The sequence below is a fragment of the Kosakonia oryzae genome (genome assembly GCF_001658025.2).
In the GTDB taxonomy this organism is placed as follows: Bacteria; Pseudomonadota; Gammaproteobacteria; order Enterobacterales; family Enterobacteriaceae; genus Kosakonia; species Kosakonia oryzae.
The window spans coordinates 1,484,368-1,541,140 of sequence record NZ_CP014007.2 but is presented as its reverse complement, the minus strand read 5'-3'; the positions used below and the strand labels follow the sequence as shown (position 1 = coordinate 1,541,140).

The following is a 56,773-nucleotide window of genomic DNA, read 5'->3' as shown; positions in this document are numbered from 1 at the left end:
CAGCGTCTGATCCGCGAATCGTATCGTCTGATCTCCCGCAGCGACCGCGCCGAACGCGAACTGACGCGAATGAACGAGCAGCTCCAGCAGCTTGCCGCGCGGCTGGAGTATGAAGCGACGCACGATCCGCTGACCGATGTGTTTAACCGCAGCGCGATCATCAGCCAGATCAACAGCGGGCTGCTGAAAGGCGATGTGGCGCTGATCCTACTGGATATTGATCATTTCAAACGGATTAACGACGAATATGGTCATCCGACCGGCGATCGGGTGATTTGTGCGCTGGTGTCACGCGTACGCCGGGCGGTGCCGGAGAGCGCAGCCATCGGCCGCGTCGGCGGTGAGGAGTTTACCATTGTGTTGCCAAACGCCCGGGTGGAAGAGGCGATGATTACCGCCAGCTATATCCACGCCTCGCTGAATGCTTCGCCGCTGGACGTGCTGCCGCAGCAACTGGTGACCGCCAGTTTCGGCGTCAGTCTCGGCGTGAAAGAGAGCAGCTTCGAAACACTGTACAGCGAAGCCGACGGCGCACTGTATAACGCGAAAAAACGTGGGCGAAACCAGGTCGCGCTGCATGAGGCTTTTTTTCATCTGCCGCCAGAACAGGGCTGCACCGTGAGGCCAGGCGGGATATTTAATTGAGATCGGGCTGCATGCCGGACAAGCATAGCGCTATCCGGCAAAATGCTTATTACTGTCACTACGAAATTGTTCCATTCATTAAAACACCGGAATTATTCATTCCGTGTCTCATCAAAAATGCATCAGCCCGAAAAACAGGTGTTATCCGCCATAATCAATATAATGAATATAAATAGGATTTCTGTTTACCATACCTACCTTTTTATCAGACAAAGTAGACTGCCTCATTTGAATAACAATGAGCTGCTCTTCTTTTGAGATGCATTTTTTATTTCCAAAAACACCATTCAGACAGTACTGAAAATCACTAACCCAGTAATTGTTATCCCCAACATCATATGCCCGCTCCGTTTTATTTCGTAAAAAAAGAATACTATCACACTCAGGAGTAATAAGGCGTGACTTTTCGAGTATTTGACTGCTGTGCTTAATCCACATTCTTCTCTGTGCATAACGAGACAAAGGTGCATCATCAACTAAAACAACAGTAGATATACAGTTCCAGTCTTCACTAAAATCAATATGCTGATAAATTTTGTTAACATGACCCTGTCGAAGAAAATACGCATAGAACATATAAAATGCGCCAATAAAAAACACAGCAACGATGATTTTCAAATATTTCATGTGATCATCCATTTATCCACACGCTGAAGTTTGCTTCATTAATAAAGGGCTTAAAATTATATTCATTATAACGTTGCAGCATAAACCACGAACAAAACCATGATATATTCTCAAAAAGAATACAATTCATATCTGAAATATCCAGTCCAAAATGGTCTTGTATCTGGAATGTCAATCGAACCTGGAATTTTTTACGCGAAATCCCGCCAGATTCCTTTTCATCGATAATGAAATTGTCAATGTATATCCTGGTGGAGAATGTATCATGAATAGAAATCCCAAGCCCATTGAACCAATCTATATCAGTAAACTTGGGCAACCTAATTCCTTTTACATCGTTATTTATTGCTTTTAAAGCTGATTTTGAAAGAGAACAAAAGTTATTTGAATGCAGCCTTTTTATAATAAAACCTCGAATTTTAGTGACACATTCTTTAGTATTAGAATGTTCCAATAAAGCTTTGTTCAGTAATTCATGTCGTAAAATACCCCCTTCGTTCTTTCTGAATTTTTCAAGCATGATTCTGATTAACGGGGCATATTCTCCCCACGCAGTCCAGAAAGCCATACTCTCCATACTGGCAAAGTGTTCTTCCACCGTTTTATTGAAGTTAAACAGGTTGAATTTAAATTTCTCCCCTAGCCCCAGTCTTCCCTGAGCGAGTATTTGCTCTTTGGTTAAATCACCATGCCGCATGTCGTCGGCGGTGAAATTATTCATTTTTTTGTTTTTGATTCCGTTTGCACTGTAATAAATCAGTCTGCGTTCTGCTTTTTGTAACTGAATCATCAGTTCGCGAGGATCGAAATGCCAGATGAGACCGGTTAACTCCATCTGATTTTCCAGCGGAAGTTTGTCGAAGAAACACAGCGCCTGAGCATGTTCCTTTAAGCTCGCATAATCCTCATCACTCATCGGCTCAGGCAATTCGTCATTCGGCGCTTTCAGCCATGAAAAACGCACATCAAATGAAGCGAAATTCCATTCGAGTGGAAACTTACAGATAAACCGGGTTAAATCGCTATCCTGCTTCGCCAGCGCTTTTTTCACCATCGAGGAATTGCACTGACTGTCTGGGGTGGAATCATCATCAACAAGCGTCCAGCCCACCCAGTCAGGGAAATCGGCATCCGTCCAGGTGTTTATCGTTGGGGATGACACATCAACCCACCCTTCGCCGCCGGGGTATGCCACCCGTATCCATTCGCTGTAAGTTTTATATCCGCCGATCGCTGGCGAAGGTTCGCAAATATAATCAACGGCAACTGCAACTTCACCCACGCTTGCGTAAATACCATCGGCTTTACGCAAAGTGCGGGTCTTACTCCCTTCATGGGCGATATAGAGCGCTTCCGGGATGAGGCAGCAAGGAGATGCCGACAACGCATAAGGCGTACCTCCCGCATAAATCGCGGTCCCTTCAGGAAGAAAAAAATAGCGATGACCATAAGCCGTTCTCTCTTCTCCGGGGGCGCTGACATCCAGATTGCCCTGCTCACGGCCACACAGCCTCTTCAACATTTCGGAAGGACAGCACATCTGGAAATGGTACGCATTGGCCCCACTGACCATACCAGATGTGCCAATCACCTGACCTCGCCTTACGCGCATGCCCACTTTCCCCTGAATTTCAGGTCGAACCTGTTTCATATGCATGGTTAGCGAGTAAAACACACACAATACCGGGTCGTCGCCAATCAGCATTTCATGGCGAATAAGGACACATCCATTGTCTGTTTTGCCATCGTAGTTAAGGGGTTTTCGGTCCCGCTTCTCCACCGGTGCAGGATCGTTCGCATAGACAATCACACCGTCGGCAACCGCACGCAGCGGATTGGCTAACGCGCCGGTATCGGTATGGGGAATATGAATGCCGCCATGCCACGAATTGACACCGTTTACCGGGTAAGCGCGGTGCGAAATAACCGGCATGGTGCGCATGACCCATGCGGCATAATCTTCATTGTCCTGGCGGGGAAACAGAATAGGCGGTGAAATTTGCATCAAAGCATTCCTTACTGATGAGTCAGCGCCAGGGAAGCGCTTCGCTGGCGGCTTATCTGCCTGCGCCCGAGCTGTTCCATGTCAGGCGGCTTAATCTGTTGTATGTAAAAAATACACACAATAAATGCGGGCTATCGTGCGCTAACTGAATAGCTCAGGCAATTGGTTTGTGATTAATAATAAAAAATCAGAATATTTTTGCCGGGCCTCGCCCTTTGTGTTTTCCGTGGAATCCTGACGTTGCCCCGAATGGTGAATGCCGCGGTACAAATGCTGCCGTTGTCACCTGTTTACTGATAAAAACCCAGGCGGGTAAAAAGAAAACGCCCGGTGGCGCTAACGCTTACCGGGCCTGCAAAACTCGCGGATGAAATACTTTCTGCATTTGAATAATCAGTGCCTTCACCGGCTCGACTGCAAAAACTTCCTCACCCTGTCCGAATCCGGATTAGTAAAAAACTTCTCCGGCGGTGCTTTCTCGATCAGCAGCCCCTTCTCCAGAAACACAACTTCATCCGACACCTGGCGGGCGAAATCCATTTCATGGGTCACCACCACCATCGTATAACCTTCTGCCGCGAGATCTTTCATCACCCCCAGCACCTCATTCACCAGCTCCGGATCCAGCGCCGAAGTCGGTTCATCGAAAAGGATCACTTCCGGCGACATCGCCAGCGAACGGGCGATCGCCACGCGCTGTTTTTGCCCGCCGGAAAGGGTAATCGGGTAGACATCGGCCTTGTGGCTCATGCCCACTTTTTCCAGTTGGCGGCGGGCAATCTCGTTTGCCGCGTCGCGCTTCATCCCTTTCACATGCACCAGCGCTTCGGTGACGTTTTGCAGCACCGTCAAATGCGGCCACAGGTTAAAACTCTGGAACACCATCCCGACCCGCTCGCGGATATGAGAGAGATCTTTGTGCGACATCGCTTTGCCCGTCTTCTCATCCACCCCGATGCGCTGGCCGCTGATACGCACTTCACCGCGATCCGGCTGCTCCAGCCAGTTCATGCAGCGCAGCAATGTCGATTTACCGGAGCCGGACGAACCCAGAATGCTCACCACCGTGCCCTTCTCCACCGTCAGGTTGATATCCCGCAGCACTTCAACGTTATCAAACTGTTTGGACAGGTTTTTGATGCTAACCGCGCTTGCTTCAGGCATGGCTCATTCCTCTTTTAGCTCCATAATGACTTAACCGCTTAATCAACAACTCCAGCAAAATGCTGATCCCCCAGTAGAGCGCAATGGCGACAATAAAGGCGTTAAACGGAATAAAGTAAGTTGACTGCACGCTATTCGCGGCGGCGGTAATTTCCTGCACGGTAATAATGCACAGAAACGCAGTATCTTTCAGGCAAATAATAAGCTGATTGCCCATTAACGGTAGCGACGACGAAAAGATATTCGGCAGAATAATACGGCGAAAGGTTTTATAGCGAGAAAAACCCTGCGACTGCGCGGCCTCAATATACCCGGCGGAAAATATCCGCCGCTGGCTGCGCAATATTTCGAAGAAATAAGCGCCATGATAAATCACCAGCGCCAGCAGACCGGCGGTCCAGGCCTCCATACTGATACCAACTTGCGGCAATCCGTAATACAGCAAATAAGCCAGGATTAAAAATGGCACCGCACGCATCAGGCTGACAAACCCGATAATCAGACGATTAATAACGCGATGCTGATATTCCATGACATAGCACAGCGTAATACCAATAAACAACCCGACAACGGCGGCGATAATAAACAGTTCCAGCGTTGCCAGCAGCCCGTTAAAAAAACTCTCACGTGCCGCCCAAATAATTCCCCACTGATTCATATCTCCTCCGCCTCTTATCGCGCCAGGCGCTTCGCTTTACGTTCGGCCGCGCCCTGCAACTTCAGCAGCAGACCGATAATAATGACGTACAACAACCCGGCGGCCAGAATCGGCGACAGCGGTTCATAAGTCACCGAGGAAATGCGGTTGGTTACGCGGGTTAAATCCACCACGCCAATGATCGCAATGGCCGGGCTGCCTTTAATCAGGAACGACATCTCATTGACCAGCGCAGGCAGACTTTCAATCCACATCTGCGGCAGCATGATTTGCCGAAAATAGGTCCAGCGCCGCATACCGACGGATTCCGCCGCTTCCCGCTGCTCACGCGGGAAATTACGAAATGCGTTGCGCCAGATTTCGGCGTTAAATGCCGAGGTATTTAACGTCAGCGCCAGAATAGCGGCGGGCGTTTTATCGAGATTAATGCCGAGCGTCGGCAGCGATAAAAACAGAAACAGTACCAGCGTCACCAGCGGCGTCGCGCGAGCCAGGCTGATGTAAACCACCAGCAACTGATCAATAACCGGGATCTTCAGCATGCGGATAAAGGCGATCACCAGGCCAATCACCACGCCGAAAGCAATCGCCACGCAAGAGATCCAGAGGGTCGTCCATGCGCCTTCAATCAATAACTGCCACGAGATTAAGTCCATGTTCCCTCCTGTTAAAACGTGCGGCGGTGCCCCGCCGCGTTACACTTACAGACCGGCTAACTTGTGGAACTGATCGGCGCTGGTGATCGGCTCTTTCGGCAATTCGTAGGTCTCACCGAACCATTTTTTCTGCAACTCAGCCAGCTTGCCGGTTTCGGTCATATGGTTCATAAACCCGGTCATGAACTTCAGCAGTTCCGGCGAGTTTTTCGGGATTGGCCAGGCCATATAGCCAGGGCCAGAAACCGCCAGCCCTTTGGCGAACACTTTCGGCTTCGCTTTCACCAGGTCGTTCACCGAAATCACCACGTTGATCACGTAATCGACGCGTTTGTTCGCCAGGTCAGCATAGGCTTCCGGGTAGGATTGATACTCAACCACCGGGCCAAGTTTGCCGCCCACTTTTTCCAGCATCGCTTTCAGTTCCGGCAAACGTGCCAGTAGTGCGCTGCCCGCCTGAACGCCCACTTTTTTACCGCTGAGATCGGCAATGGTATTTAACGTTTTGTCATCGGCGCGTTTCACGAAATAGTGCTGCGCGGAGGCCCACGGCGGGGTGAAATTAAATACGTTGAGGCGTTCGTCGGTAATTACCGCGCCAGTGAGAGCCATATCATATTGCCCGGTGGAGACCGCTGCGAGTAATCCGGTCCACGGCAAAATACTTTGGTTGATATTGAATTTTGCGTATTTACGCAGCTCTTCAAGCATGTCCTTGTTAAAACCATCCGTCTGGCCGTTATTCATAAAGTTAAACGGCGCATAATCATCTTCGGTCGCGACTTTCATCGTGCCGGATTTTTCAATTTCAGGTAAATCCGCTGCCACTGCGTGTAATGAAAATGCCAAAGAGATCATGGCTGCAAGACAATATTTGCCGAATACTTTTTTCATCTCTCCACCCTTATTTAATTTGCCAGACCGGTACATTCCAGGGGTGCCGGAAGCTTTGCAAGATATATGCCGAATCAGAAACTCGCCCGACGTTTTGTGACTGCGTTTTTACAATAGGGAGGCAAAGTCGCTTCTGAATAGAGCCAGTTTCTGCAAGTGTATGTGTCAGTTTCCCGGAATCTGGTATGAAACTTGCTCAACTTCTGTAGAAGATATATCGAGAGGAGTGCAGCATGATTCGCCATCTACTGAACGTAAATTTTGACGCCCGGCGTGGACTTCAGGAACAAGTTCGCGAATCGCTGGTTAATGCCATTCTGAGTGGTATTTTCCCGGCTGATACCCCTCTCCCTTCCTGCCGCCAGCTCGCCAGCCAGCTTGGCGTCTCGCGCAATACCACGGCGCTGGTGTTTGAAAGTCTGGTCAACGAGGGTTATCTGGTCAGCCGCCCGCGCAGTGGTTACTACCTGCATCCGGATTATTACTCCGCTGGCCTGGCGAGTGGGCAGAGTGTCGCGGCTGCACCCGAATGCGAGGGCGATGCACCACGATGGGGCAACCGCCTGAAAATTACCCCCAGCCAGCAGGAATCGATTCTCAAACCCGCTGGCTGGATGCACTACCGCTACCCGTTTATCTACGGCCAGCCCGATACCCAGCAGTTTCCCCTCGCCACCTGGCGCGCGGCGGCGAACTGGCTGCACGGCGGCGTGCGCGATCCGGCCTGGGTGATTGACCATATCGACCAGGATGTGCCAATGCTGGTTGAGCAGATCCGCACACGCGTGCTGCCCAAACGCGGCATTGTCGCCGCGCCGGATGAAATTTTGATTACCCTTGGCTCGCAAAACGCGCTCTACCTGCTGACGCGCCTGCTGATGTCTGAGGAAACCCGCGTGGCGGTGGAGAATCCCAGTTTTCGCGAAGCCATCAACACCTTTTTATTAAGCGATACGCAGATTGTGCCGCACCCGGTAGACAGCGAAGGGCTGGTGCTCGATGACACGCCCTGCGACTACTACTACGTGACGCCAGGCCACCAGGTACCGACCGGGGTGACGATGAGCAAAGCGCGGCGCACGCAGTTGCTGGACTACGCCACCCGCCATGATGCAGTGGTGATTGAAGATGATTACGACTCGGAAAGTAACTTTATGCAGAACCCGCTGCCCGCGCTGAAAGCCAGCGATCGCAGCGGACGGGTGATCTACGTCAGCAGCCTGTCGAAAGCGCTGTCGCCGGGGCTGCGCCTTGGATTTATGGTCGCTGCGCCGGAGATTATCGATGAGGCGCGCGCGCTGCGCCGTCTGGTGTATCGCCATCCGCCAACCAACATTCAGTATCAGATGGCGCATTTCCTCGCTCAGGGGCACTACGAAACCCATTTGCGCCGCTACCACGAGGATTCCGCTCGCCGCTGGGACAGCCTGTACAATGCACTGCGCACCTTTTTACCGGAGTGTCAGATGATGGACGGCAGCGAGCATGCCAACGCGTTCTGGCTGCGCACGCCGGAGCATATCAGCACACAGCAACTGACCTGGCGGGCCGCGCATGCGGGTGTACTGATTGAACCTGGCGCGCGCCATTTTCTTAATGCCGCGCCGCCGGATAACTTCTTCCGCATGGGCTTTCACGCCATTAACCCGCAGGCCATTGCCCCCGGTGTGGAAGTTCTGCGCGGGCAGCTTGAGCAGTTCTGCTAAACCGCCCCGATAAGGGCGGTTTTCTCACTGTGCTTTCGCGTACTCCATCATCACCTGCAACAGCACATTCGCCCCGGCGGTGACATGTTCCGGCGAGGCATACTCAATTTCGTTATGGCTGATGCCGTCTTTGCAGGGAATAAAGATCATTCCGGTCGGCGCAAGGTAGCTCATATAAACAGCATCGTGACCGGCACCAGAGACAATCGGGCGTGACGGATAACCAAGCTGCTGCGCCGCACGGCCAATCGCCTGCTGGCACTGCGCGTCAAACGGCGCGGCCGGATAGTGGCTGACCTGCTCCAGCGTAACGCCCAGCCCCGTTTCCTGAGCCACTTTGGCGGTAAAAGCGCGCAGTTGCGCATCCATCTCATCGACAGCGGCATCGCTGATGTTGCGCATATCCACGGAGAATTTCACTTCGCCCGGCACCACATTGCGACTGTTCGGGTGTACCTGCACCATTCCCACCGTGCCGCGCCCCTGCTCGCTGCGCCCGGCAATCGCCACCACTTCCTGCATAATGCGCGTCGCCACCTGCAACGCATCCTGGCGCAGGTGCATCGGCGTTGGCCCGGCGTGGGATTCCATCCCCGTGACGGTGCAGTCATACCAGCGGATGCCCAGTACGCCCTGCACCACGCCAATCACTTTGTCCTCTTCTTCCAGAATCGGCCCCTGCTCAATATGCGCTTCAAAGTAGGCTGCCAGCGGATGATCGCCCGGTGTTTGCTCGCCAATGTAGCCAATCTTCTCCAGCTCTTGCTGCACGGTTTTGCCTTCGGCATCGGTGGCGGCGTAGATTTTCTCCAGCGGGAAAACGCCAGCAAAGACGCCGGAACCCATCATCACCGGCACAAAACGCGAGCCCTCTTCATTGGTCCAGAACACCACTTCCAGCGGATGCTCGGTTTCAATCTGCAAATCATTGAGCGTGCGCACCACTTCCAGCGCCGCCAGCACGCCAAAGTTACCGTCGAATTTGCCGCCGGTCGGTTGCGTGTCGATATGGCTGCCCGCCACAATCGGCGGCAGGTTCGGGTTGCGCCCTTCGCGGCGCATGAACACGTTGCCGATTTTATCGATGGTGATACTCAGCCCGGCGGCTTTGCCCCAGCCAATCACCAAATCGCGCCCCTGCCGATCGAGATCGGTTAACGTCAGGCGACAGCAACCCCCTTTTGGTGTCGCGCCGATTTTCGCCAGTTCCATCAGGGAATCCCATAACCGCTCGCCGTTAACCCGGCAGTCGCTCAGCGCCAGCGCCTGGCTGTGCAAAACTTCGCTTGTCATCTTATTTCTCCTGCATAAAGGTGGTGGCCATCGACACCAGCAGCGTATCGCTGCCGCACGGGCCGATGAGTGAAATTCCCAGCGGCGCGCCGTCAATCGTGGTCACCGGAATATTGACCTGCGGGCGACGGGTCAGCACCGCGATCAGCAACAGGTCGTGCGAGATGCGCCGCGTGGCTTCGATCTCTTCTGGCGCGGCCGTTAATAACGGTGCCGCATCCGGCACGGTCGGCAGCAGCAGAATGCGATCGCCCAGTTGCGTCTGCCACCAGGCGGTAAAAGCTTCGCGAAGCTGACACGCCGCAGCGAATTCCGCCTCCGTGACCGCTTTGCCGTAGGCGAAGCGCTCCGCCACGTCCGGCCCCAGTTGCATGCCCAGCCTTTCAATGTTGTGGCCCTGCGACTGCCAGGCTTCATAGCCCTGAATCTGACGAAACGCGGTATAAACGGCTTCGCGCTCCGGCAGCGGCGCATCCAGCAAGGCGATCTCGCCAAAGTGTTGCGCGAGCTTTTCCCGTACCGGCAGCAGCGCCTGCTGGCTATGTGGCGGGAGCGCGGCAAATAGCGCCTCATGGCAGGCCAGTTCGATTTGCGCGGGCGTGAAGGTGTCATCACCGAGCAGGTAACGGGCCGCCGCACTAAAGGCCTGCGGCGTGCGGGCGAAGAACCCGCAGGTGTCCATGGTGGCGCACAGCGGCTGGCAGCCTGCCAGCGAAATACGCCCGTGGGTTGGGCGCAGACCAAACAGGCCGCAATAGCTGGCTGGCGTGCGTACCGAACCGCCGGTGTCGGTACCGAGCGCGATATCACACAGACCATTGGATACCGCCGAGGCCGAACCGGACGACGAACCGCCAGGAATACGCAGCGGTGCTGCGCCATTGCGTGGCGTACCGTAATGGATGTTATGGCCGCTCATCGAATAGGCCAGTTCACTGGTGTGGGTTTTGCCAACAAACCGCGCCCCGGCGTCCAGCAGCATTTGCACGGCAGGCGCAGTGGTGGTTTTGATGCCCGAGGCGGCAAGTACGTGCGGGTTGCCGCCGCCGGTGGGATAGCCTGCGACATCAAACAGATCTTTTGCGGCAAACGTCAGGCCGCTCAGCGGGCCGCTTTCCGCCTGTGGCACAGCGACGAAGGGATAAGGCATAAAAGCCCGTGGGTCCTGCATGTTACCTCCCCGGTTTCAGGCGAATGCCTGCTGTGGTGTGATGTCGGTTGCCAGTTCGCGCCAGCGGTGGCAACTGACCACATGGCGTTCAGCGACTTGGTCCGTAACGGGTTGTTGCTGGTGACAGGCAGCCTGCGCGTGAGGGCAACGGGCGGCGAATGCGCAGCCCGGCGGCAGAGCGGCCAGATCCGGCGGCGAGCCGGGAATGCAGTGCAACACATCGCCCTTTTTCAGCCCCTCTTTCGGGCGGCTGCCGAGCAGTACGCGGGTGTAGGGATGGCGCGGCTGCGCGAGGATGTCGGCAATCGGCGCTTCTTCCACGATGCGCCCGGCGTACATCACTGCCACCCGATCGGCGATCTCCACCGCCGCGCCAATATCGTGGGTGACGAAGATAATCGACAGATCGCGCAGTTTTTGCTGCTCGCGCAGCAGGATCAGGATCTGGATCTGCACGGTGGCATCCAGCGCGGTGGTCGGCTCATCGGCCAGCAGCAGTTCCGGGTTGCAGGAGAGCGCCAGCGCAATCATCGCCCTTTGGCGCATGCCGCCAGACATCTCGTGCGGATAGGCATCAAGGCGGCGCTCCGGGCTGGGAATACGCACCTGGCGCAACGCCTCCAGCGCCCGCGCTTTCGCATCATTGCGCGACAGCCCTTCGTGACGCTGCAAGCCCTCCACAATTTGTTGGCCGATGGTGTAAACCGGGTCAAACGCCAGCAGCGGTTCCTGAAAAATCATCGCGCAGATTTTCCCGCGGTAGTGGCGCAACTGGCGGCTGTTCATCGCCAGCACCGCTGCACCGCCGACATTCATCGTGCCGCTAAGCTGGCTGCTCTGCGGCGGATGCAGACGCATCAAGGCTCGCAGGGTGACGCTTTTACCGGAGCCGGATTCGCCAATCAGCGCCATCACTTCGCCTTTGCGGACATCAAACGAAACACCGTTGACCGCATTGACGGTCTGCCCGTCACGGCGAAACTCGACGCGAAGATCGCGAATATGGACGAACGCTTCATGCGACATCGCTCACCTCCTGTAGCGGGATATCCCGGTGCCAGGGCGAATCCGGCTGCGCCATCAGGCAGGCACTTTGATGCGCCTCGCCGACCTGCGCCAGTTGCGGTTTCACCTGCGAACAGACCGCTTTTGCGTGCGGGCAGCGGGTGTGAAAACGGCAGCCCGCAGGCGGTGAAATGGGGCTGGGCGGATCGCCGAAGAGGGGCGAAACCTCGGTGCGGTTATGCGGGTCCATCGACGGCATCGAGCTAAGTAACGCGCGGGTATAAGGGTGCGCGGAAGCGGTAAACAGCGCTTCCGCTGGGCCGATTTCCACCACTTCGCCGAGGTACATCACCAGAATGCGATCCGACAGCCAGCGCACCACGTGCAGATCATGGCTGATAAACACATAGGTGAGATCGAGGGTGCGTTTTAACTCCTGCAACAGTTGCAGCACCTGCGCCTCTACGGATTTATCCAGTGCGGAAACTGCCTCGTCGAGGATCACCAGCCGGGGTTTCATTGCCAGCGCGCGGGCAATATTGACGCGCTGGCGCTGACCGCCGGATAAAGCGTGCGGATAGCGATGCGCAAACCGCGCAGGCTCCAGCCCGACGTGCGCCAGCAGATAGCGGGCATACTCATTGGCCTCTTTGCGGCTGATGCCGTGTACCTGCTGACCAAAGGCGATGCTCTCTTCCATGGTCATGCGCGGGTTCAGCGAGGCGTAACTGTCCTGAAACACCATCTGCACCTGGCGGCGATAGGCTTTCAGCGGTAAGCGCGATGAACCAACAGCCTCGCCATCAAACACCAGTTCGCCGCTATCCTGCGTCAGCAGTTGCATCAGTAACCGCGCGGTGGTTGATTTCCCGCAGCCGGATTCCCCCACCACGCCGAGGGTTTCCCCTTTGTGCACTTCGAAGCTGACGTTATCCACCGCCTGCACCACGTCATGGCCTTTACGCACGCCGAGATGAAAATGCTTCAGCAGATTGTTCACCCGCAGCAGCGGCTGCGCCGGGCCGCCAATATCGACATTGATAAAAGGTTGCATGCTGTTACTCCTTGATCGCCATGGCGGCGCGCAGACGATCCGCCAGAACGTTAAACGAGATGGAGGTGATAAAAATCATCATCCCCGGCAGCGCCGCCACCCACGGCTGGGTATAAATGGCGGTGCGCAGCGTGTTGAGCATCAATCCCCATTCCGGTTCCGGCGGACGCACGCCAAGGCCGAGAAACGACAAGCCGGAGGCGAGGATCATGCAGACGGAAATCAGGCCGGTAGAGAAGACGAAAATCGGCCCCAGCACATTGCCCAGCACCTGCACGCGAATGATGGTGAACGCGCTGGCACCGGTGGCGCGGGCAGCATCGATATAATCCATATGCCGCACCTGCGCGGTAACGCTTTCGGCGATACGCGCCACTTGCGGCACAAATACCAGCGTCAGCGAAAGCAGCGCATTGCCAATGCCTGCCCCCATCGCGCCGGAGAGCGCAATCGCCAGCAACACCGACGGAAAGGCGTAGAAAATATCTATGGTGCGCATGATCAGGGTGTTGGTTTTCCCGCCGGCATAACCGGCGATAATCCCGATGGCACCGCCGATAAAAAAGGCGAACACCACCGGCACAATCCCCATAAACAACGACAGGCGCGTCCCGAGGATCAGTCGTGAGAGCATGTCGCGCCCCAGCTCATCGGAACCGAGCGGGAATCCGTCGGTGCCGATCGGTTTCAGGCGCAGAAACATGGAGGTCTGGTAAGGATCTTTGAGGATCAGCCACGGCCCGAACAGTGCCATCAGCAGCAACAGCAGAATAATGCTTCCGACTACCACACCCATGGGATCGCGCAATAACCGCGCACCCACACCGCGCCAGTAGCCCTGCGTCGCCGCAACCGGCGCGGCGGCAACGTTGATTTTTGGCGTTACGCTATCCACCATCGTTAGCTCCTCTTAATGCGCGGATCGAGAGAGGTTTGCAGCACATCCACCAGCAGATTGAGCAGCACGAAGAACAGCGCCAGCACCCAGATCGTCCCCTGCAAGAGCGGCAGGTCGCGCTGGAAGATGGCGGTATTGAGCAGCAGCCCGGTGCCGGGCCATGAAAAGACCGTTTCGACCAGAATCGAGCCGCCCATCAGGTAGCCAACCTGCAAGCCCATGACCGCCAGCGCGGTCGGCGCGGCGTTTTTCACCACATGCAGAAAGATGCGTGATTCATTGAGGCCGCGGGCGCGCAGCCCGACGATGAACTCCTGGCTCAGGATATCCGCCACCTGCGAACGCACGGTGCGGGCGATAATGCCAGTGGGGATCACCGACAGCGTGACGGCGGGCAGCAGCATAAATTGCAGGTGCGCCCAGTCCCACTGCCAGCCGGTTTCGCCAATCGGCCCGCCGCCGGTGGCGGGCAGCAACGCGAATTTGACGCAGAATACAATCACCAGCAGCATGCCGAGCCAGTAGTGCGGCACGCTGACGCCGAAAACCGATAGCAGCGAGGCGATACGATCGATAATGCTGTTGCGAAAGTAGCCCGCGACAAAACCAAACAGGCTGCCGAGCACAAAGCCAATCAGTGTTGCCAGCAGCGCAAGGCGCAACGAGTACGTGACGGCGGTCATCACCTCGCTCATTACCGGACGCCCGGTGGCGATCGACATGCCCAGATCGCCATGCAGCGCCCGCCACAGCCAGTGCACAAACTGCACCGGTAGCGGCTTGTCAAAACCGTAGGCCTGCATCAGCGTCTGGCGCATCGCTTCGGACGCATCCGGCGGCATCACCGATACCAGCGGATCGCCCGGCGCGATTTGCACCAGCAGAAAACAGATTACTGCTACCCCTAACATGGTCGGAATAGCCAGCAAAACGCGGTAAAAAAGTGTGCTGATCATGGCCCCTCCTCGGTTACTCTTTCTTGCTCACCAGACTTAAATCAATAAACCAGCTCTGCGGTTGCACCACGCCGGTCACCGCCGGGGAGATGGCGCGCGGGCCAACGTCGTGCGCCACAAACAGGAACGGCACCTGATCCACCAGCGCGGCATGCAGCTCACCGGCGGCTTTATCCATCTCGGCCGGGGTGAAAGCGTGTTTGACGGCAGCCGCCAGTTTTTCGGTTTCCGGCGTGGTGAAGTAACCCCAGTTGGTGGCGGTTGGTGGGAAAGCTTTTGCGGTAGAGAAGCGGATCATGCCGAAGTACGGGTCGGTCACCGCAGCGCTGACGTTGATGGCGTTAACCCCCTGCGCGGACGGATCTTTCGCCCCTAAACGCCAGTTGGTGAACAGCGTATTCCACTCGTTGACCTTGATATCGACGTTGAAGTAGCAGCTTTTCAGGCTCTGCTGGATGTACTCATTCATCGGCAGCGGCTGCATCTGGCCGGAACCCGAGGCGGACGTCGCCACGGTAACGTGCAGCGGTTTGCTTTCGCTGTAGCCCGCTTCCGTCATTAACTTACGTGCGGTATCGGGATCGTATTTGATCTGGAATGTCGGTTTGCCGCGCCACGGGTTGCCCTCTTCATACACTCCGGTCGCTTCGGACATATAACCGCCGAGATAGCTTTTCAGCTCAGCACGGTTGAGGCAGAGGTTGGCGGCTTTGCGCACGCGAATGTCGCGCCACGGCGAACCTTCCAGGAATGAGAACTGCCACGGCCAGAGGTGCGGCTGGGTGTTGGCGTAGATTTTAAACCCCTGCGCTTTGATCTGATCGACCGCATCCGGCGCTGGCGCTTCAATCCAGTCCACCTGCTTCGACAGCAGCGCAGCGGTGCGCGCGTTGGCCTCCGGTAGCGGGATCAGCACCACTTTATCGACGCGCGGAATGCGGTCTTTATTCCAGTAATCCGGGTTCTTATCGAGGATCAACTGCTGGCGCGGCACCAGTTTTTCCAGCTTGAATGGCCCGCTGCCGACGGCCTGCGAGGCAAAAGTGGTCCACGCTTGTTTGCTGCGTGCGGCGGTATCGCCTGCCGAAGCCGGAACCGCGTCATAGATTTTCTGCCACGCCGTCGGCGAGACAATAAACAGGTTAGTAATGTTGTACGGCAGCAGTGCATCCGGCTCTGAGGTGGTGAGCGCGACCGTGTGATCGTCAATCTTTTCAGCGCCGGTCAGCGTCGGCATACGCGATAAGGTGTTGCCGATTTGCCCCGGCGCATATTGCGGCGCGGCTTTATCCAGCACTTTGCCCACGTTCCAGACAATGGCGTCGGCATTCACTTCCGTGCCGTCGTGAAATTTCACGCCAGGGCGCAGCGTGAAGATCCAGCGGCTCTGATTTTGCGGATCGACATGCCATTCGGTTGCCAGCCCTGGCACCAGCCCGCTCGGTTTTTCGCCTTGCGACAGATCCCACTCCACCAGCGAGTCATATAACGGAATACCGGTAAAGCGATTGCCTTCAAAGCCCTGATCAGGCTGGCCCAGCGTTAACGGGATATCCGCTGCGGTCATGGCGATACGCAATGTTGAGGCCTGCGCCTGCAATCCCCCTGCCAGCGCCAGTGCGCCAATCGCGGCCGCAATACGGTGTTTACGCCAAAAAGATTGATTAAGCATCCCAGTGTCCCTGTTAAATAAATGAGACATTTAACAGGCAAGATACATACCAGCCGAATAAACAAGAATTTATCGCATTCAGACGCAGAAAATATCAGAAAGGGTTATTACTCAGGGCATTATGCGGTGTTACGGATAACAGCTTTATATAGTTCACGGCAGTAAGCGCACCCATTTCGGGAAAAATGTTGCAAAAATGCACCATTAAATCGGGAGAATAGTGATTTCATAGCGATATTATTTTCATGTGCGACTATTTATTAAATCTTTTCATGATCATGCATAAATCATAAGCAATCGCTTCAATACGGGTCATGCATGCGGCGGCAAAAGAGGAAGGATCAGTCATTCACTTCCATAATAATGGAAACTCATTTCATAAGGGACGACTATGCCACTAGCCGATTTTCATGTTTCGGATCCGCTGACCCTCGGTATTGAGGTGGAATTACAGGTGGTTAACCCACCGGGCTACGATTTAAGCCAGGACTCATCCCGGTTGATAGAGGCGATGAAAAGCCAGGTGACAGGTGGTGAAGTGAAGCACGATATCACCGAAAGTATGCTGGAGATCGCCACCGGCGTTTGCCGCGACATCCATCAGGCAGCGCACCAGTTTTCTGCCATGCAACAGATAATTTTGCAAACCGCGTCGGCGCATCACGTACAGATTTGCGGCGGCGGCACACATCCGTTCCAGAAATGGCAGCGCCAGTTGGTGTGCGAGGATGAGCGCTATGCCCGCACGGTGGAGATGTTCGGTTATTTGATGCAGCAGGCGACAGTATTTGGCCAGCATGTGCACGTCGGCTGCGCAAATGGCGACGACGCCATCTATTTGCTGCATGGCCTTTCCCGCTTTGTCCCGCACTTTATTGCGCTCAGCGCCGCTTCGCCCTACAGCCAGGGCACCGACACCCGCTACGCCTCGTCGCGCCTCAATCTTTTCTCCGCCTTTCCGGATAATGGCCCGATGCCGTGGGTGGCGAACTGGCAGGAGTTTACCGGTCTGTTTCGCCGCTTAAGCTACACCTCGATGATTGAGAGCATTAAAGATCTGCACTGGGATATTCGCCCCAGCCCCAATTTTGGCACGGTTGAGGTGCGGGTGATGGACACGCCGCTGACGCTTTCCCACGCCGTTAATATTGCCGGGCTTATTCAGGCGGTATCGCACTGGCTGCTGGCGGAGCGCCCCTTTAAGCACCAACCGCAGGATTACCTGCTGTATAAGTTCAACCGTTTCCAGGCGTGCCGTTACGGCCTGGAGGGAATAATTACCGACGTTCACAGCGGCGAGCAGTACACCATTGCGGAGGATCTCACGCGTCTGCTGGAAAAAATCGCGCCGTGGGCCGACAAACTCCATGCCGGTAGCGCACTGGATGAACTGGCTGCGCGAGTCAAACGCGGCAAGAATGAGGCACAACTGATGCGTGATTTTGTGGCGGATGGCGGCTCATTAATTGGCCTGGTGCAGAAGCATGCCGAAATTTGGGCAGCAGGCTAATCAGAATTTACTCAATCGATAATTTTAGCGCAGCTTAATGCTTTGCTGCGCTGAAATATATTTCAGCGTTACTTACAAAATAATAATCACAAAGTGGTAGAACCCCCTGTCGGAATTGATAAATATCAACAAGCCTCGCGTTATAAATAAAGAATGCCGTTTTCTCCCCGATAAGCCATATAAGTTAAAGACAACCTGAGGCATCGGTATGAGATGGATTTATCGTTTATCAATGAAATTGAAATTATTGCTGGCACTTTTTCCTTTATTGTTTGCACTCATAGGGTTAGCGTCTAATGGCATCCTGAGTCGCCTTGAAACAGGCCAGCAAATGCGCACCATTATGAACTTAACATTGCTGGCAAAATATGCTGGAAGCGTTATTCATGAATTACAAAAAGAACGTGGATTGAGCGCCGGATATTTAGGCAGTAAAGGCCAACAATTCTCCGCTGAATTAAACGATCAATATCCATACTCTTCTAAAGCCATTACGCAATTAACTGAGGCACTTAAACAATTTCCTCTCCAGCAAGCGAATAGCGATATTCGTCACGCGCTGGAGCAATTTCAGCAACATCAGCAGGGAATCGACACATTTCGTCAGCAAATTCGCGGCCAGAGCGTCACCGGCACCGAATCGCTGGCGTGGTACAGCGCAATGATTAACGACCTGCTAAATGTCGTTGGCGGGATCAGCCAGTTGACCGATAACGGGGCGATAGTTAACCAACTGGCGGCCTATTACAGCATCCTGAATGCCAAAGAGCAGACCGGCGTTGAGCGTGCGCTGATGTCGAACGTTTTCTCCGCCGACCACTTTACCGACGGCCAGTTCCGCCAGTTGAATGAAACCGTGGGCAAGCAACTGTCGTGGTTCGCAGCGGCGCAAGCCTTCAACACACCGGCAGTAAATGAAAAACTGGCGGCACAGTTGCAGACACCGCAAGCGACACACGCTCTGGCACTGCGCCAGCAGGCGATTGACCATGCGGCAAGCGGCAATTTTGGCGTGGCGCCCACAGACTGGTTCAACGCTCAGACGGCGCGGATTAATGCGCTCAAAGCGGTGGAGGATTCTGCCTCCGATACGCTACTCGCCACGGCGCAGTCGCTGGCGGACAACGCCTGGCGCGGAGTGATTATCTTTGCGCTGGTTAGCGTCGCAGCACTGGTGGTGGCGCTGTTCTTTGCCCTGCTGGTCGCCAGCAGCATTCATCGCCAGTTGCACAGCTCGCTGGCAACCATTGAAGGGATGGAGGGCGATCTGACCCAGCGCCTCGACGTGCCCGGCAGCGATGAGCTGTCGCTGCTTAATCGCGCTTATAACCAGGCCATTGAGAACATTCAGCATATTGTCAGCGAGATAAAACAGGGCGCCGCCGTGCTGCGCAGCGCCAGTGCGGACATTGCCGATGGCAATCAGGATCTCGCTTCGCGCACCGATGAGCAGGCCGCATCGCTGGTTGAAACGGCCGCCAGTATGGAGCAGATTGCCACGGCGGTGAATCTGACGGCGGATAATGCCATTGAAGCGAAAAGGCTGACCGAAGAGATGGAGCAGCAGGTGCAGGAAGCGAGCCGCGTGGCGGCTGAAGCCAGCAGCAGCATGCTCGCCATTCGCGGTTCCAGCGAGCAGATCTCCAGTATTGTCAGCTCCATCGACGATATCTCTTTCCAGACCAACCTGCTGGCGCTGAATGCGGCTGTAGAAGCGGCCCGCGCCGGGGAGCTGGGCAAGGGCTTTGCGGTGGTTGCCTCCGAGGTGCGTAATCTGTCGCAGCGCTGCGCCAGCGATGCCCGGCAGATCCGCGAATTAATAAGCAGGAATATGGAGCAGATCGAGCAGGGCGTGACGCTGGTGCAGGCTTCCGACCGGGCTTTGCAGTCAGCGAAAGCCAATACCGGACAGATGCTGGCGTTTGTCAGCGATATCGCCCATGCGGCAGGCGAGCAGTCGCTCGGCGTCTCGCAGGTGCATGAAGCGCTGAACCAACTGGAGCAGGTGACCCAACAAAACGCCGGGCTGGTGGCCAGCGCCGCCAGCGCCAGCCAGATGCTGGATCAACAATCACAAACCATGACGACGCTGGTTGATCGCTTCGTGGTGGCGTGATCACCCTCGGGGAACGTTGCGCTGCGGCGTGCTTTCCCCGACAATGCGTTTTTTCACCAATGATTAACGCTTATGAAACACCCGCTCGAATCGCTGGTTACGCTGGCAGGCATTCTGTTGATGGCCTTTATCTCTGTCCTGCTGCTGCCCGCGCCATCGCTGGGCCTGCAACTGGCGCAAAGTCTGATGCAGCGCTTTCATCTGCTGGATTTGAACCAGCTTTATACCCTGCTCTACTGCCTGTGGTTTTTACTGCTTGGCTGCATTGAGTTTTTCGTACTGCGTTTTATCTGGCGGCGCTGGCTCGCTGTCTGAGGACGTTTGCTCCCTCTCCCTGCCCTGTCTGCGGCAGGGCATTGCTCGCGCTTGTAGCGCAGAATTAATTCCATAGTTGTTCTAATTATTTGAACGTTATCCGCAAATAGTTCAGCTTTTTCTTCGTATTCATCAGGCATATGATTTATCACATCAGGGCAACACAGCCCTCCCAAACAAAACAATGCAGGAATACGACCATGAAATTCATCAAAACTTTCGTTGCAGTTGCCGCACTGTCCGCACTCTCTTTCGGTTCTTTTGCCCAGAGCATCAGCGCCAGCGCATCGACACTCTCCGCCGCTGAAGCCAAAATCGCTGCGCAGGCGGAAAAAGCTAACGCGTCTTACAAAATCACCAGCGCACGTACTGACAACGGCGTGTATATGACTGCTGAACTGACGAAATAAGTTACCCAGCCGAAATAACAAACAGGATAAGGCGAGCCATGAACCCGTTGCAGAAACTTTTTAGCGCTTTGTTCCCGCAGGCCGCAAACAGCGACACCACGGAATTACCATCAACTTCAGGAGCCGTTATGTCAGATAATTTTCTTGCTTTAGCGAAACAGCGCAGAACCATTTATGCCCTTGGTAAAGATCTGCCGGTTGCAGAAGAGGTTGTTATCGAGACCATTAAAGAAGCCATTCGCCAGGCACCTTCTGCGTTTAACTCGCAGAGTTCCCGTGCGTTGATTCTGTTAGGTAAAGAGCATACGAAGTTCTGGGAGCTGACCCGCGAACAGTTGAGAAAAATTGTTCCGGAAGAGAGTTTCAAAGCGACATCCGACAAACTGGATGGTTTTGCCGCCGCTGCGGGTTCGGTGCTGTTCTTTGAAGATCAGGACGTGGTGAAAGGGTTGCAGGAGCAGTTCGCTGCTTACGCCGATAACTTCCCTGTCTGGTCAGAACACAGTACCGGTATTGCCCAGTACGCCGTCTGGCTGGCGCTGGCCGAAAAAGGGATTGGCGCGAACCTGCAACACTACAACCCGCTGGTTGATGCCGATGTACAGCGTAGCTGGAATATTCCGGCAAACTGGAAACTGCGCGGCCATATGAACTTCGGTTCCATCGTGGCTCCGGCGGGTGAAAAAGCCTTTATGGACGATGACAAACGTTTTGTTGTTGCCCGCTAAGTATTCCTGAAACCACCCCGGTGAAGGTGAAATTCCCCGCTCGTTGGCGACAATGAGCGGGGATTTCTTTTTTGGCGGGTTTACTGCGTCTGGGCATCAAAAACCAGTGTTACCGCCCCCTTCCACGTTGAGCCTGGCGCTTTTACCATCGTTTCCACCGCAGGCCTGAGCACGCGAAAATCAACGTGCGAGCGCCGGTCGACAATAAACGAATCCGGAGCGTCAATTGCCAGTTTATTTACCGCGCTCGTCATACGCATGTTTTTTACGTCCACGCCGTTACTTTTGAAACCCGGCATCGTCATCATTACTTCTACCGGCACTATGTCACTGTTTTGAGTGTTCTTCAGGCCGCAGTTCTGATTGCCGCCATCGTGCTCGCACTGCATTGCGACGGTAAACTTCGTCGATGAAAAGAGCGAGAAAGGCACCTCTTTGCTTAATGAGTGTGGTATTTTTCCGCCGTTAATCCACTGCTTCCAGCCGCCCTCTGCGCCCAGAATGACATTTTCACTGCTGCCGCCTGTTGGGAATTTAAGATTAAACTCGTGCTTTACGGTGGCTTTTAACAGAATACGAATTTCATCATCCGATGTGCTTTGCGCATTGAAATCAAGATCGCCGTTTGCACCGACGTTATAGACCAGTTCACCTTCATAATTCCCACCATAGACCTCTAAGGGATTGGGTGTGATTAGGGTATAGCCCAGACTAAAATTAGTAATACGAACGTCGCCGTGAAATGACCCATTTTGCGCCTGAAGACTTCTGTAACAGGTGACTTTTCTTTCCGGAATTCCCCAACCAAACGAATAACTTGAGCCACTTGCCGTTCCGACACCAGTACGTCCAGAACAGCCACCGGATGGGTAGAGGCCGGTTGAGGTCATGACAAGATACAAACTACCGCTATTGGCATCGAGCCGGTTAAAAGTCATACCAAAAAAGGCGATACGGAACACAACGGTAATAGTATTTCCCGTAGCAGGATCGGTCAGGGTTAGCGTGCGCGGTGTGCCGTCAACGGTAATAGAGGTATGGTTTTTTTCGAGATCGGCCGAAGAAGTATCAAGGTATTTATTTGCTTCCAGCCCAGGAATGATAATGCTGAATTCATCACTGGCACAATACGCTGAATAAGAAACACAAAAACCGGAGACTGGCGTAGTATTAGTAAATTTATTTTTATGCGGCTGACTGATATTTGCAGCAAAATCCGTGGTGATATCGATCGCGGCGGCCTGCAACAGAAAAGAGAGCGGAAATAATAAGCACACTAAAGCCCATTGTAGAATTTTTATCTTCGCGCAGTTTCGCAGTTTCGCAGTTTCGCAGTTTCGCAGTTTCGCAGTTTCGCAGTTTCGCAGTTTCGCAGTTTCGCAGTTTCGCAGTTTCGCAGTTTCGCAGTTTCGCAGTTTCGCAGTTTCGCAGTCATTATACTGATATATTTTGTATGGTCAATTTTAATATAACCCCTGGAACACGATTCTTTATTATTAAGTAATCCATTCATGCATATCCCTTGTGTAATATTGATATTACGTCCTTATATTTCGGCGTGGCGAAATACCACGCCGGCTAAAAATAGATTACATGCTGACAGCTTGACTCGGGGAAATTTCACTGCGTTTGCGTATCAAATATCAGCGTTACCAAACCTTTCCAGGTTGAACCTGGCGATTTGACCATTGTTTCCACCCCAGGCCTGAGCACGCGAAAATCAATGTGCGAACTCCGGTCGGTAATAAAGCCCCCCGGCGGGTCAATGGCTTGTCCATTCGCCGCACTTGTCATCTGCAGATTATTGACACCTGTGCCATTGCTTTTAAATCCTGGCAGAGTCAACATCACTTCCAGAGGCACAACCTCATGGGTTTGCGTATTCTCTAACCCACAATTCTGATTGCCGCCATCGAATCCACACTGCATCTTCACGACAAATGGTGTGGATGAGGTCAGCAGAAAAGGAACGTCTTTTTGTAATGATTCCGGAATACGCCCTCCATTCCTCCACTGATTCCAGCCGTCCTGAGCATCAAGCCGTACATCAAGGTTATTTTTCCCGTCCGGAAAGAAAATATTAAAAGCGTGATTTACGATTGCGGTAATGTGGAGTCTAATCTCAGAATCTGAGGTTGACTGCGCATGAAATCCAATATCCTCTCCGCTATCTCCCAGCGAATAAACCACTTCTCCTTCGTAGGTTCCGCCGTAGAGATTTAAGGGATCTGGCGTCTGGAGAGAATATCCCAGACTGAAGTTATTTATATTCGCTGTGGCAACAAGCGGGATGCCTGCAGCATCTTGTTTTATCTTTCCATAACAATCCACTTTTTTAGCGGGTACGCCCCAACCCCATTTACTCGTAGTATTATATACACTTCCCATATTTCCAGCGGTACATCCCCCCAAAGGACGATTACTAAGACCATCTAAACCAATAATAGTGCCAGTTACTATGTTGGTTAAAGTATAATCCATAGCGATAAAGGTAATACGGAAACTAACAACTATTGTTCGCCCTGTATTTTTTTCGGTCAGCGTGATTGTTCTTTGGCTACCATCAACAGTTACAGAGGGCAACTCACTTATATAATCATGAGTCATTTCATCAATATATTTACTAGCGGACACACCAGGAATGGCAATACTAAATGTTCCATTTGTACAGACATTAAGAAATTCAGCACAAAACCCACTCACTGGTGTGGTATTGGTAAATTGATTATTTTGCGGCTTGCTGATGTCTGCCGAAAATTCTGCGGTGATATCCACCGTAGCGGCGTGAATTATGGATGTAAATAATAAACAGCAAAATGCAATCTGACTTTTCATCATTAATCGGGATGAAAAAATACCAATGCGTTCAAGCAGGCCATATTTTATATCAGTTTGAATGCGGATATCATTTTCATCCTGTGGATTAAGCTTATTCCTTTTCATGTTTTTATTTTTCCTGTTTTATCGCTGACGGCTGTTTCTGTCTTCGCGGCCTGCGTCAGACCATCGCATACCAGATTGCCGACAAACCACACATCGTCCTGCGTGCGATGCGGCGTATTCGGATCGAGCTTAATTTCGCAGGTCGCGCCGGAACGCTGCTCAACATTGAGCACCGGAATGCTTTTTTGCATTTCGAGGGTGAATAACCCGTCGGACTCGCTCATCGTTCTGCTGGCATGGTTCACCACACTGGCACCACCAAGCGCCTCGCCTTTGCTGTTGACGAGGCGGCCCATGACCGTGACCGTTTTCATCACCCGAACGTTATAAGCATTCACGCCGCCGCGAATATGCTGGTAAGAGAGGTATTCCGGCTCAATCTTGAGCGCTGGCGCATCCGTACCGGCAAAATCGAGCTGAATGGTACCCGGCTTCCAGGCATCGACCGGGACAAAATTGCGCCCTGCTGACAGTGTTTTTTGCCCGCCGGGATAGAACGCCAGCAGTTTCGTGTTTTCCTCATCCGAATCCACATTGACGATCACCCCGCCGCCCTGGTTGTAAGAAGGCAGTTTAGAGATCGCCACCTCGCCCTTACCGAAAGCAATCAGGCTGCCGGTATTAATACCACCGGAAAGACGGCTATCCTGCGTGGAGCTTTGCGCCCAGAAACTGCCCTGCGCCAGCGCGGTATCAAACTGGTTGGAGGCGCTGACGCCTACGCCATGACGATCGCCCGTCAGCGTGGCCAGCGTCGAGCGAATCGGACTGTTTTCTCCCCACTGCTGATTGACCGACGCCGAGGTATAGAAATCGCGTTCTCCTTGCGTATCAGTACGGCTGCCGAGGCTGATGTTACCGCTGCGGCTCTCACTGCCCAGCGAGAAACTGGCGCTCAGGCTAACGCCCCGGTTACGCAGGCTACTGCCATCGCCATAGGGCCTGTCGAACCCGGCTAAGCGCCAGTTAACCGCCGTTTTGCCGATCATCGTGCGGGTGTTGAAGCCAATATCGATGCCAACGCCGCTATTGCGGCTGCTGTGGCTGAGACGCCCGGTGATGCTATTAATGCCACTAAAACGCCAGGTGCTTGAAAACGAAGTGGTGTTTTGTTGTGAAGGACGGCTGTCATATTGATACAGCTCGTCGTCCTGCCGATACCAACTACGGCTATGGCTCAACGCAACATTACCCTGCTTATGCGTCCAGATGGCCTGCGTGTCAAAGCCATATCCGGTCACGCTGCTGCGCCACACATTGCCATAAAGTTGCAGAGCATCGGCCAGCTGCCAGTCAATAGAGCCACCCGCCTGACGTTCATCGCCGGTTTTCTGTACCGCCATTCCCAGCGTCAGGCGCGGGTAAAGCAGGTAATTGAGGCTGGCGCCCGCCGCCGGATCACCATTTTGTGAATCCGGATCGCTATTCCATAAAGTTCGTTGCTGGCCGAAAAAGAGGTTGTAGCGCAGACGCTGGTCGGGGTTGCGCCATGAATAGGGTTTATTGATCGTTTCTGTCGTGCGGCTGGTTTCTCTACCGTCTTCCAGCACCCGAATGTCAACTTCATAGATGCCCATCGGTAATGAAGTGGTGTCCAGGACCTGCAAGCCTGGTACCACCGGCTGGGAGTTGATTAGAGAGCCGTTGCGATAAATTTCCGCCACGCCTTCCCGGTTTGCCGTGACATAGACCGGATAGAGCGAAGGCGTTCCGCCCTCTTTCATTCGGGTATCGCTACTACCGACCATCACCCCCGCAAGGGTACTGATTCCGCCGCCAGGCAGATAAGGCTGGCGCAAAAGCCCCTGACTGTCGGGCATAAACAGGCCCGCACGCAGAAAGTTTTGTTCATATTCACGCTGGGCATATAACGAGGTAATAGCGTGGCGCGACAGCATATCCTGCCCTTGCGCACGGCTTTGATCCTGCTGAAACTGGCTGCTCAGCGACCAGTTGCCTATTGCCGCATCCAGCCCGCCGTTCCAGCTCAGCGTTGACTGTTCTTCACTGCCGCTGGCATTGAACTGGTTATTCAAAATGATGCCGGAATCGCCGCCTTCTGGCAGGCTGTACCAGAGATCCTTGCTGGTCATTGCCGCCGGTGTCAGCAAGGCAAGGCTTGCATCGCTTAAACTATATTCCACTGCCATCAGCCCGTCCGGGCAGTCGCGGGTACACTCTCCCAGCGGAACCAGCGTTGAAAACGCTTGTAACCATCGCTGGCGATCTTCTTCTGTATATTCGCTGTCGCTGACATCAGTAAACTGAACAATGCGCGTCTGATTATCTTCCGTCAGCACTATCATCGCATCACCCAGTTTTTTACCATTTAGCGTTACTTTGGCAGACAACGGGGAATTGAAGAAATGCGCTTTGAAATCTTCCGGCATAAGTGCAGTCTGGCTCATTAAAGACTCTGTACGAGCGTTGGCTGCACCGCTCCCGACACAGAGCAACAGCGAACCCATAATAAGGCGAAAGTGAGTCATATTTTTTTCACAAATAAGAAGCAGCGATACAGCCGAATAAAGGAGGAGAGTCAGACTCTCCTCAATGCAATGACTTTGCGTCGATAGCGAAAGTTAAGGGGTTGTGCCGTCGGTATCGAAGATCATCGTGACGGCGCCAATATAATTACCACCGGCCGGACGTGCCGAAAGCGTGCCCTGCTGGCTCACTTCGACGGTTGCTGTTTTTTCGGTGGCCGCTTGAGTTGCATCGTAAAGCTCAACGGCAGTAGTAGAATCCGTCGTTAAGGTTTTACCGGCAATACGCACGTCCAGATTAATGGCATCTGTGCCATTAGCAGTAGTCAGCACCGGCTGGCTGCTCAAATACGCTTTAATATTGCCGGCGGTATTTTTCATTTGCAGTTGCTGAGTGAAAGGATTAAGCGTCTGGCCGCCTTCATTCCAGCTCATTTTCTGCGTTTGCGTATCCCAGCCATTTACCGGTGTGATATAGAAATCATTATCCGGAATAGTCGCCTCAACGTTAAAATCAATTGTCGGCGAAGCTGCGCTGGCACCAAATGTTGCCGCCAGCAGAGCTGCGAGTACTAATTTATTTGTCGATTTCATCTTTATCTCCATTAAATAATGTCATTAGCGACGTAGTTACGAGGAGCTCCCCGTTGAAAGATTTTTTTTATGACTTCCTTCAGTCAGACTGTAGAGCCAGACTTTATTTGCTTCAGCCGTCCGCTCAAGTTTGCTTCCCGGACGTAGCTGGACATTAACAGGTGAACCGCAGTTTTTTAGACTTCTGTCACAACTCTTAATACCGCTGATGACAATCGAGGCATTGCCATTATTAGAAACAGAAAGTTTGTTATTACTGCTCGCCACCAGAGTATTAAATTTTGTTGCTTCTGGCTGAACAGTAACGATCGTACCAAAGCCCGTTAAAACGGTAACACCGGCATTGATTTGGTCCTGATATGCCTGCATATCTTTATTATCGAGACCAAATCCTTCCGTTTGGCTTGGCACCACCGGAATATAACGTACCCGGTAATATCTTTCTTTATCGCGCGAACCGGTAAACACCAGCCGATTTGTTTGCATACCGTTGGCCGGAATAATTAAACGCGGTGGTGATGAAATGATACCTGTACCTTTCCCGCTGATTAGCGCATTTTCATCAAGAGGATGTTCAGTGGGTTTACCACTGTTTTCATCATAAATAATTTCGCTGACGCTGACCCGGACAAATGCTGTTGCATCGCCAGTATTGTATATCCGTTTTGCCAGCGTATTTTTCTGCGCAGAAATATATTCATTTAACGCACCAACATTAATAGCTGGCCCCGCCAGACTGGTATTCACTAGCCCAACGTAAAGCATGGCAAATAAAGCCACACTACCGCTCATGGAAGAAATTTGCATTGGTGTCATCCAGGAAATAATAAATTACACAAAACAGAGGGTGCTTATTACTTATTAAAGTTTAATTTACCGACATACGATAGTCACATAAAAAAGACTTAAAAAAACTTAATTAAGAGCTTAAGCATTTATTTTCAGAAAGATAAAAAACCATTAACGCAAATATTCTGCGAATGGAAAATAAGACTAAAACAAAATCAACCAACCCCTAATGCAAATAATCTTAAAACATTTTCAGCAGTGTCTACCAGGGATTAATTAAAATATGATAATTCTTAGCGCAATAGTTTTTTAAATATAATCACGAAGGCTCGATAATTTTCTACGTTATTAAAGAAAACTGTTACTTGAAAATTGCAGAAGAGGACCAGGATAATTCATATTTTTATTCTGTCGGTACGGTTGTGGATTAAGAGTGCGCTATTTCAACGAGCGTGATAGCCACAACTGATTACCGCGTAAAAGCGGATGCGTGTCGTTGCTGGCGCTATAAACGAAAAAACCCCGACGACTGGAGAGCAGCGTCGGGGTTCATTTCACGGCGGCTGGCATTAAGCCAGAACGGAATTACTGCTGGCTTTCGCGTTCAGCAATAAAGCCCAGCGCTTTGTTGATTCGCGCAATGCTGCGAGCCTGGCCAATCGCGTGAACGGTAACGTCCAGCGCCGGAGACTGACCCGCGCCGGTAACGGCAACGCGCAGCGGCATACCCACTTTGCCCATCCCGACTTCCAGCTCATCAGCCGTTGCCTGAATGGCGTGATGCACGTTTTCGGCGCTCCAGTCGGTAATCGCCGCGAGTTTATCGCGTACCACTTCCAGCGGCTGGCGAGCCACTGGACGCAGGTGTTTTTTCGCGGCATCGGCGTCGAATTCGTCAAACTCTTCATAGAAGTAGCGGCAGCTTGCAGCCATCTCTTTCAGCGTTTTGCAACGTTCGCCCAGCAGTTTCACTAGCTCGAACAACTGCGGGCCGGTACGTGTGTCGATTTTTTCCTGCTCGATATGCCATTGCAGGTGTGTCGCCACATACTGCGGATCCAGCGCATTAATGTAGTGGTGGTTCAGCCACAGCAGTTTATCGGTGTTGAAAGCACTTGCTGATTTGCTCACCGCGCCAAGCGAGAAAAGTTTGATCATCTCTTCGCGGGTGAAGATCTCCTGATCGCCACTCGACCAGCCCAGACGCACCAGATAGTTCAGCAGCGCTTCTGGCAGGTAGCCGTCATCACGGTATTGCATCACGCTGACCGCGCCGTGGCGTTTGGAGAGTTTTTTGCCGTCGTCGCCGTTGATCATGGAAACGTGCGCGTAGACCGGAACTGGTGCATTCAACGCTTTCAGGATGTTGATCTGGCGCGGCGTGTTGTTGATATGGTCTTCGCCACGAATGACATGCGTGATTTCCATATCCCAGTCATCAACCACAACGCAGAAGTTGTAGGTTGGAGAACCATCAGTACGGCGAATGATCAGATCGTCAAGTTCGAGGTTGCTGAACTCGATCGGGCCACGGATCTGATCGTCAAACACCACGGAGCCATCCTGCGGGTTGGCGAAGCGCACAACGCAAGGTTCGTCAGCGGCATGATGCGCATGATCGTGGCGGCAACGGCCGTCATAGCGCGGTTTTTCACCGTTCGCCATTTGCGTTTCGCGCAGTTGCTCCAGACGTTCTTTCGAGCAATAACATTTATATGCCGTGCCCGCTTCGAGCATTTCATCGATCACCGCGTTGTAGCGATCAAAACGTTTGGTCTGGAAATACGGGCCTTCATCCCATTCAAGGTTCAGCCAGTTCATGCCATCCATAATGGCTTCGATTGCTTCCGGCGTGGAGCGCTCAAGATCGGTGTCTTCAATACGCAGTACAAACTCACCGCCGTGGTTACGGGCAAACAGCCAGGAGTAGAGAGCAGTACGCGCGCCGCCAACGTGCAGATAGCCAGTGGGGCTTGGCGCGAAGCGAGTTTTGATTTTCATGAATTGGCCTTACGTTTATTAAAGATGCCGACCGTCGGCAATAGCTTAAAAAAGAGTGGGCGATATTCTATCACTGTGGGCTGATTCCTCAATGTTGTTGCCTCATTGAGCGGTGTATCGCGCTATTTTGTTTAGAAATCATGCTCTCGCGACGCATTACGCAGCGGTTTGTTTAATTTTACGACGAACGAACAATTTATTTAGAAAATGCGTTGACTCATTTTCAACTCTCCCTATAATGCGACTCCACACAGCGGGGGTGATTAGCTCAGCTGGGAGAGCACCTCCCTTACAAGGAGGGGGTCGGCGGTTCGATCCCGTCATCACCCACCACGATTTTTGTGGTTCCCGCAGTGTAGATAAGAATGAGAAGTGGGTGATTAGCTCAGCTGGGAGAGCACCTCCCTTACAAGGAGGGGGTCGGCGGTTCGATCCCGTCATCACCCACCACTTTCTCGCCAGCGAATTCTTATCAGTGAAGTACCGAAGTGGGTGATTAGCTCAGCTGGGAGAGCACCTCCCTTACAAGGAGGGGGTCGGCGGTTCGATCCCGTCATCACCCACCACTTCGGGTCGTTAGCTCAGTTGGTAGAGCAGTTGACTTTTAATCAATTGGTCGCAGGTTCGAATCCTGCACGACCCACCAATGTAAAAAAGCGCCCTAAAGGCGCTTTTTTGCTTTCTGCCGATCCTGAAGATTCGAACCTGCGGCAGGTTCGAGTCGAACGTAGTGAGACAACGGAGCCGCTTGCGGCGACGGCCTGAAGGGTGAGCGAAGCGAGTCATCCTGCACGACCCACCAATGTAAAAAAGCGCCCTAAAGGCGCTTTTTTGCTTTCTGCCGATCCTGAAGATTCGACAAAATTGTCGGGAACAATTTTGAACAACGCGCAGCGTTGGCCCGAAGGGCGAGTCTCAGGATGAGACGAGTATACCTGCGGCAGGTTCGAGTCGAACGTAGTGAGACAACGGAGCCGCTTGCGGCGACGGCCCGAAGGCCGAGCGAAGCGAGTCATCCTGCACGACCCACCAATGTAAAAATGGCGCTGGCGGCGCTTTTTTGCTTTCTGCAGTTCCCAAAGATTCACTCTTTTACCCAATGGCGGCGAATGCCTTTTCCAGCCTGCAAAACGGCAAACCCTAAAATTTCCTTTAAAGCAGCAGTAAAAACTCACCTGACAGCAATCAAAAAACATCAAAACTGTTTTCTTTTCAACAAGTAAACCTGATAACTTTTATTCATAATTTATCCTTAATGTCCGGATACGATGCTTACTTTGCGAACAAAAGTGAATGCAGTTCAAGTCGTCGCTGATTACGCCGATAACCCTATTTTAAGGCGAAAAGGAGAGCTCAATGTCCACCATTACAACATCAACTCCATCGATACAAAGTAGTAGTACGAGTAGTAGCAAGAGTAGTAGCGCGGGCAGTTCGTCGGCCAGTAATGATATATCTTCGCAAATCAGCCGTATTACTCAGCAGATTGCTAAGCTGACGGACGAATTGAAAAATATTTCCAGCGGTAGCGGCACGACAGAACAGAAAAAAAAGCAACAAGAGTTGATTCAGCAGCAAATCCAACAATTGCAGGCACAGCTGGCTCAGCTTCAGCGCAAACAAGCGCAGGAAGCTGAACAGAAGCAAGCTCAGCAGCAGAGCAAAGCAGAAGGCGTGAATCCGCCTTCTGACGAGCATTCGATTGATATTTACGTCTGAGTAAATAGCGGATCGTTCTCACGGACCCGGTTTAAACACCGGGCCTGTTCTTTTACCACTTCCCACAGCGCCTGCGCCGCGCCCGACAACGAACGGTTCTTCCGTCGCACCAGCATAATTTTTCGCTGCATCCCCGGTACCAGACGCTTCACCGCAAGCTGGCTTCCCTGCGGCAATGGCAATGCCAGCGCCGGTAAGATGCTGATACCAATTCCCGCTTCCACCATCGGAAACAGCGTCGCCGGATGTCCGATCTCCTGAACAATCGCGGTTTGCAGGGAAAAATGCTGTAACGCCGCATCAATTAACGGCCGGCTACCTGAAGCATAATCCTGTACCACCAGGCGTGCGCCATCAAGCGCGGACCAAGGAACAGCCGCAAGCTGCGCCCACGGATGATCGTTGCGGCAAAGCAGAAAAAAAGGCTCCTCCAGGATCTCTTCACTCTGCAAGTCGCTCACCAGACCGGGATCAATCACAATGCCAAAATCCACTTCCCCTTGACGAATGCTCTCCAGCACCCACTGTTGCGGCCTGTCATGCAGCACAAAATCGATCTCCGGATAGCGCTGATTACTGCTGGCGATGCATTGCGGGATCAGGTGCGCGGAAATGGTCTGGCTGGCGGCCACGCGTACGGTGCCGGTCAATTGCTGGCCGACACGCCCGGCTTCGCGCAGCGTGCTGCTAAGCTCATCTAATAAGCGTTCCAGCCGCAAAGCCAGTTGCTGGCCCGCTTCGGTCAGCACCACTTCACGGGTGGTGCGATCGAGAAGACGCACGCCGGTTTGCAACTCCAGCTCTTTCACACTGTGGCTGACGGCAGACTGGCTCAAGCCGATGATGTCCCCTGCCCGGCTAAAACTTCTGGCCTGCGCGACGGTGACAAAAACGCGTAGCTGACGTAACGAGTAATTCATCTGTTTAATTCATGAATGGATGCAATAAATCAATTTTATTTCTCAAAGCAGAAAAAGCACAATAGCGGCATCGACTTTCAGGAGTGCACATGAAACTTTTTCGAATCCTTGATCCTTTTACCCTCACGCTCGTCTGTACCGTTTTGCTGGCTTCTTTCTTCCCCGCGCGCGGCGGTTTTGTTCCTTTCTTTGAAGGGTTAACCACTGCCGCCATTGCGCTGCTGTTTTTTATGCATGGTGCGAAACTCTCTCGCGAAGCGATCATCGCGGGCGGCAGCCACTGGCGTTTGCATCTGTGGGTAATGTGCAGCACCTTTGTGCTTTTCCCGGCGCTTGGCGTGCTGTTTGTCTGGTGGTCGCCGGTGAATGTCAGCCAGGAGCTGTATACCGGCTTCCTCTATCTGTGTATTTTGCCTGCGACAGTACAGTCGGCGATTGCCTTTACCTCACTGGCGGGCGGTAATGTTGCTGCTGCCGTCTGTTCTGCATCGGCCTCCAGCCTGCTGGGGATCTTCCTCTCGCCGTTGCTGGTTGGCTTGTTGATGAATCTGCACGGTGCCGGGGGCAGCCTCGAACAAGTGGGCAAGATCATGCTGCAATTGCTGCTGCCGTTTGTGCTTGGTCACCTGTCGCGTCCGTGGACCGGCGCATTTGTGGCGAAACATAAAAAATGGATTTCAAAAACCGACCAGACTTCGATTCTGCTGGTGGTTTACTCGGCGTTCAGCGAAGCGGTGGTGAACGGTATCTGGCATAAGGTGGGCGTCGGTTCACTGCTGTTTATCGTGGTCGCAAGCCTCGTACTGCTGGCGATTGTCATCATGGTGAACATCCTGGTGGCGCGGAAATGCGGCTTTAACAAAGCGGATGAAATTACCATTGTGTTCTGCGGTTCGAAGAAGAGTCTCGCCAACGGTATCCCGATGGCGAACATTCTCTTCCCGACTTCAGTCATTGGCATGATGGTGCTGCCGCTGATGATCTTCCACCAGATCCAGCTAATGGTTTGCGCCGTGCTGGCCCGCCGCTACAAACGCCAGACGGAGCAGCAGGCGCAGGAAGCGGCAAAAGCCTAGCCGCGCTTCAGGGGCTGCACCAGATGGCTCAGCCCCTCGGTTTTGATAAGCAGGGTAATCTGCATCAATTCCCCCAGTCGCCCGGCAGGAAACTCATCTTTCCGGGCGAACCACAGCAAATACTCTTCCGGCAAATCAATCAGCCGTCGCCCCTGATATTTACCAAAAGGCATCACGGTGTTAGCGATGTCGACGAGCTGTTCTTTTTCCATTTATTCCCCCAGCAGCCGGATCATCTCCGCTTCATCAATCACAGCGATCCCCAGTTCCTGCGCTTTTGCCAGTTTTGAACCTGCCGCCTCACCGGCGATCACCAGATCGGTTTTTTTCGACACGCTACCGGCCACTTTGGCACCCAGCGCCGTCAGACGTGCTTTGGCTTCATCACGCGAGAGCTGGCTAAGGCTACCGGTCAGCACCACCGTTTTACCGGCAAACGGGCTGTCGATCTCTTCCGCATTGACCACTAATGGTGCAGGCCAGTGAATACCCACTTCGCCCACCAATTGCGCGATCACCTCGCGGTTACTCTCTTCATTGAAGAAGTTGCTCACGTGCTTCGCGACCACGACGCCGACATCGGGTACTTTTTGTAGCTCATCCACCGATGCCGCCATCAGCGCATCGAGCGTACCAAAATACGCCGCCAGCCCTGCTGCCGTGGCCTCGCCTACTTCGCGGATCCCCAGCGCATAAAGGAACCGGGCAAACGTCGTCTCTTTGGCGTTTTCCAGCGCAGTAATGATGTTTTGCGCCGATTTTGGCCCCATGCGATCCAGGCCGGTCAGCTTGCCCGCCGTCAGGCGGAACAGATCCGCAGGCGTCTGGACATACTCTTTCTCTACCAGTTGGTCGATGATTTTATCGCCCATGCCGTCCACATCCATCGCGCGGCGGGAGACAAAATGTTTAAGCGCTTCTTTGCGCTGTGCCCCGCAAATTAAGCCGCCAGTACAGCGGGCAACGGCTTCGCCTTCAACACGTTCCACATCGGAACCACATACCGGGCAATGTTGCGGGAAAATCACTTCGCGCGTCTGTTCCGGGCGCTCGGCGAGCACCACGTTGACCACCTGCGGGATCACATCACCGGCGCGGCGAATCACTACTTTATCGCCGATACGCAACCCCAACCGATCGATTTCATCAGCATTGTGTAGCGTGGCATTACTCACCAATACGCCTGCAACGTGTACCGGCTCCAGCCTTGCAACCGGCGTGATGGCTCCGGTACGGCCAACCTGAAATTCGACGTCGCGAACAAAAGTCATCTGCTCCTGTGCCGGAAATTTGAACGCTACCGCCCAGCGCGGCGCGCGCGCGACAAAGCCCAGTTGCTCCTGCAACTCCAGTGAATCAACTTTAATCACCACGCCGTCAATGTCGAAGCCCAACGTCGGACGATCGTTTTCCACCTGACGGTAGAACGCCAGCACCGCTTCCGGCGAATCACAAAGACGTATGCGCTCACTCACCGGCAAGCCCCAGGCTTTGAATTGCTGCAAGCGCCCCATATGGCTACGCGGCAGTTCGCCGCCTTCGAGGATGCCGACACCATAACAGAAGAAAGTGAGTGGGCGTTTCGCCGTAATACGCGGATCGAGCTGGCGTAACGACCCCGCCGCTGCGTTGCGCGGGTTGGCGAACACTTTCGCGCCGGTGCGACGCGCCTCTTCGTTGATCTTTTCAAAACCTGACTGCGGCAAAAAGACTTCGCCGCGCACTTCAAGGCGAGCGGGAATATTGTCGCCGTGCAGTTTCAGTGGAATCGCGCGGATAGTGCGCACGTTGCTGGTAATGTCTTCACCGGTTGTCCCGTCGCCGCGCGTTGCCGCGCGGATCAGTACGCCATTCTCATAGAGAATACTCACCGCCAGACCATCGAGTTTTAACTCGCAGCAGTAGGTCAGCGCATCGGTGCTTTTCAGCCGATCCTGTACGCGTTTGTTAAAGGCGAGGAAACTCTCTTCGTCGAAGACGTTATCCAGTGACAGCATTGGCACTTCGTGACGCACCTGGCGGAAGGCGGTCAGCGGCGCCGCGCCTACGCGCTGAGTGGGCGAATCGGGCGTAATCAGCTCCGGATGTTGCGCTTCAAGCTCGCGCAGTTCACGCATCAGGCGATCGTACTCGGCGTCCGGAACTTCCGGCGCGTCCATTACGTGGTACAGATATTCATGATGGCGAAGCGTCGTTCGCAGCTCTGTTAGTTGTTGTTCAATCGATTCCATGTCGCACCATCAATGATAAAAAACCCCCGACAGGCGGGGGTTCTGGAGTGTGATATTCGTGGTCAATCCATTACGCGTTGGCGTCTTTAACCTCGCGAATACGATCCTGGTATTCACGCAATTTCTGTGGCGTCATCATCCGGCGCTGATCGTCAAGCACCACACCGCCCACTTCGTCGGCAATATGTTGCGCGGATTGCAGCATCAGTTTGAAGTTTTGCAGTTCGTCACCGTAGGATGGCACCTGCATAAAGATCGTGACGCCAGGCGTGGTCAGCTCGCCCATCGTTTCAACATCAAACGTCCCCGGATTAACCATGTTGGCCAGGCTGAAGAGTGCCGGGCCGCTGCCGTCCGGGCTGAGATGACGATGGAAAATACTCATATCGCCAAATTTAAACCCGGCCTGCAAAATACTGTTCAGCAGCACTTCGCCGTTGAGCGTGCTGCCATGGTGTGCAGCGACGTTCATGATGATAACAGTTTCTTTGCGCTGCGGTTTTTCCTGCGGCGTTTCGATAACCGGTTCCGGCTCTGGTTGCGGCGCAGGTTCATGGGCCTGCGGCTGTGGCTGATGATGGGGTTGCTGCGGCGCTTGATACTGCGGTGCGTGCTGCTGCGGTGCTACTGGCTGCGCGGTTGGGCGAACAGGTTGTTGCTCAAACGCCGGTGCCTGCACTTGCGGACGCTCTGGCTGATGCTGCTGCGGCTGATTCCTGGATTGCGGCGCAGGGTGCGGTGGCTCTTCGGGTTGAACCGGTGCAGACGGACGTGGCTGCGCCGACGCGTAAGGCGGCTGATATTGATGTTGCGGAGACTGACGAGGCGCATCGTGATCGTTACCCGATCTCGGCGCGTGATTCACTTTGTGAACGCGAACTTCACCCACGCCTTCGTCGTCATCGATGTCCTCGTCATCCAACTCGTCGTCGTCACGTCGCGACTTCATGCGTTTTAATGGGCGATCGCGGAACATTGACGAACGTTCTTTACGGCTGGTCCAGAAACCGTGAACCAGTAAAGCGATTATGGCGATCGCGCCAACAATGATTAATATCAGACGCAAATCCTGCATCATTATATTCTCTGTTGTTCTAACACCTTGCCACCACGGCAAACATTTACTCACTAAGAGTATTTGTCGATTACGTCAAGTGCAAGTGTGCTCGTGGGTTTCACCGCATAAAGATGAACTAAATTGTGCTTTTTGCTGTTTTTTCGAACATTTCTGAACAGGTTTCGCCACCCGGATGAATATTATAAGCTGCCGTTCGCGGATCATTAGAAAAGGAGTATAGCCAGATTATGGTTTCATCGTCCCAGGGCACTGCACATAGTGGCCTCTTTTATTTTACCCAGGGCTGGAAACTGGTCACGCTGCCAGGCATTCGTCGCTTTGTCATTCTGCCATTGCTGGTCAATATCGTCTTGATGGGCGGCGCTTTCTGGTGGCTGTTTTCCCGTCTCGATGTCTGGATCCCTTCATTAATGAGCCATGTGCCCGACTGGCTACAGTGGTTGAGCTATCTGTTATGGCCGATCGTGGTGATCTCCATTTTGCTGGTGCTTGGTTACTTTTTCTCTACGCTGGCCAACTGGATTGCGGCGCCGTTTAATGGCCTGCTCGCTGAACAGCTGGAAGCGCGTTTAACGGGCGCGACGCCGCCGGATGTCGGCGTTTTTGGTGTGCTGAAAGATGTACCGCGGATTATGAAGCGCGAGTGGCAAAAGCTGGCCTGGTATTTACCGCGCGCGCTTCTTCTGCTTATCCTCTACTTTATCCCTGGCATTGGGCAAACCGTGGCACCGGTATTATGGTTCCTCTTCAGCGCATGGATGCTGGCGATTCAGTACTGCGATTACCCGTTCGATAACCATAAAGTCCCGTTCAAAGCGATGCGCATTGCTCTACGTGAACGCAAAATCATCAATATGCAATTTGGCGCGTTGACCAGCTTATTCACGATGATCCCTGTACTTAACCTGGTAGTCATGCCCGTAGCCGTGTGTGGCGCGACAGCAATGTGGGTCGATTGCTATCGTGAAAAACACGCCGCCTGGCGTTAAGGAATTATTCCGTTTCTTATTCCATACTGGTAACCATTATTTCACCTCAGCATATAGATATGCGATTTCTTTACTTCCCCATCACGGGTAAGTGCGTATGCTGAGGTGGTTCCCAAATTTCATACAGTTAAGGACAGGACAGGCTATGAGTAAGATTTTTGAAGACAACTCGTTGACGATTGGTCATACGCCGCTGGTTCGACTGAACCGCATCGGTAACGGACGTATCCTGGCTAAGGTCGAATCCCGCAACCCAAGCTTCAGTGTAAAATGCCGTATCGGTGCCAATATGATTTGGGATGCCGAAAAACGCGGTGTACTGAAGCCAGGCGTCGAGCTGGTTGAACCCACCAGCGGTAACACCGGTATCGCTCTGGCGTACGTTGCCGCCGCTCGCGGCTACAAACTGACGCTGACCATGCCGGAAACCATGAGTATTGAACGCCGTAAGCTGCTGAAAGCACTGGGCGCGAATCTGGTTCTGACCGAAGGCGCGAAAGGCATGAAAGGTGCCATTCAGAAAGCGGAAGAAATTGTCGCCAGCGATCCGGCGAAATATCTGCTGCTTCAGCAGTTCAGCAACCCGGCAAACCCGGAAATTCACGAAAAAACCACCGGCCCGGAAATCTGGGAAGACACCGATGGTCAGGTCGATGTTTTCGTCTCCGGCGTGGGTACCGGCGGTACGCTGACAGGCGTGACGCGCTTTATTAAAAACACCAAAGGGAAAAAAGATCTGATTTCTGTCGCGGTTGAACCGGCTGATTCACCTGTTATTTCTCAGGCGCTGGCTGGCGAGGAGCTGAAGCCTGGCCCGCATAAAATTCAGGGTATCGGTGCCGGTTTTATCCCTGCCAACCTGGATATGAAAGTGATCGATAAAGTGGTTAAGGTCACCAACGAAGAGGCGATCAGCACTGCGCGTCGTCTGATGGAAGAAGAAGGTATTCTGGCAGGTATCTCTTCCGGTGCAGCCGTTGCCGCAGCGCTGAAGCTGCAGGAAGATGAAGCCTTTACCAACAAGAACATTGTGGTTATCCTTCCGTCTTCAGGCGAGCGTTATTTGAGCACCGCTTTGTTTGCCGATCTTTTCACTGAAAAAGAATTGCAACAGTGATGCCAGATTGTAAATAAAGCGCAAAAAAGCACCCGTCGAGGTGCTTTTTTGTGGCGTATATCAAATTTTCAACCCTCCTGGCATTGCTTGAAAACTCCTGGTCTGGTATTTAACCATCACATTTATTTTGAAGCGCGAAATTAATCGAAGTAAGTTTTCAGACTGCTGAATCGATTTTATGATTTGGTTCAATTCTGGCTTTCGCGGCATAATGTTTAATGACGAGCGAAACGTCAACGGCCAGAAGCACCCACGCCGGACAGCACAGGTGAACTTCTGTACCTTTTCCCGTTGCGTCGGCGCTAACAATACAGGCTAAAGTCAAGCCTCCAGGCTAGACTTTAGTTCCACAACACTAAACCTATAAGTTGGGGAAATACAATGTTCCAGCAAGAAGTAACTATTACCGCTCCGAACGGTCTGCACACCCGCCCTGCTGCTCAGTTTGTTAAAGAAGCGAAAGGCTTCTCTTCTGAAATCACTGTGACTTCCAACGGTAAAAGCGCCAGCGCAAAAAGCCTGTTCAAACTGCAAACTCTGGGCCTGACTCAAGGTACTGTTGTGACGTTGACCGCTGAAGGCGAAGACGAGCAAAAAGCAGTAGAACATCTGGTTAAGCTGATGGCAGAGCTCGAGTAAGTTTTACTTACCAGTTCTTTTCAAGATCAGTCACAAGTAAAGGTAGGGTTATGATTTCAGGCATTTTAGCATCCCCGGGTATCGCTTTCGGCAAAGCACTGCTGCTGAAAGAAGACGAAATAGTCATCGACCGGAAGAAAGTTTCTGCCGACAAGGTTGACCAGGAAGTTGAGCGTTTTCTGAGCGGTCGTGCCAAGGCATCGGCACAGCTTGAAGCGATCAAAACGAAAGCGGGTGAAACTTTCGGTGAAGAAAAAGAAGCCATCTTCGAAGGGCACATCATGCTGCTGGAAGATGAGGAGCTGGAGCAGGAAATCATAGCCCTGATTAAAGATAAGAGCATGACTGCCGACGCTGCGGCGCATGAAGTTATCGAAGGTCAGGCTACCGCCCTGGAAGAGCTGGATGACGAATACCTGAAAGAGCGTGCGGCTGACGTGCGCGATATCGGTAAGCGTCTGCTGCGCAACATTCTGGGCATGCCGATCATTGACCTGAGCGCGATTCAGGAAGAAGTCATTCTGGTTGCAGCGGATCTGACCCCGTCAGAAACGGCCCAGTTGAACCTGAAAAAAGTGCTCGGTTTTATCACCGATATCGGTGGCCGCACTTCCCACACCTCCATCATGGCGCGCTCTCTTGAGCTGCCTGCAATTGTGGGCACCGGTAGCGTCACCACGCAGGTGAAAAACGGCGACTATCTGATCCTCGATGCGGTTAACAACAAAGTGTACGTTAACCCGAGCGACGATGAGATCGAAACCCTGCGTGCTGCGCAGGCTCAGGTTGCTGAAGAGAAAGCCGAGCTGGCCAAACTGAAAGACCTGCCGGCTATCACACTTGATGGTCATCAGGTTGAAGTCTGTGCCAACATCGGTACTGTTCGCGATGTCGCGGGCGCAGAGCGCAATGGCGCTGAAGGTGTTGGCCTGTACCGTACCGAATTCCTGTTCATGGACCGCGACGCACTGCCGACCGAAGAAGAGCAGTTCGAAGCCTACAAAGCGGTAGCTGAAGCCTGTGGCTCTCAGGCTGTAATTGTACGTACCATGGACATTGGCGGCGATAAAGAGCTGCCGTACATGAATTTCCCGAAAGAAGAGAACCCGTTCCTCGGCTGGCGTGCCGTGCGTATCGCAATGGATCGCAAAGAGATCCTGCGCGATCAGGTTCGCGCTATTCTGCGCGCTTCTGCTTTCGGCAAACTGCGCATTATGTTCCCGATGATTATCTCTGTTGAAGAAGTGCGTGCACTGAAAAAAGAGATCGAAATCTACAAACAGGAACTTCGTCAGGAAGGTAAAGCATTTGACGAAAGCATTGAGATTGGCGTGATGGTGGAAACCCCAGCCGCAGCGACTATTGCTCGTCATCTGGCCAAAGAAGTTGATTTCTTTAGTATCGGTACCAATGATTTAACGCAGTACACCCTGGCAGTTGACCGTGGTAATGATATGATCTCGCATCTTTACCAGCCGATGTCACCGTCAGTACTCACCCTGATCAAGCAAGTTATTGATGCTTCTCATGCAGAAGGCAAATGGACTGGCATGTGCGGTGAGCTTGCTGGCGATGAACGTGCTACACTTCTGTTGCTGGGGATGGGTCTGGATGAATTCAGTATGAGTGCCATTTCTATCCCGCGCATTAAGAAGATTATCCGTAACACGAACTTCGAAGATGCGAAGGTGTTAGCAGAGCAGGCTCTTGCTCAACCGACAACGGACGAGTTAATGATGCTGGTTAACAAGTTCATTGAAGAAAAAACAATCTGCTAATCCACGAGATGCGGCCCAAATTACTGCTTAGGAGAAGATCATGGGTTTGTTCGATAAACTGAAATCTCTGGTTTCTGATGATAAAAAAGACACAGGAACCATTGAGATTGTTGCCCCGCTTTCCGGTCAAATCGTCAATATTGAAGATGTGCCGGATGTGGTGTTCGCTGAAAAAATCGTTGGTGATGGCATCGCTATCAAACCGACCGGCAACAAAATGGTTGCTCCGGTTGATGGTACTATCGGCAAAATCTTTGAAACCAACCATGCCTTCTCTATCGAATCCGATAGCGGCATTGAACTGTTCGTTCACTTCGGTATCGACACCGTTGAACTGAAAGGCGAAGGCTTCAAACGCATCGCGGAAGAAGGCCAGCGCGTGAAAGTTGGCGACCCGGTAATCGAATTTGATCTGCCATTGCTGGAAGAGAAAGCCAAGTCAACCCTGACTCCGGTTGTTATCTCCAACATGGACGAAATCAAAGAGCTGATTAAACTTTCTGGTAGCGTCACCGTGGGTGAAACCCCGGTTATCCGCATCAAAAAATAAGCTCAATGCATAAAAAAATGGCGCCTGCGGGCGCCATTTTTATTGGTTAGCACGGCGGTAAAATGAGCTCGTCGTAACCTTTCTCCAGCGTATAACCCATTACCTGCACCACTCTGTTCCCTGCTGCGCGAACGGCTTCATCCAGCTTATTTCCCTGAATCACCTTGCTGACCAGCTCGGAGCAAAACAGATCGCCAGTGCCTTTCAAATCCGTTTCGACACGCGGATAACCACTAACGGTAACCTCTTCCGCCGTCACCAGCACGACATGTATCTGACCGTCATCTTCATCTACCGGCGCGCTGGTGATCGCCACCCAATGCAGAGTCGCAGAAAGCAGCCCTTTTGCCGCAGCAATAGCGCTTTGCAGATCCCGGCACGGTTTGCCGCTGAGAATTTCCAGCTCAAACACGTTCGGCGTGATCCCCTGCGCCAGCGGGAGTAAATGTTCGCGGTAGGCTTGAGGAATTTCCGCTTTTACATAGATGCCGCTGTCAGTATCACCAATAACCGGATCGACCAGAATCAGTAGCTGCGGATGTTTCTCCCGTAGCGCTTTAAGCCACGTTGCCAGCAGTGCAATCTGGCTGGCACTTCCCATGTAGCCCGTGGTTACCGCTTTCAGCGTACGCAAAACGTCGCGCTCTTCCAGCGCTTGCAGGTAACCGCTAAACCACTCATCCGGGATGACGCCGCCGTAGAAAGTATCGTAGTGTGGCGTATTGCTGAACAGCACGGTCGGCACAGCCAGCACATTAAGGTTGTGCTGGCGAATATTTGGCACCGCAATGCTATTACCGACGCTGCCGTACACAACCTGAGATTGCACCGCAACAATATCAGCCTGCTGCGCCCGGGTTTTATCCCGGAACAGGATCATCTCCATTCTCTCTTCCTTAACGGGTTAAATCCCCGCGCCCTGCGAATAACTTTCCTCACCAAACACGCCGGTGGAGAGGTAACGGTCGCCGCGATCGCAGATGATAGCGACGATCACTGCGCCTGGCGCACTTTTCGCCACGCGCAACGCGCCCGCAACCGCACCGCCAGAACTGACACCACAGAAGATCCCCTCCTGAACCGCCAGCGCGCGCATGGTATTTTCCGCCTCGCGTTGATGGATATCCAGAACCTCATCCACCAGTGCGGCGTTAAAAATGCCCGGCATATATTCGGCCGGCCAGCGGCGAATGCCAGGAATGCTGCTCCCCTCTTCCGGTTGCAGCCCGACAATAGTGACGGGTTTATCCTGTTCACGCAGAAAACGCGACACGCCGGTGATGGTACCGGTTGTCCCCATACTGGAGACAAAATGGGTGATCCGCCCGGCGGTCTGCTGCCAGATTTCCGGGCCGGTAGTGGTGTAGTGGGCGTAGGGGTTATCCGGGTTGTTGAATTGATCGAGCAGCTTGCCCTCGCCGCGAGCGGCCATGTCCAGCGCCAGATCGCGCGCGCCTTCCATCCCCTGCTCTTTGGTGACCAGAATCAGCTCTGCGCCATAGGCGCGCATCGCCGCACGACGCTCCTGGCTCATATTGTCCGGCATCAGCAATTTCATGCGATAGCCTTTCAGCGCCGCAATCATCGCCAGCGCGATCCCGGTATTGCCGCTGGTGGCTTCAATCAGCACATCACCGGGCTTAATCTCTCCACGCTTTTCCGCCTGCACAATCATCGACAGTGCGGCGCGATCTTTGACCGATCCTGCGGGATTATTACCTTCCAGTTTGACCCAGATTTCGCTGCCGTTATCCGGCGTCAGACGTTGCAATTTAACCAGCGGCGTATTGCCGATGGTATCTTCTAATGTATTCACGGTTCCTGCTCAATAAAAAAGCCGGGTAGCGCTACGCTTACCCGGCCTACAAAGCAGTGCTGATGCAGATATTGTAGGCCCGGTAAGCAACGCGCCACCGGGCGATAGACATGCTGCTTAACCTATCAGGCAGTTTCCGCCAGAGCAAGCTCTGTACCGGCTTCAATACGTTCATTGCCGTTATACAACCGCGCGTGCTGCAAACCGACAAACAAACGCTCGCCGCGCTGCGGCGGCTGCTCATCGCGCATCACAACGGTGAGAGGATCAGGGTTCCAGCCGAGCGGCTGCACCACCAGTTGGGTATAATGCCCTTTCGGACTGGCTTCCAGCACCTGTACCGGCAGGGGAGAATCCAGGCTGGTGCGGCGGCTGATATCCACTTCCCAGGGGCGCAAAAACAGATCTACCTCGCCCTGCCAGGCAGGTGTATAACCCAGCGGCCAGCGGTGTGCGCCCACCTGGAACTGTCCGCCCGTCACCGTGCCTTTCAGGCGATTGACCTCGCCCATAAACTCCAGCACAAAGCGGGTCGCCGGTTCACGCCACACCTGATCTGGCGCATCAGCCTGTTCAATGTTCCCCTGGCTCATCACTACCACGCGATCGGCCACTTCCGTCGCCTCTTCCTGATCGTGGGTGACGAATACGCTGGTAAATTTTAACTCTTCATGCAACTGACGCAGCCAGCGACGCAGCTCTTTACGCACCTGCGCATCCAGCGCACCAAACGGTTCATCCAGCAGCAGGATCTGCGGCTCTACCGCCAGCGCGCGCGCCAGCGCCACACGCTGTTTCTGCCCACCGGAAAGCTGCGCCGGATAGCGTTCTGCCAGATGGGAAAGCTGCACCATCTCCAGCAATTGCGTCACTTTGGCTTTGATTGCTGCAGCGTTCGGCCGCTCGCGACGCGGCAGTACCGTCAGCCCAAAAGCGATGTTATCGAACACCGTCATATGGCGGAACAACGCATAGTGCTGAAACACAAAACCAACTCGGCGATCGCGGGCGTGCAGCCGGCTTACGTCGGTGCCGTGAAAACGAATACGACCGCTGGTCTGGTGTTCCAGCCCGGCGATAATGCGCAGCAGTGTGGTCTTCCCGGAACCAGACGGCCCCAGCAGCGCCACCATTTGCCCGGAAGGGATATCCAGCGAGATATCATTCAGCACCTGGGTGCGACCAAAAGACTTCTTAATATTGGCAATCTCAATGCTCATGATTTCCCTCCTGTTGCTGGCGTTTTTCATGGTTGTTCAAACGCCACTGCAACGCACTCTTCAAAAACAGTGTCAAAATAGCCATCAGGGTCAGCAGGGCGGCGGCGGTAAATGCGCCTACCGTGTTGTAATCCTGCTCCAGCAACTCAATTTGTAACGGCAGCGACAGCGTCTCACCGCGAATCGAACCGGAGACCACCGAGACCGCACCAAACTCGCCAATCGCACGCGCATTGGTCAGCACCACGCCATACAGCAGCGCCCAGCGGATATTCGGCAGCGTTACGCGGCGAAACATCTGCCAGCCGCTGGCACCCAGCAGGATTGCCGCTTCATCTTCCTGGCTCCCCTGGCTCAGCATCACCGGAACCAGCTCGCGCACAACAAACGGACAGGTAACGAAAATGGTGACCAGCGCCATGCCCGGCCAGGCAAACATAATTTGCAGGTTATGCGCATCCAGCCAGCCGCCAAGCGGGCCATTCGAACCGTAAAACAGCAGATAAATCAGACCCGCAACCACCGGCGAAACCGCAAACGGAATATCCAGTAACGTCAGCAAAAGCTGGCGACCGGGAAAGTTAAAGCGAGTCACCAGCCACGCCAGCAGCGTGCCAAATACGAGGTTAACCGGCACAGTGATCAGCGCAATCAGCACCGTCAGCCAGATGGCATGCAGCATGTCGGCATTCGCCAGGTTTTCCAGCACCGGTACCAGCCCTTTGCTGAAAGCCTTCACGAAGATATATATCATCGGCACGACAAGGATAAACGCAGAGAGCAAAACCCCCGCGGTAATCAGAAATATTTTCCCCCAGTTCACCTGAGGTTTGTCATAGCGTTTCAATTCGGTTATTTCCGCCATTAGTGACCTACCACACGCTGGCCAAAGCGGCTTTGCAGGGTGTTGATGGAAAACAGCAGCAGCAGCGACGCCGCGAGGATCACCGAAGCAATCGCGCTCGCCGCCGGGTAATCAAACTCCTGCAAACGAACAAAAATCATCAGCGAGGTGACTTCGGTCTTCCAGGCAATGTTACCGGCAATAAAGATCACCGCGCCAAATTCACCGAGGCTGCGAGTGAACGACAGCGCCACGCCCGCCATCAGCGCCGGAGAAAGTTCCGGCAGTACGACGCGACGAAAACTCTGCCAGCGCGTTGCGCCGAGGGTTTCCGCGGCTTCTTCGTATTCCGGCCCCAACTCCTCCAGCACCGGCTGGATGGTGCGCACCACAAATGGGATGCTGGTAAAGGCCATGGCGACTGCGATGCCAAGCCAGGTGTAAGTCACTTTGATATCGAACTTCGCCAGCCACTCACCATAGAATCCGTTCACGGAAAACAGCGACGCCAGCGTTAAACCGGCCACCGCAGTCGGCAGTGCAAACGGCAGGTCAATCAGCGCGTCCAGCAGCGTACGCCCCGGAAAGCGGTAACGGGTGAGGATCCAGGCCATCAGCAGACCAAAAACGCCGTTAAAAGCGGATGCCACAAACGCCGACAGCAAAGTGACTTTATAAGCCGCCACCACCTGCGGGTCGGTGACCACTTGCCAGTATTGCGACCAGCTCATTTGCGCCAGTTGCATTACCAGCGCGCTCAGCGGCAGCAGCAATACCAGACAAACAAAAAACAGGCTGCTGCCGAGGCTTAAACCAAACCCCGGCAACACACGTTTTGCGGTTCCTGCAAACATCACTTATGCCCCGCCGCCAGTAACTTATCCAGCTCGCCGCCGCTGGCGAAGTGGGTTTTCATCACATCAGGCCAGGAGCCAAATTTATCTTCCACGCGGAACAGTGCGGTCTGCGGGAATTTATCCGCCAGCTTCGCCATCACATCCGGGTTATTCACGCGGTAGTAGTAATCGGTGATGATGGTTTGCGCCTGCGGGCTGTAGAGCCAGTTGAGGTACGCTTTCGCGGCCTTTTCCGTCCCGTTGGCTTTAACATTTTTATCGACCCAGGCCACCGGGAATTCCGCCAGGATGTTGACCTTCGGCACCACCACTTCAAAACCCTGCGCTTCGTACTGTTTGCGGATGTTATTGACTTCGGATTCAAAGGAAATCAGCACATCGCCGAGACCACGCTCAACGAAGGTGGTGGTTGCGCCGCGACCGCCGGTATCGAACACTTCGACGTTTTTCAAAAACTGCGTCATAAACTGTTCAGTTTTCGCTTTATCGCCGCCGTCCGCCTGATCCGCTGCGCCCCACGCCGCCAGATAAGTGTAACGGGCATTACCGGAGGTTTTCGGGTTCGGGAAGATCAGTTTTACGTCGGAACGCACTAAGTCGCTCCACTCGTGGATATTCTTCGGGTTGCCCTTACGAACGAGAAACGCCATCGTCGAATAGAACGGCGAACTGTTGTTCGGTAAACGGCTTTGCCAGTCCGCCGGGATCAGGTTGCCTTTGTCGTGCAGGATCTGCACATCCGTCACCTGGTTATAGGTAACGACATCCGCTTTCAGCCCCTGCAAAATCGCCAGCGCCTGTTTTGACGAACCGGCATGGGATTGTTTGATCGTCAGCTTATCGCCAGCGTTATCTTTCGCCCATTGCTGTTCAAACGGTGTATTCAACGCCGCAAAGAGCTCGCGTGACACATCATAAGAGCTGTTTAGCAGTTCCGTCGCCTGTGCCTGCGCCGCCCACAGCGTCATTGCTGCCAGCGTCAGATATCCTTTTTTCAGTAAGTTAACGGCCATTGCGCACCCTTATAAGCTGATGACTCCACAACCCTCAGTTTATTTATAACGGGTGTGAAACCAGTAACGGTTTTATATACCATTTGGTGATTTGGAATCATAAAAGAGTATAAGCAGAAAGGAGTATGGCCGGGTCTTCCCGGCCAGGAAGGAGGTGGGATATTACAGCGACAGCAGCTTATCGAGCGACGGCGCAAAATAGTAACCGCCTGTTACCGGACGGGTGAAGCGCAGCATTGCATCGCGTTTGCCATCGGCATCGCCAAACATGCTCAGCAGTTGCTGTTCAATGTTGTAAAGGCGCGCACAGTAAGTACAGAAGTAAAGGCCGTGCGTACCGCTGGCGGTGCCATACGGCAGGCTCTGGCGCACAATTTTCAGCCCTTTGCCGTCCTCTTTCAGATCGACACGGGTCAGGTGCGAGGTAACCGGACGGGCATCGCCGTCGATCTCTTCATTGGCCTCTTTGGTGCGGCCAATCATCATCTCCTGATCGGCAACGCTCATACGGTTGAGCTGCTTCAGGTTGTGCTCCCAGCGCTGCACCATCACATACGTGCCGCCAGCGTCGACACCATCCTGAATAATCGCCACTTCGCGGCGCTTCTCCTCGCCCGCCGGGTTTTCCGTACCGTCAACAAAGCCGCTCAGATCGCGCTCTTCCACCCAACGGAAGCCGTGCGTCTCTTCTTTCACCTCGATAGCATCGCCAAACGCCTCCAGCGCGGCCTGGGCGACAGAGAAATTCACATCATGGCGCAGGGAGAGAATATGGATCAGCACATCATGTTGCGTGGCGGGTGCCAGGCCGTTGCCGTAAGAGGGGAAATCTTTCAGCTCTTCTGCGCCTTGCGGCCCGTTGAGCGCGCGCCATGCGTTGTTACCGAAGGCTACCGTCGCCCCCAGCGCCGCATCGGGGAATTTTTGCTGAAAGGTTGCCAGCTTATCGACAAACACTTTACTGCCCGCGCGCAAGGCATCTGTGTCCCCTTTGACGCTGGCTTCAATCCAAATCGCTGCACGGCAGTGTTCCGGCAAAATGCCGCTTTGCACCTGAGACATCACTCCTCCTGGAAAAAACAAGCCACGCATGCGTGGCGATAAGCGGGCTATTGTACCGTCTTTTCGCCCCGTCGCGGCCCGTTGCGATCAAATTATCGGCGCCATACCAGCTTGCTTAATTTCCAGTTTTTCAGCGTGTCATCAGAAGGCATTAACCCTTCAGGGCCGCTCCATTCGCCGGTAAACACATAGCTAATGTGCTGGCTGCCCGGCGCTTTACATTCAACGCCAGTACTGTCATCGCCCGCCCCTTTCACACAGTTGCCAAACGCCTTATCAAACACCGCGCTAAAAGGTGTGCCGATTTTCACGCCTTTGTCGGTGGCGATATCACTATCCAGCACATCAATGCGGCTCACCACGCCATTTTCGCCGTTAACAACCAGCGCCAGTTGGGTATCTTTCAGCGCCTCGAAATAGCGGACAATGCTGCCATTTTCCGTTTTCATGCCGCTACGCAGATGGTAGTCACCGCTTAACGCATCATTAATGGCCTGCTCATCAAGCGGCGTGCTGGCAGTGATTTTGCCGACGCCGTTTTCGCTCACTTCGATCGAGGAGCCAAACCAGTTCCACGGATACGCCGCCGACCAGTTCACAGACGCGAGCGTTGAGCAACCGGTTAATGCCAGCGGCAGCATACAGATAAAAGTACGCAGGGATTTCATGCACCATTCCTTTTTTTCATTTAACGCCAGTTGGAGTCGCTGGCGGGCAAAAAGTGCCGTTCATTCATCTGAGGAATAAAAACAGGCGCGCAGACGGCGGGAGGTCGCCAGCCACCAGAGAACAAAGAGGTCGATAATCAGCAGTGAAAGCCCAATACCGGAGATCGCTTCACCGCTGAGCCAGCGCGAAGGCTGCCACAGCACCAGCGCCAACTGAACCAGCAGCATTAGCGGGTGGATCGCGCGCCAGAGGCGAGGATGATGCTCACGGCGCGCGCTGAGAAAAAAAGCCAACGCCGCAGGCAAGCCGGGCAATAACCCCAGCCAGAACTGATTATGGTCGGGATAAAACAGCGTCAACAGCGCATCGCCCTGCCCGCGCGACGCGCCTGCCATCACAAATAAAATCCAGGTACGCGCCTGCAACGCCAGCACGCACCAGAACAGAAAAGGAAGCCGTAGGCGTCCATGCCTGTCGTAGTCGGAAGGTGAAATATCAATACTCTTCATCTTCTATCAAACGTTTTCCTAAGTTAACCGAGTCGCTATGCTCGTAGCCCAGCCGCTCGTACATGCCGATCACCATATCGTTATCTTCACGTACCATCAGGTTGATTTTCGGGCAGCCACGGGCAATCAATTTTTTCTCCAGCCGATTGAGCAAAGCATTGGCAATGCCGCGGCCGCGAAATTCCGGATGTACGCCGAGATAGTATGCCGAGCCACGATGGCCGTCATAACCGCCCATGACCGTGCCCACCACTTCACCACTCACTTCCGCCACCAGAAACAGACTGACATCGTGATTCACTTTTCGTTCGATATCCATTTCCGGATCATTCCATGGTCGCAGCAGATCACAGCGCTCCCACAAGGTGATCACTTCTTCGAAGTCGTCCTGGCGAAAAACGCGTATCTCCATGGTATTCCCCGTCTTTTCAACTGTGTAAATGGTGATTATGGCCCGAAGCAGCGCCTTAGCCAATATCCAGACTCTTTACCGTAGAAATTTGGCATAATGGCACTCTGTCACGTATTGAAATGAAAAGTAAAACAATCGCTCTTGTGGATTGTCGTCACGGCCAGGACGATACGATATAACACCAGGGACCACGGATAAAAACATTCAGACGTATGAGCACCTTTAAACCATTAAAAACACTCACCTCGCGTCGCCAGATGCTGAAAGCGGGTCTGGCCGCCCTGACCTTGTCGGGCATGTCTCGTGCTATCGCTAAGGACGAGACGCCACTGAAAACCACCACCGGCCACAGCACGCCAAAGGCGAAAAAGGCCGGAGCACGGCGCATCGTTATGCTCGATCCCGGTCACGGCGGCATTGATACCGGCGCGATTGGCCATAACGGTTCGAAAGAGAAACATGTGGTGCTGGCGATCGCCAAAAATGTTCGCGCACAGCTACGGGCGCAGGGTATTGACGCGCGCCTGACGCGTACCGGCGATACCTTTATCCCGCTCTACGATCGGGTCGAGATCGCCCACCAGCACGGCGCGGATCTGTTTATGTCGATTCATGCCGATGGCTTTACCAACCCGAGCGCCGCCGGTGCGTCGGTGTTTGCGCTCTCCAACCGGGGCGCCAGTAGCGCGATGGCGAAATACCTGTCGGATAAAGAGAACGCCGCGGATGAAGTCGCCGGGAAAAAAACTACCGATAAAGACCATCTGCTGCAGCAGGTACTGTTCGATCTGGTACAAACGGACACCATCAAAAATAGCCTGACGCTCGGTTCGCATATTCTCAAGCAGATCAAACCGGTACATCGTCTGCACAGCCGCAATACCGAGCAGGCCGCGTTTGTGGTGCTAAAATCCCCGTCGATCCCGTCGGTACTGGTGGAAACCTCCTTTATCACCAATCCGGCGGAGGAGAAGCTGCTCGGCACAACGGCATTTCGCCAGAAGATTGCCACCGCCATTGCCGACGGTATTCTGAGCTACTTTAGCTGGTTCGATAACCACAAAGCCCATGTGAAGAGACGCGGATAATGACCCCAGAGATAGCGCCAGTAAAAAACGCCCTGCTTGCCCTGCAGGATAAGATCTGCCGCCAGCTTAGCGACATCGACGGCGCGGCGTTTGTTGAAGACGCCTGGCAGCGCGCGGAAGGCGGCGGCGGGCGCAGCCGCGTGCTACGCGACGGCGGCGTATTTGAACAGGCCGGGGTCAATTTTTCCCACGTCCACGGCGAGGTGATGCCCGCATCCGCCACGGCACACCGTCCTGAACTGGCAGGTCGCAGCTTCGAAGCGATGGGCGTTTCGCTGGTTGTGCACCCGCGGAATCCCTATGTCCCTACCAGCCATGCCAATGTGCGTTTTTTTATTGCGCAGAAACCTGGCGCCGATCCGGTGTGGTGGTTCGGCGGCGGTTTCGATTTAACGCCCTACTACGGTTTTGAAGAAGATGCGATCCACTGGCACCGCACCGCCCGCGATATCTGTCTGCCGTTTGGTGAGGCGGTCTATCCGCGCTACAAAAAATGGTGCGATGACTATTTCTACCTCAAGCACCGCAATGAGCAGCGCGGCATCGGCGGGCTCTTTTTTGACGATCTGAACACGCCGGATTTTGACCACTGTTTTGCGTTTATGCAGGCCGTCGGCAACGGTTATCTCGACGCCTATTTGCCCATCGTCGCGCGCCGCAAAGCGCTGCCTTACGGCGAGCGCGAGCGCGATTTCCAGCTCTATCGCCGTGGCCGTTACGTGGAGTTCAACCTGGTGTGGGATCGCGGAACGCTGTTCGGTTTGCAAACCGGCGGGCGTACCGAGTCTATTTTAATGTCGATGCCGCCGCTCGTGCGCTGGGAATACAACTATCAACCCGCCGAAGGCAGCCCGGAAGCGGCCCTCAGCGAGTTTATTCAGGTTAAAGATTGGGTGTGATTGCGGGTTTTGCAGGCCGGATACGCGCTTACGCGCCATCCGGCCAATAATGCAGAAGGCTCAGTCTTAGCACGCCGACAACCCTTACAGCGGTTGTGTCTGCGCTTCCACCACCGCCAGCGCCACCATGTTGACGATACGCCGTACTGAGGCGATTGGCGTCAACACATGCACCGGTTTGGCAACACCCATCAGCACCGGCCCGACGGTCACCCCTTCTGAACTGGAGACGCGCAGCAGGTTATAGCTGATTCGCGCGGCTTCAACGTTCGGCATAATCAGGATATTCGCCGCGCCTTTCAGCGGGCTGTCCGGCATCCGCTCATGGCGGATACTCTCATCGAGCGCCGCATCACCATGCATTTCGCCATCGATCATCAGATCCGGTGCACGTTGACGCACCAGTGTCAGCGTCTCGCGCATTTTCACCGCAGCGGGCGCGTTGGAGGAGCCAAACTGCGAATGCGACAGCAGCGCCACGCGTGGTTCGATACCAAAGCGCCGCACGGTTTCCGCTGCCAGCAAGGTGATCTCCGCCAGTTGTTCGGCGCTGGGATCTTCATTGACATAGGTATCAGCAATAAACGTGTTACCGCTGGGCAGCAATAGCGCATTCATCGCCCCGGCCGCATGCACATTATCGCGATAGCCGAAGATCTCCTGCACCACGCTAAAGTGCTCATGGTAATCGCCGATAGTGCCGCAAATCATCGCGTCGGCTTCGCCACGATGCACCATGATCGCGCCAATCACCGTGGTGTTGGCGATCACGGCGCGCTGCGCCTGCTCTTGCGTAATCCCCCGGCGCTTCATAATGCTGAAGTATTCCGTCCAGTACTCTTTAAAGCGCGGATCCGACTCGTTGTTAACAATCTCAAAATCGACGCCCGGACGAATTTGCAGGCCAAGCTTCTGAATGCGCATCTCAATCACGCCCGGTCGCCCAACGAGGATCGGTTTCGCCAGCCCCAGCGTAACCAGCTCCTGCGTAGCATGCAGCACACGCGGCTCTTCGCCTTCGGTCAGCACCACGCGTTTCGGCGCATTACGGGCCTGGGAGAAAACCGGCTTCATAAACAGGTTGGTTTTGTAGACGAATTCGGTGAGCTTATCGACGTAGGCATCGAAATCAGCAATCGGCCGTGTCGCCACGCCGGAGGTCATCGCCGCTTTCGCCACTGCGGGCGCGATTTTGACAATCAGCCGCGGGTCGAAAGGTTTCGGGATCAGATAATCCGGACCAAAGCTCAAATCCTGATCGCCATATGCCGAAGCCACCACTTCGCTCTGCTCAGCATGCGCCAGCTCAGCGATAGCGTTGACCGCCGCCAGCTTCATCTCTTCGTTGATCGCCGTAGCGCCCACATCCAGCGCGCCGCGGAAGATAAACGGGAAACAGAGCACGTTGTTTACCTGATTCGGGTAATCCGAACGGCCGGTACAGATAATCGCGTCCGGGCGCACCGCTTTCGCCAGATCCGGCAGGATCTCCGGTTCCGGGTTCGCCAGCGCAAGGATCAGCGGCTGCCGCGCCATGCCTTTTACCATCTCCGGCGTCAGCACTTTTGGCCCGGAGCAGCCGAGGAAAATATCTGCGCCTGCGACCACATCCGCCAGCGTCCGCTTACCGTCATCGTCAACGGCGTAGGCCGCTTTGGTCTCGGCCATATTCGGCTCGCGGCCTTTATAGATAACGCCTTTTGAATCGCAGACCACAATGTTGTGTTTCTGCATTCCCAGCGCCACCAGCAGGTTCATACAGGCGATAGCCGCCGCGCCCGCACCCGACACCACCATGCGTACGTCGGAGAGGTTCTTCTCCACAACGCGCAGGCCGTTAAGGATGGCGGCCGTGCTGATAATCGCCGTGCCGTGTTGATCGTCATGGAAAACCGGAATGTTCATGCGCTCGCGCAATTTGGCTTCAATATAGAAGCATTCCGGCGCTTTGATATCTTCGAGGTTGATACCGCCGAACGTCGGTTCCAGCGCGGCAACCACGTCGATCAGTTTGTCCGGATTTTGCTCATCCACTTCAATATCGAATACGTCGATACCGGCGAATTTCTTGAACAACACGCCTTTGCCTTCCATCACCGGCTTACCGGCCAGCGCGCCGATATTGCCAAGACCCAGCACCGCAGTGCCGTTAGAGACCACCGCCACGAGATTGCCGCGCGCGGTGTATTTGTAGGCCGCCAGCGGATCTTTCTCGATTTCAAGGCAGGGCGCAGCCACGCCCGGCGAGTACGCCAGCGCCAGATCGCGCTGCGTGGCCAGAGGTTTTGTCGGGGAGACCTGAATCTTTCCCGGCCGCGGGAATTCATGGAAGTCGAGAGCACTTTGTTTTAGTTGGTCGTCCATTTGAGGTTCCTTTCGCGTTTTGCTTTCAGAGGGGTACCGCGTGATGTCTATCCCAATACGGCGCTTAGTATGGCCGCTGTTGTGATGACAAACTTTGAACATAACCAAACTCTGGCCACACATAAGCAAAATTGTTATCAATTTATCGCATCTTTGTTACATCCCACAAAAAGCAGGCCGGGACGCTTCTGCTATGCTTTTTTGTTATGCATCTCTCATTCTTATCAAAGTGCGAACGGAAGCACTCCAATAACATATTGCTTTTAAAGGAGTTATTTTTCATGAATCATTTAGACGGCCTGAAACAATTCACCACCGTAGTGGCAGACAGCGGCGATATCGAATCTATCCGCCACTATCAGCCGGAAGATGCTACGACTAACCCCTCCTTACTGCTGAAAGCAGCCGGGCTGGACCATTTCTCCCATCTGATTGATGACGCGATTGCCTATGGTAAAGCACGCGGCAAAACGCAGGAGCAGCAAGTCGCGGAAGCCAGCGACAAACTGGCGGTCAATTTTGGTGCGGAAATTCTGAAAAGCATTCCAGGGCGCGTTTCAACCGAGGTGGATGCGCGCCTCTCTTACGATAAAGGGAAAAGTATTGCCAAAGCGCACCGCCTGGTTGAGCTGTATGAGGAACAGGGCATTCCTAAATCCCGCATTCTGATCAAACTGGCCTCAACCTGGGAAGGCATTCGCGCGGCAGAAGAGCTGGAAAAAGAGGGCATCAACTGTAACCTGACGCTGCTGTTCTCCTTCGCCCAGGCGCGCGCCTGCGCCGAAGCCGGGGTGTTCCTCATCTCGCCATTCGTCGGCCGTATTTATGACTGGTACAACGACCGCAAACCGCTTGATCCCTACGTGGTGGATGAAGATCCTGGCGTGAAATCGGTGCGCAATATTTACGATTACTTCAAACAACATCGCTACGAAACCATCGTCATGGGCGCCAGCTTCCGCCGCACGGAACAGATCCTGGCGTTAGCCGGCTGCGATCGCCTGACTATCTCTCCGGCGTTGCTGAAAGAGTTGCAGGGACAAGAAGGGATCGTGGAACGCAAGCTGGTTCCTTCCCGCCAAACCTTCCACCGCCCGGAACCGCTTACAGAAGCGGAGTTCCGCTGGGAGCATAACCTGGATCCGATGGCCGTTGACAAACTGGCCGACGGTATCCGCCAGTTCGCCGTCGATCAGCGCAAACTGGAAGATCTGCTGGCCGCCAAACTTTAACTTTTGCCAAGGAGTGAACGATGTCCCGTAGAGAGCTTGCTAACGCCATTCGCGCCCTGAGTATGGACGCGGTGCAAAAAGCCAATTCCGGCCACCCTGGCGCGCCGATGGGGATGGCGGATATCGCCGAAGTGCTGTGGAATGATTTTCTTAAACATAACCCGGCCGACCCCACCTGGTATGACCGCGACCGTTTTATCCTTTCCAACGGTCACGCTTCGATGCTGCTGTACAGCCTGCTGCACTTAAGCGGGTATGATTTGCCGCTCGAAGAGCTGAAAAATTTCCGCCAGTTACACTCGAAAACGCCGGGTCATCCGGAAATTGGTTACACGCCAGGCGTGGAAACCACCACCGGTCCGCTGGGCCAGGGGCTGGCGAACGCGGTCGGACTG

52 protein-coding genes, 4 tRNA genes and 2 other RNA genes (2 of these 58 running past the window's edge) are annotated in these 56,773 nt (G+C 53.8%); 24 read left to right on the top strand and 34 right to left on the bottom strand.

The window, feature by feature from the left end:
- On the top strand, positions 1 to 645 hold the 3' portion of the coding sequence (locus AWR26_RS07485; protein WP_064564674.1) for a GGDEF domain-containing protein. It extends 129 nt beyond the left edge of the window; 645 of the gene's 774 nt are visible here — the last part of the coding sequence; the start codon falls outside the window, past its left edge; it ends in the stop codon at positions 643 to 645.
- Between the two features lie 141 nt (positions 646 to 786).
- Here the strand turns inward: AWR26_RS07485 and AWR26_RS07480 are convergent, their stop codons facing one another.
- The 6 genes from AWR26_RS07480 to AWR26_RS07455 all read right to left on the bottom strand — a co-directional run bounded on the left by AWR26_RS07480 (position 787) and on the right by AWR26_RS07455 (position 6,649).
- A complete protein-coding gene (locus tag AWR26_RS07480; RefSeq protein WP_064568974.1) occupies positions 787 to 1,272 on the bottom strand; it encodes a DUF943 family protein in 486 nt (161 codons plus the stop codon).
- A gap of 4 nt (positions 1,273 to 1,276) precedes the next feature.
- Positions 1,277 to 3,277, bottom strand: coding sequence for a DUF3289 family protein (locus tag AWR26_RS07475; protein WP_064564673.1), 2,001 nt, complete (start codon positions 3,275 to 3,277; stop codon positions 1,277 to 1,279).
- A 402-nt stretch (positions 3,278 to 3,679) separates the two neighbouring features.
- Positions 3,680 to 4,441 (bottom strand): amino acid ABC transporter ATP-binding protein, encoded by a 762-nt coding sequence (locus AWR26_RS07470; protein ID WP_043952780.1) that lies wholly within the window; start codon positions 4,439 to 4,441, stop codon positions 3,680 to 3,682.
- Positions 4,434 to 5,099, bottom strand: coding sequence for an amino acid ABC transporter permease (locus AWR26_RS07465; RefSeq protein WP_043952779.1), 666 nt, complete (start codon positions 5,097 to 5,099; stop codon positions 4,434 to 4,436). The genes AWR26_RS07470 and AWR26_RS07465 overlap by 8 nt, the downstream gene beginning before the upstream one ends.
- A 14-nt stretch (positions 5,100 to 5,113) precedes the next feature.
- On the bottom strand, positions 5,114 to 5,755 hold the full coding sequence (locus AWR26_RS07460; protein ID WP_043952778.1) for an amino acid ABC transporter permease: 642 nt from the start codon (positions 5,753 to 5,755) through the stop codon (positions 5,114 to 5,116).
- A 45-nt stretch (positions 5,756 to 5,800) separates the two neighbouring features.
- Positions 5,801 to 6,649, bottom strand: coding sequence for a transporter substrate-binding domain-containing protein (locus AWR26_RS07455; protein ID WP_064564672.1), 849 nt, complete (start codon positions 6,647 to 6,649; stop codon positions 5,801 to 5,803).
- A gap of 233 nt (positions 6,650 to 6,882) precedes the next feature.
- Here AWR26_RS07455 and pdxR point away from each other — a divergent pair, with 233 nt between their 5' ends.
- On the top strand, positions 6,883 to 8,355 hold the full coding sequence (gene pdxR / locus AWR26_RS07450; protein WP_064564670.1) for a MocR-like pyridoxine biosynthesis transcription factor PdxR: 1,473 nt from the start codon (positions 6,883 to 6,885) through the stop codon (positions 8,353 to 8,355).
- Positions 8,356 to 8,379: 24 nt separating this feature from the next.
- Here pdxR and AWR26_RS07445 read toward each other — a convergent pair whose 3' ends face one another.
- The 7 genes from AWR26_RS07445 to AWR26_RS07415 are packed head-to-tail and all read right to left on the bottom strand — an operon-like array spanning position 8,380 to position 16,404.
- On the bottom strand, positions 8,380 to 9,648 hold the full coding sequence (locus AWR26_RS07445; RefSeq protein WP_064564668.1) for a Zn-dependent hydrolase: 1,269 nt from the start codon (positions 9,646 to 9,648) through the stop codon (positions 8,380 to 8,382).
- 1 nt (position 9,649) lies between these two features.
- Positions 9,650 to 10,819 (bottom strand): amidase, encoded by a 1,170-nt coding sequence (locus AWR26_RS07440; RefSeq protein WP_064564666.1) that lies wholly within the window; start codon positions 10,817 to 10,819, stop codon positions 9,650 to 9,652.
- Between the two features lie 15 nt (positions 10,820 to 10,834).
- Positions 10,835 to 11,845, bottom strand: a complete 1,011-nt coding sequence (locus AWR26_RS07435) for an ABC transporter ATP-binding protein (protein WP_064564664.1) — start codon at positions 11,843 to 11,845, stop codon at positions 10,835 to 10,837.
- Positions 11,835 to 12,878 carry an ABC transporter ATP-binding protein gene (locus AWR26_RS07430; protein ID WP_064564662.1) on the bottom strand — a complete coding sequence of 348 codons (1,044 nt, stop codon included), beginning with the start codon at positions 12,876 to 12,878 and terminating at the stop codon, positions 11,835 to 11,837. The genes AWR26_RS07435 and AWR26_RS07430 overlap by 11 nt, the downstream gene beginning before the upstream one ends.
- Before the next feature lie 4 nt (positions 12,879 to 12,882).
- Entirely contained in the window at positions 12,883 to 13,776 is an 894-nt protein-coding gene (locus AWR26_RS07425; RefSeq protein WP_064564660.1) for an ABC transporter permease, read from the bottom strand.
- Between the two features lie 2 nt (positions 13,777 to 13,778).
- Positions 13,779 to 14,732, bottom strand: a complete 954-nt coding sequence (locus tag AWR26_RS07420) for an ABC transporter permease (protein WP_064564658.1) — start codon at positions 14,730 to 14,732, stop codon at positions 13,779 to 13,781.
- A gap of 13 nt (positions 14,733 to 14,745) precedes the next feature.
- Positions 14,746 to 16,404: an ABC transporter substrate-binding protein gene (locus AWR26_RS07415; RefSeq protein ID WP_064564655.1), complete on the bottom strand. Its 1,659-nt coding sequence runs from the start codon at positions 16,402 to 16,404 to the stop codon at positions 14,746 to 14,748.
- A gap of 391 nt (positions 16,405 to 16,795) precedes the next feature.
- Here AWR26_RS07415 and AWR26_RS07410 point away from each other — a divergent pair, with 391 nt between their 5' ends.
- The 5 genes from AWR26_RS07410 (at position 16,796) to AWR26_RS07390 (ending at position 21,483) form a co-directional block, all read left to right on the top strand.
- Complete coding sequence (locus AWR26_RS07410) at positions 16,796 to 17,914, top strand: YbdK family carboxylate-amine ligase (protein WP_064564654.1); 1,119 nt, start codon at positions 16,796 to 16,798, stop codon at positions 17,912 to 17,914.
- A 208-nt stretch (positions 17,915 to 18,122) separates the two neighbouring features.
- A complete protein-coding gene (locus tag AWR26_RS07405) occupies positions 18,123 to 20,030 on the top strand; it encodes a methyl-accepting chemotaxis protein (protein ID WP_064564652.1) in 1,908 nt (635 codons plus the stop codon).
- Between the two features lie 72 nt (positions 20,031 to 20,102).
- On the top strand, positions 20,103 to 20,345 hold the full coding sequence (locus tag AWR26_RS07400; RefSeq protein ID WP_064564650.1) for a DUF1158 family protein: 243 nt from the start codon (positions 20,103 to 20,105) through the stop codon (positions 20,343 to 20,345).
- A 200-nt stretch (positions 20,346 to 20,545) separates the two neighbouring features.
- The gene (locus AWR26_RS07395; RefSeq protein ID WP_064564648.1) at positions 20,546 to 20,755 is read left to right on the top strand and encodes a YdgH/BhsA/McbA-like domain containing protein; all 210 of its coding nucleotides are present in this window, start codon (positions 20,546 to 20,548) and stop codon (positions 20,753 to 20,755) included.
- A gap of 128 nt (positions 20,756 to 20,883) precedes the next feature.
- The gene (locus AWR26_RS07390; protein ID WP_043952764.1) at positions 20,884 to 21,483 is read left to right on the top strand and encodes a nitroreductase family protein; all 600 of its coding nucleotides are present in this window, start codon (positions 20,884 to 20,886) and stop codon (positions 21,481 to 21,483) included.
- Positions 21,484 to 21,563: 80 nt separating this feature from the next.
- Here the strand turns inward: AWR26_RS07390 and AWR26_RS07385 are convergent, their stop codons facing one another.
- The 6 genes from AWR26_RS07385 to gltX form a co-directional block, all read right to left on the bottom strand.
- On the bottom strand, positions 21,564 to 22,760 hold the full coding sequence (locus tag AWR26_RS07385) for a hypothetical protein (RefSeq protein ID WP_064564647.1): 1,197 nt from the start codon (positions 22,758 to 22,760) through the stop codon (positions 21,564 to 21,566).
- Between the two features lie 343 nt (positions 22,761 to 23,103).
- Positions 23,104 to 24,426 (bottom strand): hypothetical protein, encoded by a 1,323-nt coding sequence (locus AWR26_RS07380; protein ID WP_064564643.1) that lies wholly within the window; start codon positions 24,424 to 24,426, stop codon positions 23,104 to 23,106.
- A complete protein-coding gene (locus AWR26_RS07375) occupies positions 24,423 to 26,834 on the bottom strand; it encodes a TcfC E-set like domain-containing protein (protein ID WP_244256233.1) in 2,412 nt (803 codons plus the stop codon). Before AWR26_RS07375 ends, AWR26_RS07380 begins: the two co-directional genes overlap by 4 nt.
- 174 nt (positions 26,835 to 27,008) lie before the next feature.
- Entirely contained in the window at positions 27,009 to 27,506 is a 498-nt protein-coding gene (locus AWR26_RS07370) for a CS1 type fimbrial major subunit (RefSeq protein WP_064564641.1), read from the bottom strand.
- A 36-nt stretch (positions 27,507 to 27,542) separates the two neighbouring features.
- Positions 27,543 to 28,313: a hypothetical protein gene (locus tag AWR26_RS07365; protein ID WP_064564639.1), complete on the bottom strand. Its 771-nt coding sequence runs from the start codon at positions 28,311 to 28,313 to the stop codon at positions 27,543 to 27,545.
- Between the two features lie 567 nt (positions 28,314 to 28,880).
- On the bottom strand, positions 28,881 to 30,296 hold the full coding sequence (gltX, locus tag AWR26_RS07360; protein ID WP_064564637.1) for a glutamate--tRNA ligase: 1,416 nt from the start codon (positions 30,294 to 30,296) through the stop codon (positions 28,881 to 28,883).
- Positions 30,297 to 30,553: 257 nt separating this feature from the next.
- Here gltX and AWR26_RS07355 point away from each other — a divergent pair.
- The 7 genes from AWR26_RS07355 to AWR26_RS07325 all read left to right on the top strand — a co-directional run bounded on the left by AWR26_RS07355 (position 30,554) and on the right by AWR26_RS07325 (position 32,015).
- Positions 30,554 to 30,629, top strand: a tRNA-Val gene (locus tag AWR26_RS07355).
- A 41-nt stretch (positions 30,630 to 30,670) separates the two neighbouring features.
- A tRNA-Val gene (locus AWR26_RS07350) sits at positions 30,671 to 30,746 on the top strand.
- Positions 30,747 to 30,786: 40 nt separating this feature from the next.
- A tRNA-Val gene (locus tag AWR26_RS07345) sits at positions 30,787 to 30,862 on the top strand.
- 4 nt (positions 30,863 to 30,866) lie between these two features.
- Positions 30,867 to 30,942: transfer RNA gene (locus AWR26_RS07340), tRNA-Lys, on the top strand.
- A 31-nt stretch (positions 30,943 to 30,973) separates the two neighbouring features.
- Positions 30,974 to 31,098: non-coding RNA, RtT sRNA (locus AWR26_RS07335), on the top strand.
- A 94-nt stretch (positions 31,099 to 31,192) separates the two neighbouring features.
- A non-coding RNA gene (locus AWR26_RS07330) (RtT sRNA) lies at positions 31,193 to 31,328 on the top strand.
- Between the two features lie 324 nt (positions 31,329 to 31,652).
- On the top strand, positions 31,653 to 32,015 hold the full coding sequence (locus tag AWR26_RS07325; protein WP_064564635.1) for a FlxA-like family protein: 363 nt from the start codon (positions 31,653 to 31,655) through the stop codon (positions 32,013 to 32,015).
- Here AWR26_RS07325 and AWR26_RS07320 read toward each other — a convergent pair.
- Positions 32,006 to 32,935: a LysR family transcriptional regulator gene (locus AWR26_RS07320; RefSeq protein ID WP_064564633.1), complete on the bottom strand. Its 930-nt coding sequence runs from the start codon at positions 32,933 to 32,935 to the stop codon at positions 32,006 to 32,008. The genes AWR26_RS07325 and AWR26_RS07320 overlap by 10 nt on opposite strands.
- Positions 32,936 to 33,024: 89 nt before the next feature.
- Between AWR26_RS07320 and AWR26_RS07315 the strand changes: the two genes are divergently transcribed.
- On the top strand, positions 33,025 to 34,011 hold the full coding sequence (locus AWR26_RS07315; RefSeq protein WP_064564631.1) for a bile acid:sodium symporter family protein: 987 nt from the start codon (positions 33,025 to 33,027) through the stop codon (positions 34,009 to 34,011).
- On the opposite strand, the gene AWR26_RS07310 is transcribed toward AWR26_RS07315, so the two are convergent.
- The 3 genes from AWR26_RS07310 to zipA all read right to left on the bottom strand — a co-directional run bounded on the left by AWR26_RS07310 (position 34,008) and on the right by zipA (position 37,320).
- Positions 34,008 to 34,223 (bottom strand): DUF3820 family protein, encoded by a 216-nt coding sequence (locus AWR26_RS07310; protein ID WP_007370913.1) that lies wholly within the window; start codon positions 34,221 to 34,223, stop codon positions 34,008 to 34,010. The genes AWR26_RS07315 and AWR26_RS07310 overlap by 4 nt on opposite strands.
- A complete protein-coding gene (gene ligA, locus AWR26_RS07305; protein ID WP_064564629.1) occupies positions 34,224 to 36,242 on the bottom strand; it encodes an NAD-dependent DNA ligase LigA in 2,019 nt (672 codons plus the stop codon).
- Between the two features lie 70 nt (positions 36,243 to 36,312).
- Complete coding sequence (gene zipA, locus AWR26_RS07300; protein ID WP_064564627.1) at positions 36,313 to 37,320, bottom strand: cell division protein ZipA; 1,008 nt, start codon at positions 37,318 to 37,320, stop codon at positions 36,313 to 36,315.
- Positions 37,321 to 37,547: 227 nt separating this feature from the next.
- On the opposite strand from zipA, the gene cysZ reads away from it, so the two are divergent.
- The 5 genes from cysZ (at position 37,548) to crr (ending at position 42,393) form a co-directional block, all read left to right on the top strand.
- Complete coding sequence (gene cysZ / locus AWR26_RS07295; RefSeq protein ID WP_064564625.1) at positions 37,548 to 38,309, top strand: sulfate transporter CysZ; 762 nt, start codon at positions 37,548 to 37,550, stop codon at positions 38,307 to 38,309.
- 145 nt (positions 38,310 to 38,454) lie between these two features.
- Positions 38,455 to 39,426 carry a cysteine synthase A gene (cysK, locus tag AWR26_RS07290; RefSeq protein ID WP_064564623.1) on the top strand — a complete coding sequence of 324 codons (972 nt, stop codon included), beginning with the start codon at positions 38,455 to 38,457 and terminating at the stop codon, positions 39,424 to 39,426.
- Between the two features lie 381 nt (positions 39,427 to 39,807).
- The gene (gene ptsH / locus AWR26_RS07285) at positions 39,808 to 40,065 is read left to right on the top strand and encodes a phosphocarrier protein Hpr (RefSeq protein ID WP_007370907.1); all 258 of its coding nucleotides are present in this window, start codon (positions 39,808 to 39,810) and stop codon (positions 40,063 to 40,065) included.
- Between the two features lie 50 nt (positions 40,066 to 40,115).
- Complete coding sequence (ptsI, locus tag AWR26_RS07280) at positions 40,116 to 41,843, top strand: phosphoenolpyruvate-protein phosphotransferase PtsI (RefSeq protein ID WP_007370906.1); 1,728 nt, start codon at positions 40,116 to 40,118, stop codon at positions 41,841 to 41,843.
- Between the two features lie 40 nt (positions 41,844 to 41,883).
- On the top strand, positions 41,884 to 42,393 hold the full coding sequence (crr, locus tag AWR26_RS07275) for a PTS glucose transporter subunit IIA (RefSeq protein ID WP_043952751.1): 510 nt from the start codon (positions 41,884 to 41,886) through the stop codon (positions 42,391 to 42,393).
- Positions 42,394 to 42,439: 46 nt separating this feature from the next.
- Here crr and pdxK read toward each other — a convergent pair whose 3' ends face one another.
- The 10 genes from pdxK to AWR26_RS07225 all read right to left on the bottom strand — a co-directional run bounded on the left by pdxK (position 42,440) and on the right by AWR26_RS07225 (position 50,795).
- On the bottom strand, positions 42,440 to 43,279 hold the full coding sequence (pdxK, locus tag AWR26_RS07270; protein WP_064564622.1) for a pyridoxine/pyridoxal/pyridoxamine kinase: 840 nt from the start codon (positions 43,277 to 43,279) through the stop codon (positions 42,440 to 42,442).
- Between the two features lie 18 nt (positions 43,280 to 43,297).
- Positions 43,298 to 44,209, bottom strand: coding sequence for a cysteine synthase CysM (gene cysM, locus AWR26_RS07265; protein ID WP_043952749.1), 912 nt, complete (start codon positions 44,207 to 44,209; stop codon positions 43,298 to 43,300).
- A gap of 125 nt (positions 44,210 to 44,334) precedes the next feature.
- Positions 44,335 to 45,429 (bottom strand): sulfate/thiosulfate ABC transporter ATP-binding protein CysA, encoded by a 1,095-nt coding sequence (gene cysA, locus AWR26_RS07260; protein WP_064564620.1) that lies wholly within the window; start codon positions 45,427 to 45,429, stop codon positions 44,335 to 44,337.
- Positions 45,419 to 46,294 carry a sulfate/thiosulfate ABC transporter permease CysW gene (cysW, locus tag AWR26_RS07255; protein ID WP_007370902.1) on the bottom strand — a complete coding sequence of 292 codons (876 nt, stop codon included), beginning with the start codon at positions 46,292 to 46,294 and terminating at the stop codon, positions 45,419 to 45,421. The genes cysA and cysW overlap by 11 nt, the downstream gene beginning before the upstream one ends.
- Positions 46,294 to 47,127, bottom strand: a complete 834-nt coding sequence (gene cysT, locus AWR26_RS07250) for a sulfate/thiosulfate ABC transporter permease CysT (RefSeq protein WP_007370901.1) — start codon at positions 47,125 to 47,127, stop codon at positions 46,294 to 46,296. The genes cysW and cysT overlap by 1 nt, the downstream gene beginning before the upstream one ends.
- Positions 47,127 to 48,143, bottom strand: coding sequence for a sulfate ABC transporter substrate-binding protein (locus tag AWR26_RS07245; RefSeq protein ID WP_064564617.1), 1,017 nt, complete (start codon positions 48,141 to 48,143; stop codon positions 47,127 to 47,129). The genes cysT and AWR26_RS07245 overlap by 1 nt, the downstream gene beginning before the upstream one ends.
- Positions 48,144 to 48,305: 162 nt before the next feature.
- Positions 48,306 to 49,205 carry a Dyp-type peroxidase gene (locus tag AWR26_RS07240; protein ID WP_064564615.1) on the bottom strand — a complete coding sequence of 300 codons (900 nt, stop codon included), beginning with the start codon at positions 49,203 to 49,205 and terminating at the stop codon, positions 48,306 to 48,308.
- Between the two features lie 92 nt (positions 49,206 to 49,297).
- Positions 49,298 to 49,873, bottom strand: coding sequence for an RpoE-regulated lipoprotein (locus tag AWR26_RS07235; RefSeq protein ID WP_064564613.1), 576 nt, complete (start codon positions 49,871 to 49,873; stop codon positions 49,298 to 49,300).
- A gap of 60 nt (positions 49,874 to 49,933) precedes the next feature.
- Positions 49,934 to 50,383 carry a DUF2919 domain-containing protein gene (locus tag AWR26_RS07230; RefSeq protein ID WP_043952744.1) on the bottom strand — a complete coding sequence of 150 codons (450 nt, stop codon included), beginning with the start codon at positions 50,381 to 50,383 and terminating at the stop codon, positions 49,934 to 49,936.
- Positions 50,370 to 50,795: a GNAT family acetyltransferase gene (locus AWR26_RS07225; RefSeq protein ID WP_007370896.1), complete on the bottom strand. Its 426-nt coding sequence runs from the start codon at positions 50,793 to 50,795 to the stop codon at positions 50,370 to 50,372. The genes AWR26_RS07230 and AWR26_RS07225 overlap by 14 nt, the downstream gene beginning before the upstream one ends.
- Before the next feature lie 212 nt (positions 50,796 to 51,007).
- Between AWR26_RS07225 and amiA the strand changes: the two genes are divergently transcribed.
- Entirely contained in the window at positions 51,008 to 51,883 is an 876-nt protein-coding gene (amiA, locus tag AWR26_RS07220; protein ID WP_064564611.1) for an N-acetylmuramoyl-L-alanine amidase AmiA, read from the top strand.
- A complete protein-coding gene (gene hemF / locus AWR26_RS07215; protein WP_064564609.1) occupies positions 51,883 to 52,782 on the top strand; it encodes an oxygen-dependent coproporphyrinogen oxidase in 900 nt (299 codons plus the stop codon). The genes amiA and hemF overlap by 1 nt, the downstream gene beginning before the upstream one ends.
- Positions 52,783 to 52,866: 84 nt before the next feature.
- On the opposite strand, the gene maeB is transcribed toward hemF, so the two are convergent.
- On the bottom strand, positions 52,867 to 55,146 hold the full coding sequence (gene maeB, locus AWR26_RS07210; protein WP_064564607.1) for an NADP-dependent oxaloacetate-decarboxylating malate dehydrogenase: 2,280 nt from the start codon (positions 55,144 to 55,146) through the stop codon (positions 52,867 to 52,869).
- Between the two features lie 281 nt (positions 55,147 to 55,427).
- Here maeB and tal point away from each other — a divergent pair, with 281 nt between their 5' ends.
- Together tal and tkt are read left to right on the top strand one after the other, a co-directional pair.
- Positions 55,428 to 56,378 carry a transaldolase gene (tal, locus tag AWR26_RS07205; protein WP_064564605.1) on the top strand — a complete coding sequence of 317 codons (951 nt, stop codon included), beginning with the start codon at positions 55,428 to 55,430 and terminating at the stop codon, positions 56,376 to 56,378.
- A gap of 20 nt (positions 56,379 to 56,398) precedes the next feature.
- On the top strand, positions 56,399 to 56,773 hold the 5' portion of the coding sequence (tkt, locus tag AWR26_RS07200; protein ID WP_064564604.1) for a transketolase. 1,620 nt of this gene lie beyond the right edge of the window; 375 of the gene's 1,995 nt are visible here — the first part of the coding sequence; the start codon lies at positions 56,399 to 56,401; the stop codon falls past the right edge of the window.

What these genes read in the sequence shown, in the direction of transcription:
- AWR26_RS07480 (WP_064568974.1), bottom strand. Translation starts at nt 1,272, where the DNA reads ATGAAATATTTGAAAATCATCGTTGCTGTGTTTTTTATTGGCGCATTT.
- AWR26_RS07475 (WP_064564673.1), bottom strand. Translation starts at nt 3,277, where the DNA reads ATGCAAATTTCACCGCCTATTCTGTTTCCCCGCCAGGACAATGAAGAT.
- AWR26_RS07470 (WP_043952780.1), bottom strand. Translation starts at nt 4,441, where the DNA reads ATGCCTGAAGCAAGCGCGGTTAGCATCAAAAACCTGTCCAAACAGTTT.
- AWR26_RS07465 (WP_043952779.1), bottom strand. Translation starts at nt 5,099, where the DNA reads ATGAATCAGTGGGGAATTATTTGGGCGGCACGTGAGAGTTTTTTTAAC.
- AWR26_RS07460 (WP_043952778.1), bottom strand. Translation starts at nt 5,755, where the DNA reads ATGGACTTAATCTCGTGGCAGTTATTGATTGAAGGCGCATGGACGACC.
- AWR26_RS07455 (WP_064564672.1), bottom strand. Translation starts at nt 6,649, where the DNA reads ATGAAAAAAGTATTCGGCAAATATTGTCTTGCAGCCATGATCTCTTTG.
- pdxR (WP_064564670.1), top strand. Translation starts at nt 6,883, where the DNA reads ATGATTCGCCATCTACTGAACGTAAATTTTGACGCCCGGCGTGGACTT.
- AWR26_RS07445 (WP_064564668.1), bottom strand. Translation starts at nt 9,648, where the DNA reads ATGACAAGCGAAGTTTTGCACAGCCAGGCGCTGGCGCTGAGCGACTGC.
- AWR26_RS07440 (WP_064564666.1), bottom strand. Translation starts at nt 10,819, where the DNA reads ATGCAGGACCCACGGGCTTTTATGCCTTATCCCTTCGTCGCTGTGCCA.
- AWR26_RS07435 (WP_064564664.1), bottom strand. Translation starts at nt 11,845, where the DNA reads ATGTCGCATGAAGCGTTCGTCCATATTCGCGATCTTCGCGTCGAGTTT.
- AWR26_RS07430 (WP_064564662.1), bottom strand. Translation starts at nt 12,878, where the DNA reads ATGCAACCTTTTATCAATGTCGATATTGGCGGCCCGGCGCAGCCGCTG.
- AWR26_RS07425 (WP_064564660.1), bottom strand. Translation starts at nt 13,776, where the DNA reads ATGGTGGATAGCGTAACGCCAAAAATCAACGTTGCCGCCGCGCCGGTT.
- AWR26_RS07420 (WP_064564658.1), bottom strand. Translation starts at nt 14,732, where the DNA reads ATGATCAGCACACTTTTTTACCGCGTTTTGCTGGCTATTCCGACCATG.
- AWR26_RS07415 (WP_064564655.1), bottom strand. Translation starts at nt 16,404, where the DNA reads ATGCTTAATCAATCTTTTTGGCGTAAACACCGTATTGCGGCCGCGATT.
- AWR26_RS07410 (WP_064564654.1), top strand. Translation starts at nt 16,796, where the DNA reads ATGCCACTAGCCGATTTTCATGTTTCGGATCCGCTGACCCTCGGTATT.
- AWR26_RS07405 (WP_064564652.1), top strand. Translation starts at nt 18,123, where the DNA reads ATGAGATGGATTTATCGTTTATCAATGAAATTGAAATTATTGCTGGCA.
- AWR26_RS07400 (WP_064564650.1), top strand. Translation starts at nt 20,103, where the DNA reads ATGAAACACCCGCTCGAATCGCTGGTTACGCTGGCAGGCATTCTGTTG.
- AWR26_RS07395 (WP_064564648.1), top strand. Translation starts at nt 20,546, where the DNA reads ATGAAATTCATCAAAACTTTCGTTGCAGTTGCCGCACTGTCCGCACTC.
- AWR26_RS07390 (WP_043952764.1), top strand. Translation starts at nt 20,884, where the DNA reads ATGTCAGATAATTTTCTTGCTTTAGCGAAACAGCGCAGAACCATTTAT.
- AWR26_RS07380 (WP_064564643.1), bottom strand. Translation starts at nt 24,426, where the DNA reads ATGAAAAGGAATAAGCTTAATCCACAGGATGAAAATGATATCCGCATT.
- AWR26_RS07375 (WP_244256233.1), bottom strand. Translation starts at nt 26,834, where the DNA reads ATGAGCCAGACTGCACTTATGCCGGAAGATTTCAAAGCGCATTTCTTC.
- AWR26_RS07370 (WP_064564641.1), bottom strand. Translation starts at nt 27,506, where the DNA reads ATGAAATCGACAAATAAATTAGTACTCGCAGCTCTGCTGGCGGCAACA.
- AWR26_RS07365 (WP_064564639.1), bottom strand. Translation starts at nt 28,313, where the DNA reads ATGCAAATTTCTTCCATGAGCGGTAGTGTGGCTTTATTTGCCATGCTT.
- gltX (WP_064564637.1), bottom strand. Translation starts at nt 30,296, where the DNA reads ATGAAAATCAAAACTCGCTTCGCGCCAAGCCCCACTGGCTATCTGCAC.
- AWR26_RS07325 (WP_064564635.1), top strand. Translation starts at nt 31,653, where the DNA reads ATGTCCACCATTACAACATCAACTCCATCGATACAAAGTAGTAGTACG.
- AWR26_RS07320 (WP_064564633.1), bottom strand. Translation starts at nt 32,935, where the DNA reads ATGAATTACTCGTTACGTCAGCTACGCGTTTTTGTCACCGTCGCGCAG.
- AWR26_RS07315 (WP_064564631.1), top strand. Translation starts at nt 33,025, where the DNA reads ATGAAACTTTTTCGAATCCTTGATCCTTTTACCCTCACGCTCGTCTGT.
- AWR26_RS07310 (WP_007370913.1), bottom strand. Translation starts at nt 34,223, where the DNA reads ATGGAAAAAGAACAGCTCGTCGACATCGCTAACACCGTGATGCCTTTT.
- ligA (WP_064564629.1), bottom strand. Translation starts at nt 36,242, where the DNA reads ATGGAATCGATTGAACAACAACTAACAGAGCTGCGAACGACGCTTCGC.
- zipA (WP_064564627.1), bottom strand. Translation starts at nt 37,320, where the DNA reads ATGATGCAGGATTTGCGTCTGATATTAATCATTGTTGGCGCGATCGCC.
- cysZ (WP_064564625.1), top strand. Translation starts at nt 37,548, where the DNA reads ATGGTTTCATCGTCCCAGGGCACTGCACATAGTGGCCTCTTTTATTTT.
- cysK (WP_064564623.1), top strand. Translation starts at nt 38,455, where the DNA reads ATGAGTAAGATTTTTGAAGACAACTCGTTGACGATTGGTCATACGCCG.
- ptsH (WP_007370907.1), top strand. Translation starts at nt 39,808, where the DNA reads ATGTTCCAGCAAGAAGTAACTATTACCGCTCCGAACGGTCTGCACACC.
- ptsI (WP_007370906.1), top strand. Translation starts at nt 40,116, where the DNA reads ATGATTTCAGGCATTTTAGCATCCCCGGGTATCGCTTTCGGCAAAGCA.
- crr (WP_043952751.1), top strand. Translation starts at nt 41,884, where the DNA reads ATGGGTTTGTTCGATAAACTGAAATCTCTGGTTTCTGATGATAAAAAA.
- pdxK (WP_064564622.1), bottom strand. Translation starts at nt 43,279, where the DNA reads ATGGAGATGATCCTGTTCCGGGATAAAACCCGGGCGCAGCAGGCTGAT.
- cysA (WP_064564620.1), bottom strand. Translation starts at nt 45,429, where the DNA reads ATGAGCATTGAGATTGCCAATATTAAGAAGTCTTTTGGTCGCACCCAG.
- cysW (WP_007370902.1), bottom strand. Translation starts at nt 46,294, where the DNA reads ATGGCGGAAATAACCGAATTGAAACGCTATGACAAACCTCAGGTGAAC.
- cysT (WP_007370901.1), bottom strand. Translation starts at nt 47,127, where the DNA reads ATGTTTGCAGGAACCGCAAAACGTGTGTTGCCGGGGTTTGGTTTAAGC.
- AWR26_RS07245 (WP_064564617.1), bottom strand. Translation starts at nt 48,143, where the DNA reads ATGGCCGTTAACTTACTGAAAAAAGGATATCTGACGCTGGCAGCAATG.
- AWR26_RS07240 (WP_064564615.1), bottom strand. Translation starts at nt 49,205, where the DNA reads ATGTCTCAGGTGCAAAGCGGCATTTTGCCGGAACACTGCCGTGCAGCG.
- AWR26_RS07235 (WP_064564613.1), bottom strand. Translation starts at nt 49,873, where the DNA reads ATGAAATCCCTGCGTACTTTTATCTGTATGCTGCCGCTGGCATTAACC.
- AWR26_RS07230 (WP_043952744.1), bottom strand. Translation starts at nt 50,383, where the DNA reads ATGAAGAGTATTGATATTTCACCTTCCGACTACGACAGGCATGGACGC.
- AWR26_RS07225 (WP_007370896.1), bottom strand. Translation starts at nt 50,795, where the DNA reads ATGGAGATACGCGTTTTTCGCCAGGACGACTTCGAAGAAGTGATCACC.
- amiA (WP_064564611.1), top strand. Translation starts at nt 51,008, where the DNA reads ATGAGCACCTTTAAACCATTAAAAACACTCACCTCGCGTCGCCAGATG.
- hemF (WP_064564609.1), top strand. Translation starts at nt 51,883, where the DNA reads ATGACCCCAGAGATAGCGCCAGTAAAAAACGCCCTGCTTGCCCTGCAG.
- maeB (WP_064564607.1), bottom strand. Translation starts at nt 55,146, where the DNA reads ATGGACGACCAACTAAAACAAAGTGCTCTCGACTTCCATGAATTCCCG.
- tal (WP_064564605.1), top strand. Translation starts at nt 55,428, where the DNA reads ATGAATCATTTAGACGGCCTGAAACAATTCACCACCGTAGTGGCAGAC.